This window comes from Methylobacterium pseudosasicola (assembly GCF_900114535.1).
In the GTDB taxonomy this organism is placed as follows: domain Bacteria; phylum Pseudomonadota; class Alphaproteobacteria; order Rhizobiales; family Beijerinckiaceae; genus Methylobacterium; species Methylobacterium pseudosasicola.
In genome coordinates this window covers 1-56,669 of record NZ_FOTK01000034.1, presented here as the reverse complement: position 1 = coordinate 56,669, position 56,669 = coordinate 1, and the positions used below count along the sequence as shown (strand labels likewise).

Annotated in this window: 50 protein-coding genes and 3 pseudogenes (1 of these 53 running past the window's edge); 19 read left to right on the top strand and 34 right to left on the bottom strand. The window is 64.4% G+C overall.

The genetic code is table 11. From position 1 onward, the window contains the following. Window positions 1-650, top strand: the 3' portion of a protein-coding gene (locus BM228_RS25250; protein ID WP_092044917.1) for an adenylate/guanylate cyclase domain-containing protein. Its footprint begins 499 nt before the window's first position; only the last 650 of its 1,149 coding nucleotides appear in the window; its start codon lies beyond the left edge, outside the window; the stop codon is at window positions 648-650. Between the two features lie 1,116 nt (window positions 651-1,766). Here the strand turns inward: BM228_RS25250 and BM228_RS25245 are convergent. The 9 genes from BM228_RS25245 to BM228_RS25205 form a co-directional block, all read right to left on the bottom strand. Then, a complete protein-coding gene (locus BM228_RS25245; RefSeq protein WP_092044903.1) occupies window positions 1,767-2,312 on the bottom strand; it encodes a carboxymuconolactone decarboxylase family protein in 546 nt (181 codons plus the stop codon). A gap of 213 nt (window positions 2,313-2,525) precedes the next feature. Next, on the bottom strand, window positions 2,526-3,455 hold the full coding sequence (locus tag BM228_RS25240; protein ID WP_092044901.1) for an SMP-30/gluconolactonase/LRE family protein: 930 nt from the start codon (window positions 3,453-3,455) through the stop codon (window positions 2,526-2,528). 20 nt (window positions 3,456-3,475) lie between these two features. Further along, window positions 3,476-4,768 carry an MFS transporter gene (locus tag BM228_RS25235; protein ID WP_167367818.1) on the bottom strand — a complete coding sequence of 431 codons (1,293 nt, stop codon included), beginning with the start codon at window positions 4,766-4,768 and terminating at the stop codon, window positions 3,476-3,478. Window positions 4,769-4,914: 146 nt separating this feature from the next. Further along, complete coding sequence (locus BM228_RS25230; RefSeq protein ID WP_092044898.1) at window positions 4,915-5,730, bottom strand: class II aldolase/adducin family protein; 816 nt, start codon at window positions 5,728-5,730, stop codon at window positions 4,915-4,917. Window positions 5,731-5,934: 204 nt separating this feature from the next. Next, a complete protein-coding gene (locus tag BM228_RS25225) occupies window positions 5,935-6,738 on the bottom strand; it encodes an enoyl-CoA hydratase/isomerase family protein (protein ID WP_092044897.1) in 804 nt (267 codons plus the stop codon). After that, a complete protein-coding gene (locus BM228_RS25220; protein WP_244537305.1) occupies window positions 6,735-7,982 on the bottom strand; it encodes a CaiB/BaiF CoA transferase family protein in 1,248 nt (415 codons plus the stop codon). Before BM228_RS25220 ends, BM228_RS25225 begins: the two co-directional genes overlap by 4 nt. Window positions 7,983-7,998: 16 nt before the next feature. Further along, on the bottom strand, window positions 7,999-9,129 hold the full coding sequence (locus BM228_RS25215) for an acyl-CoA dehydrogenase family protein (protein ID WP_092044894.1): 1,131 nt from the start codon (window positions 9,127-9,129) through the stop codon (window positions 7,999-8,001). Further along, complete coding sequence (locus BM228_RS25210; RefSeq protein WP_092044892.1) at window positions 9,126-10,277, bottom strand: acyl-CoA dehydrogenase family protein; 1,152 nt, start codon at window positions 10,275-10,277, stop codon at window positions 9,126-9,128. The genes BM228_RS25215 and BM228_RS25210 overlap by 4 nt, the downstream gene beginning before the upstream one ends. A 47-nt stretch (window positions 10,278-10,324) precedes the next feature. Beyond that, window positions 10,325-11,335, bottom strand: a complete 1,011-nt coding sequence (locus BM228_RS25205) for an ABC transporter substrate-binding protein (RefSeq protein WP_244019904.1) — start codon at window positions 11,333-11,335, stop codon at window positions 10,325-10,327. A 414-nt stretch (window positions 11,336-11,749) separates the two neighbouring features. Here BM228_RS25205 and BM228_RS25200 point away from each other — a divergent pair, with 414 nt between their 5' ends. The 4 genes and pseudogenes from BM228_RS25200 (at window position 11,750) to BM228_RS25185 (ending at window position 16,022) form a co-directional block, all read left to right on the top strand. Then, window positions 11,750-12,595, top strand: coding sequence for an IclR family transcriptional regulator (locus tag BM228_RS25200; protein WP_167367817.1), 846 nt, complete (start codon window positions 11,750-11,752; stop codon window positions 12,593-12,595). A gap of 582 nt (window positions 12,596-13,177) precedes the next feature. Then, window positions 13,178-14,264 (top strand): annotated as a pseudogene (locus tag BM228_RS25195) (amidohydrolase family protein). A gap of 397 nt (window positions 14,265-14,661) precedes the next feature. Next, on the top strand, window positions 14,662-15,297 hold the full coding sequence (locus BM228_RS25190; RefSeq protein ID WP_092044889.1) for a DUF938 domain-containing protein: 636 nt from the start codon (window positions 14,662-14,664) through the stop codon (window positions 15,295-15,297). Further along, the gene (locus BM228_RS25185) at window positions 15,294-16,022 is read left to right on the top strand and encodes an SDR family NAD(P)-dependent oxidoreductase (protein WP_092044887.1); all 729 of its coding nucleotides are present in this window, start codon (window positions 15,294-15,296) and stop codon (window positions 16,020-16,022) included. The genes BM228_RS25190 and BM228_RS25185 overlap by 4 nt, the downstream gene beginning before the upstream one ends. Window positions 16,023-16,244: 222 nt before the next feature. Here the strand turns inward: BM228_RS25185 and BM228_RS25180 are convergent, their stop codons facing one another. Genes BM228_RS25180 through BM228_RS25170 form a run of 3 tightly spaced genes read right to left on the bottom strand, consistent with a single transcriptional unit; the run spans window position 16,245 to window position 19,275 of the window. After that, window positions 16,245-16,580 carry an AtuA-related protein gene (locus BM228_RS25180; protein ID WP_092044886.1) on the bottom strand — a complete coding sequence of 112 codons (336 nt, stop codon included), beginning with the start codon at window positions 16,578-16,580 and terminating at the stop codon, window positions 16,245-16,247. Between the two features lie 18 nt (window positions 16,581-16,598). Further along, window positions 16,599-17,936 (bottom strand): acyclic terpene utilization AtuA family protein, encoded by a 1,338-nt coding sequence (locus BM228_RS25175; protein ID WP_092044884.1) that lies wholly within the window; start codon window positions 17,934-17,936, stop codon window positions 16,599-16,601. 16 nt (window positions 17,937-17,952) lie between these two features. After that, complete coding sequence (locus BM228_RS25170; protein ID WP_092044915.1) at window positions 17,953-19,275, bottom strand: CitMHS family transporter; 1,323 nt, start codon at window positions 19,273-19,275, stop codon at window positions 17,953-17,955. 117 nt (window positions 19,276-19,392) lie between these two features. Between BM228_RS25170 and BM228_RS25165 the strand changes: the two genes are divergently transcribed. Continuing rightward, a complete protein-coding gene (locus tag BM228_RS25165) occupies window positions 19,393-20,292 on the top strand; it encodes a LysR family transcriptional regulator (protein WP_092044883.1) in 900 nt (299 codons plus the stop codon). 202 nt (window positions 20,293-20,494) lie between these two features. Here the strand turns inward: BM228_RS25165 and BM228_RS25160 are convergent, their stop codons facing one another. From BM228_RS25160 to BM228_RS25155, 3 genes and pseudogenes are all read right to left on the bottom strand, one after another. Beyond that, window positions 20,495-21,604, bottom strand: a complete 1,110-nt coding sequence (locus BM228_RS25160) for a carotenoid oxygenase family protein (protein ID WP_280142355.1) — start codon at window positions 21,602-21,604, stop codon at window positions 20,495-20,497. Between the two features lie 79 nt (window positions 21,605-21,683). Beyond that, window positions 21,684-21,800, bottom strand: a pseudogene (locus BM228_RS35915) (hypothetical protein); the annotation flags it as partial. 226 nt (window positions 21,801-22,026) lie between these two features. Next, window positions 22,027-22,662, bottom strand: coding sequence for an NAD(P)-dependent oxidoreductase (locus BM228_RS25155; RefSeq protein WP_092044881.1), 636 nt, complete (start codon window positions 22,660-22,662; stop codon window positions 22,027-22,029). 161 nt (window positions 22,663-22,823) lie between these two features. Here BM228_RS25155 and BM228_RS25150 point away from each other — a divergent pair, with 161 nt between their 5' ends. After that, window positions 22,824-23,429: an SOUL family heme-binding protein gene (locus BM228_RS25150; RefSeq protein WP_092044879.1), complete on the top strand. Its 606-nt coding sequence runs from the start codon at window positions 22,824-22,826 to the stop codon at window positions 23,427-23,429. A 183-nt stretch (window positions 23,430-23,612) separates the two neighbouring features. Here BM228_RS25150 and BM228_RS25145 read toward each other — a convergent pair whose 3' ends face one another. Continuing rightward, on the bottom strand, window positions 23,613-24,539 hold the full coding sequence (locus BM228_RS25145; RefSeq protein ID WP_092044878.1) for a LysR family transcriptional regulator: 927 nt from the start codon (window positions 24,537-24,539) through the stop codon (window positions 23,613-23,615). Window positions 24,540-24,719: 180 nt separating this feature from the next. Between BM228_RS25145 and BM228_RS25140 the strand changes: the two genes are divergently transcribed. From BM228_RS25140 to BM228_RS25120, 5 genes are read left to right on the top strand one after another with little or no spacing between them, the layout of a single operon-like run. After that, window positions 24,720-26,087 (top strand): 2-hydroxycarboxylate transporter family protein, encoded by a 1,368-nt coding sequence (locus BM228_RS25140; protein ID WP_244537304.1) that lies wholly within the window; start codon window positions 24,720-24,722, stop codon window positions 26,085-26,087. An 18-nt stretch (window positions 26,088-26,105) separates the two neighbouring features. Then, window positions 26,106-26,963, top strand: a complete 858-nt coding sequence (locus tag BM228_RS25135; RefSeq protein WP_092044913.1) for an HpcH/HpaI aldolase/citrate lyase family protein — start codon at window positions 26,106-26,108, stop codon at window positions 26,961-26,963. A 2-nt stretch (window positions 26,964-26,965) separates the two neighbouring features. Beyond that, window positions 26,966-28,201, top strand: coding sequence for a CaiB/BaiF CoA transferase family protein (locus BM228_RS25130; RefSeq protein ID WP_342030182.1), 1,236 nt, complete (start codon window positions 26,966-26,968; stop codon window positions 28,199-28,201). A 53-nt stretch (window positions 28,202-28,254) separates the two neighbouring features. After that, a complete protein-coding gene (locus BM228_RS25125; RefSeq protein ID WP_092044873.1) occupies window positions 28,255-29,184 on the top strand; it encodes an amidohydrolase family protein in 930 nt (309 codons plus the stop codon). 14 nt (window positions 29,185-29,198) lie between these two features. Then, complete coding sequence (locus BM228_RS25120) at window positions 29,199-30,662, top strand: MmgE/PrpD family protein (RefSeq protein WP_092044871.1); 1,464 nt, start codon at window positions 29,199-29,201, stop codon at window positions 30,660-30,662. Window positions 30,663-30,979: 317 nt separating this feature from the next. Here BM228_RS25120 and BM228_RS25115 read toward each other — a convergent pair whose 3' ends face one another. Continuing rightward, window positions 30,980-31,861: a hypothetical protein gene (locus BM228_RS25115; protein WP_244537303.1), complete on the bottom strand. Its 882-nt coding sequence runs from the start codon at window positions 31,859-31,861 to the stop codon at window positions 30,980-30,982. Between the two features lie 474 nt (window positions 31,862-32,335). Here BM228_RS25115 and BM228_RS25110 point away from each other — a divergent pair, with 474 nt between their 5' ends. Then, window positions 32,336-34,720: a type IA DNA topoisomerase gene (locus tag BM228_RS25110; RefSeq protein WP_208612096.1), complete on the top strand. Its 2,385-nt coding sequence runs from the start codon at window positions 32,336-32,338 to the stop codon at window positions 34,718-34,720. Window positions 34,721-34,912: 192 nt separating this feature from the next. Here the strand turns inward: BM228_RS25110 and BM228_RS36145 are convergent. Continuing rightward, window positions 34,913-34,975: pseudogene (locus tag BM228_RS36145) on the bottom strand (DUF4186 family protein); the annotation flags it as partial. Between the two features lie 195 nt (window positions 34,976-35,170). Next, a complete protein-coding gene (gene recD2, locus BM228_RS25105) occupies window positions 35,171-37,387 on the bottom strand; it encodes an SF1B family DNA helicase RecD2 (RefSeq protein ID WP_208612095.1) in 2,217 nt (738 codons plus the stop codon). Between the two features lie 156 nt (window positions 37,388-37,543). On the opposite strand from recD2, the gene BM228_RS25100 reads away from it, so the two are divergent. Further along, complete coding sequence (locus BM228_RS25100) at window positions 37,544-38,392, top strand: metal-dependent phosphohydrolase (RefSeq protein WP_092044866.1); 849 nt, start codon at window positions 37,544-37,546, stop codon at window positions 38,390-38,392. 346 nt (window positions 38,393-38,738) lie between these two features. On the opposite strand, the gene BM228_RS25095 is transcribed toward BM228_RS25100, so the two are convergent. Next, complete coding sequence (locus BM228_RS25095) at window positions 38,739-39,698, bottom strand: helix-turn-helix domain-containing protein (RefSeq protein WP_092044865.1); 960 nt, start codon at window positions 39,696-39,698, stop codon at window positions 38,739-38,741. Between the two features lie 121 nt (window positions 39,699-39,819). Between BM228_RS25095 and BM228_RS25090 the strand changes: the two genes are divergently transcribed. Next, a complete protein-coding gene (locus tag BM228_RS25090; protein ID WP_092044863.1) occupies window positions 39,820-40,284 on the top strand; it encodes a Ros/MucR family transcriptional regulator in 465 nt (154 codons plus the stop codon). Between the two features lie 391 nt (window positions 40,285-40,675). Here the strand turns inward: BM228_RS25090 and BM228_RS25085 are convergent, their stop codons facing one another. From BM228_RS25085 to BM228_RS25045, 8 genes are all read right to left on the bottom strand, one after another. Then, the gene (locus BM228_RS25085) at window positions 40,676-42,430 is read right to left on the bottom strand and encodes an ATP-binding response regulator (protein WP_092044862.1); all 1,755 of its coding nucleotides are present in this window, start codon (window positions 42,428-42,430) and stop codon (window positions 40,676-40,678) included. Then, window positions 42,427-43,023: a response regulator gene (locus tag BM228_RS25080; RefSeq protein WP_092044860.1), complete on the bottom strand. Its 597-nt coding sequence runs from the start codon at window positions 43,021-43,023 to the stop codon at window positions 42,427-42,429. Before BM228_RS25080 ends, BM228_RS25085 begins: the two co-directional genes overlap by 4 nt. 1,123 nt (window positions 43,024-44,146) lie before the next feature. Continuing rightward, window positions 44,147-45,115, bottom strand: coding sequence for a zinc-binding dehydrogenase (locus tag BM228_RS25075; RefSeq protein WP_092044859.1), 969 nt, complete (start codon window positions 45,113-45,115; stop codon window positions 44,147-44,149). Between the two features lie 176 nt (window positions 45,116-45,291). After that, window positions 45,292-45,966, bottom strand: coding sequence for a metal ABC transporter permease (locus BM228_RS25070; protein ID WP_092044857.1), 675 nt, complete (start codon window positions 45,964-45,966; stop codon window positions 45,292-45,294). 78 nt (window positions 45,967-46,044) lie between these two features. Next, window positions 46,045-47,016, bottom strand: a complete 972-nt coding sequence (locus BM228_RS25065; protein WP_092044856.1) for an MBL fold metallo-hydrolase — start codon at window positions 47,014-47,016, stop codon at window positions 46,045-46,047. 468 nt (window positions 47,017-47,484) lie between these two features. After that, window positions 47,485-48,504 carry an SMP-30/gluconolactonase/LRE family protein gene (locus BM228_RS25060; protein WP_092044854.1) on the bottom strand — a complete coding sequence of 340 codons (1,020 nt, stop codon included), beginning with the start codon at window positions 48,502-48,504 and terminating at the stop codon, window positions 47,485-47,487. 241 nt (window positions 48,505-48,745) lie between these two features. Beyond that, complete coding sequence (locus BM228_RS25055; protein WP_092044853.1) at window positions 48,746-50,317, bottom strand: ABC transporter substrate-binding protein; 1,572 nt, start codon at window positions 50,315-50,317, stop codon at window positions 48,746-48,748. A 708-nt stretch (window positions 50,318-51,025) separates the two neighbouring features. Further along, entirely contained in the window at window positions 51,026-51,316 is a 291-nt protein-coding gene (locus tag BM228_RS25045) for a hypothetical protein (protein ID WP_244537302.1), read from the bottom strand. Window positions 51,317-51,457: 141 nt separating this feature from the next. On the opposite strand from BM228_RS25045, the gene BM228_RS34035 reads away from it, so the two are divergent. Continuing rightward, on the top strand, window positions 51,458-51,820 hold the full coding sequence (locus BM228_RS34035) for an aromatic-ring hydroxylase C-terminal domain-containing protein (RefSeq protein ID WP_342030181.1): 363 nt from the start codon (window positions 51,458-51,460) through the stop codon (window positions 51,818-51,820). On the opposite strand, the gene BM228_RS35910 is transcribed toward BM228_RS34035, so the two are convergent. The 3 genes from BM228_RS35910 to BM228_RS34830 all read right to left on the bottom strand — a co-directional run bounded on the left by BM228_RS35910 (window position 51,788) and on the right by BM228_RS34830 (window position 52,916). Beyond that, a complete protein-coding gene (locus BM228_RS35910) occupies window positions 51,788-51,982 on the bottom strand; it encodes a helix-turn-helix domain-containing protein (protein ID WP_280142353.1) in 195 nt (64 codons plus the stop codon). The two genes, BM228_RS34035 and BM228_RS35910, sit on opposite strands and share 33 nt — an antisense overlap. Before the next feature lie 121 nt (window positions 51,983-52,103). Further along, window positions 52,104-52,526: a hypothetical protein gene (locus BM228_RS34030; protein ID WP_139234192.1), complete on the bottom strand. Its 423-nt coding sequence runs from the start codon at window positions 52,524-52,526 to the stop codon at window positions 52,104-52,106. A gap of 39 nt (window positions 52,527-52,565) precedes the next feature. Beyond that, window positions 52,566-52,916 carry a hypothetical protein gene (locus BM228_RS34830; RefSeq protein WP_167367815.1) on the bottom strand — a complete coding sequence of 117 codons (351 nt, stop codon included), beginning with the start codon at window positions 52,914-52,916 and terminating at the stop codon, window positions 52,566-52,568. Between BM228_RS34830 and BM228_RS36140 the strand changes: the two genes are divergently transcribed. Continuing rightward, window positions 52,906-53,592 carry a transposase gene (locus BM228_RS36140; protein ID WP_425284993.1) on the top strand — a complete coding sequence of 229 codons (687 nt, stop codon included), beginning with the start codon at window positions 52,906-52,908 and terminating at the stop codon, window positions 53,590-53,592. The genes BM228_RS34830 and BM228_RS36140 overlap by 11 nt on opposite strands. On the opposite strand, the gene BM228_RS25030 is transcribed toward BM228_RS36140, so the two are convergent. After that, entirely contained in the window at window positions 53,587-53,910 is a 324-nt protein-coding gene (locus BM228_RS25030; RefSeq protein ID WP_092044847.1) for a helix-turn-helix domain-containing protein, read from the bottom strand. The two genes, BM228_RS36140 and BM228_RS25030, sit on opposite strands and share 6 nt — an antisense overlap. Before the next feature lie 136 nt (window positions 53,911-54,046). Next, a complete protein-coding gene (locus BM228_RS25025; protein ID WP_092044846.1) occupies window positions 54,047-54,427 on the bottom strand; it encodes a response regulator in 381 nt (126 codons plus the stop codon). Window positions 54,428-54,756: 329 nt separating this feature from the next. On the opposite strand from BM228_RS25025, the gene BM228_RS34825 reads away from it, so the two are divergent. After that, a complete protein-coding gene (locus BM228_RS34825) occupies window positions 54,757-54,933 on the top strand; it encodes a hypothetical protein (RefSeq protein WP_167367813.1) in 177 nt (58 codons plus the stop codon). Between the two features lie 260 nt (window positions 54,934-55,193). Then, window positions 55,194-56,114, top strand: coding sequence for a GGDEF domain-containing protein (locus tag BM228_RS25020; protein ID WP_167367812.1), 921 nt, complete (start codon window positions 55,194-55,196; stop codon window positions 56,112-56,114). Between the two features lie 81 nt (window positions 56,115-56,195). Here BM228_RS25020 and BM228_RS25015 read toward each other — a convergent pair. Beyond that, the coding region (locus BM228_RS25015) for an IS5 family transposase (RefSeq protein ID WP_139234190.1) at window positions 56,196-56,669 on the bottom strand (474 nt) is incomplete at its 5' end.

Sequence of the window (56,669 nt, the reverse complement as noted above, 5' to 3'; positions counted from 1 at the left end):
TGCGGCGCTTCCTCTCCCCCCAGATCGCTGATCTGGTCGCCACCGAGCGGGACGGCCACGCGCTCCTGGAGGCGCATCGGCGGGAGATCACAGTGGTCTTCTGCGACCTGCGCGGCTTCACGGCCTTCACGGATTCGGCCGCCCCCGAGGAGGTCGTCGCTGTCCTGCGGGAGTATCACAAGACAGTCGGCCAGACGGTCTTCCACTATGAGGGAACTCTGGAACATTTTGCCGGCGACGGGATCATGGTGTTCTTCAACGATCCGCGTCCATGCCCGGACCACAGCGCGCGTGCCGTGCGCATGGCCTTCGCGCTCCGCGAGCGCGTCGGCAGGCTGGCTCGCCAGTGGGAGGCCCGGGGCCACACGATCGGGTTCGGGCTCGGGCTCGCTAGGGGTTACGCGACGCTCGGCCAGTTCGGCTTCGAAGGCCGATTCGAATATGGAGCCGTCGGCAGCGTCACGAACCTGGCCTCCCGCCTGTGCGACAAGGCGCAATCGGGGCAGATTGTTATCAGCCGGCCCGTGCTGAGCGCCGTTGAGGGTATCGCATCATCGCGGTCTCTGGGTAACCTCACGCTGAAGGGCTTCCTGCGTGAGGTCCCGGCCTTCGAGCTCGTGACCCTGTTGGCGGACCAGCCTGTCACATGATCGACAGTCCGATTCGATCGTCGACGGCACGACACAGGACCGGCCGGTCTCTGCCACCCGGTTTTCGAAGAGCGGCGGCTCGCGCCTTCTTCAGCGCGGCGCGATCACGAAGCCGCGCTGCACCGCCGGCCGGGCTATCATCGTAGCGTCCAGCACGAATGCGCGTCGTCCTATCCGACGACGCGGCCCATCCTGTGGGCTGCGACGGCGATTGCCAGCGTACCGCCGGGGGCCGTCGTCTTCGACCGGCATTGGTTCACCGCCTCGCAGCGTTTGTCGTCTGCCTTCCGTCGAGACCGGGACCTACGCCCGTTCACCATCATGTGCTGGGCTGATCGACCCACCACCATCGCCCGAATGGTCGCGCGCGGCACTCGCAACCCGTCCGAGCACATGACAGAGGCCCAAGCCATTAGATAATGCGCACTTGCAGACGAGTTGAACATGCCCCTGCTCGAACCCTCTCGCATCCCGCCCGAGGATGGAGCGGCGCAGGGGTCGGCTACGCCAGCAAGGTCCGCACCGTATGTCCTGGCCATCTGAAGCCGGTGAGATCCTGTCCGCTTTTCTGGCCGACCTACCCTGCAGCGGACGGTCGGCTTTCGGCCAGACCCCGTCACGCCGGATCATTATGGCGCGCAGAACCGGACGTTCGGCTTGGCGCCCATGCCGGACGCTTAATGGGCCATCACAATAGCTCGGAAGCGGACGTCGACGACAATCGCGAACGGTGCGATTCGCTCGCAGCATGAAGCGCAGGGCTCTCAAGTCTACGTCGGACCGACGCTCCATCCATGCAGAGTATCGGTTGGCCGAGGTTCAGCCCCGTTTGGCCGGCACATCATCGAACATCTCAGCGAAGCGTTCGTCCTCCCGTGCACACAACGCTCGGCCAGGTAAGTATTCCCGACAAGCGATGCAGCGCCCAGGTCAACGCCGCCCGATCTGGGGCACCGTTCAGACAGATGCGGATCGCGTCGGACCGGTTGCGTGTGGCGACCCTCGCGCCGCGCCGGGCTAAGGTCACGGCCGTGGCCTTAGCATTGCTCCACCAGGGCTACTGCGAGCCGCAGCCGGTGATGAGCGCGACCTTGCCGTCGAGGGAGAAGGGGTCTGTCATCGGTCAGCCCGCCCCGCACGCATGTCGTCGGCGGAGCTGATGCCGAGCGCTTCGAGGAAGCGAGAGACCATGTTGTAGGCCCCGACCGTCGCGGTGAGCTCGACGATCGTCCGCAGGTCGAAGTGGGTGCGCAGGTCTGCGAACACGTCAGCCGGCACGTGGATGGTTCGGGTCATCGCATCGCAGTAGGCCAGGGCCGCGCGCTGCGCCGGCTCGAACACGTCTGATGCCCTCCAGTCGGGGAGGGCGTCGACCTGCGCTTGGTGCACCCCTTCGCGCAGCGCGATCGGGATATGCTGCTCGGCCTCGTAGGGTGCCCCGTTGAGGTGGGCGACCTGTAGGATCACGAGCTCGCGCAGGGCCCCCGGCACGACGCAGCGCTGGCGGATCGCGCTGAGGAAATGCAGCCAGCCGTCGGCTACCGACGGGCTGTGCAGCAGCATGGCGTAGAGGTGCAGCACCCCGCCGCGTTGGGCGGTGATGCGAGCGACGAGTTCGGCCGTTTCCGGTCGATTCGGATCCGCATAGGGGAGGTGGGCCATCTGTATCCACTCCGTGGGGTGACGCGGGGATCGCGGCGAGGCGAAGGCCAATAAGGATCTGCCGCGCGTCTTGGCGGCGTTCGGCGGCGGGACGACGCCCCGTGCGAGCCTCACGGATTATCCTCGGCCGTGGCGATCCCGGGTGTTTCGATTGGGACTGGCCGGCCGGTCTGCAGACCTCAGCTCCACCCGTGCGGCGCACAGGGCCAACGATCACACCTCGCTCTCGTGCGTGTGCGAGAACATAGTGTGCCCGGGCGTCTGCAGGTCAGCCCGTAGAATGACGCCTGAGCCAGACTCAGTGATGAACAGTGCTCGTCCATCCGCGCCGCCGAACGCCACGTTGGTAGTGTGCAGGCCGGCGCAAGAGGTTATGCGCAGCACCGGCTCCCCCGTGGCGTCGAACAGCCAGACGGCGCCCTTCCCGGCATGGGCGACGGCGATGCGACCCTCCGCGTCGAGGGCGAGCCCGTCCGGCCCGGCCCCGCCCGACATCTGGATGAAGGTGCCCACCTTGGCGGCCGTCCCGTCCCGCATCAGCGGGATCCGCCAGACCGCGTTGGCCCGCGTAACCGCCAGGTACACCGTGTCCTCAGTGAGGTTCATGACGAGGCCGTTCGGGCTTGGGATGCCGTCCAGGATGCAGGTCACGACCCCGTCCGCCCGAACGCGGAAGAGGCGTCCGCCCGGGTCCTGCCAGCCGGTTAGGCCCTGATCGGTGAAGTAGAGATCGCCATCGCGAGAGAAGAAGAGATCGTTGACGCCCCGGAACCGCTCGGGCCCGACCCGCAGGAGGAACGGCCGGACCGTGCCGGAGGCGGGGTCGACGACCATAATGCCGTTCTTGTAGTCGGCGATGAATATCCGGCCGTCACGGTGGATCTTGAGGCCGTTCGGCCAACCATCGTACTCGGCCGCGATGGTGAAACCGCCGTCCGGCGCCACGCACAAGATGCGTCCGTTCGGGATGTCGACACACCAGAGATTGCCGTCAAGGTCGAAGGACGGCCCCTCCAGGAACGATCCGATCGGCATGCGCCCCGGCTGCGTGCGGATCCACTCGTTCTCCGCCGTGGCCACCCGCCACGCCTCGGGGTAGGTGGCGAAGACTCTCGTTGGGCAGATAGGCGGGGCTGCGTACATCGTGACCTCCGTCTAAGAGCTTAAGCGCGGCGCAGCGCGGGGACGACCGCTGGCGCGGGGAGGTCGCCACCGATCGGGGCGTGCGTCAGGGTCAGCGTGATCACGGCCCCGGTCACCAGCAGCACGCCACCGGCCACGAAGGCGAGGTCGTAGCTACCCGTCGCCGCGATGATGTAGCCCGTGGCGATCGGCGCGATGAGGCCGAACATGTTCCCGCCGGTGATCTGGATCGCCATGGCTTTGCCAGCACTCGCAGGCGACCGCAGCAGATCGGCGGCCAGGGCAATGTTGAGCGAGATGCCCGTCGCCAAGCCGGTCAGCGAGATGGTGATCAGGCCCAGGATCATCGGCGTGCTGTCGACGAACGGTGCCGCCAGGATCACGGCCGCGCTGAGCATCGACACGACGACGATGCGCCGCCGCCGCCCCGTGCTGGAGCCGCCCTCCGCGGCCAGCGCACGATCGCTCAGATGGGCGAGGACCCACGCGAAGACCGTCGCCGCGAAGTACGGGAACGCCGTGAACAGGCCCGACTTCACGATCGACATGTGCTTGACGTTGGCGAGATAGCTCGGAAGCCAGGTCAGGAACACGATCTGCGTGTAGACGGCGCAGCCCTGCGTGACGGCGACGGCGATCATACTGCGCGAGCGCAACAGCACGCCAAACCCGTCGGCCGAGCCACCGGATTTCGCCCCGGAATCGCGCTCACGCAGGATGAAGGCGCGCTCGTCTTCGCCGACGAAGGTTGCCGTCTCCGGCACGCGATACCAGACCAACCAGCCGACCAGCCAAACCAAGCCCAGCAAGCCGGCCGTATAGAAACCCCACCGCCAGCCGTGGACTGACACCACCCACCCGAGCAGCAAGGTCCCGAACGCAGGACCCGCGTAGCCGCCGCTGTTGAGCATCGTGGCCGCCAGACCGAACTCGGATCGCGGCGCCCAATCCCGCAACACGCGACCGCCCGCTGGATAGGTGGACGCCTCCGCCGCGCCCATCAGCATGCGCGAGCCGAGAAGGCTGACGAAGCCGGACGCGAGCCCTGTGAGAATCGTCGCGCCGGACCACACGAGCACACCGACGCCGTTGACCACCTTTGCCCCGTAGCGATCGGTCAGAAATCCGCATGGGATCAAGCAGACGACATACGTCCAGAGATAAGCTGAGAACAGGTAACCGACCTGTACCGGACTCAGATTGTATTCAGCCGCGATCGCCGGCGCCGCGACCGACAGCGCGACGCGGTCCACATAATTGAAGACGACAAGCAAGAAAATGCCAATATACAGCAGATAACGGCGCTTGCCCATTCGCACCTCCCGATATATTCGGTATGTTTCTTTTATATTAGAATCAAAAACATAGGATACCGCAATCATTTCCGACACCGCAAGCTCTAGATCCACGCCGTATTGTGCTCTGCATAGATGCGCGCGCCGCGGTGTGCAGCAGTCGATCAGTCGATCACGTCCGGATGCTGGCGCAAAGTGCGGTCGAACATCGGCTGGGCATGAAGCCACGCCATGAACGGAGTGGCGAGGTGTTTGGCGGAGTGCGCCGCATTGGCTTCGGGAACGAGCTTCAGGGGGTGGCCCGTCGCCTCGGCCTTGAGTTGAATCTCGCAGGCCCGCTCGGCGGCCACGAACCACCAAACGGCCTCCTCGATGCTCTCCTGGCCGGCGCTGAACAGGCCGTGGTTCTGGTGAATGGCAACCTTGGTGTCGCGTCCGAACGCGGCGGCGACGCTGTGGCCGGCCCCGCGCTCCACCACCACGGCGCCAGCTTCCTCGGTGATCAGGGCCTGCCCATCACCGTAGAAGCCGCAGGCTGTCTGGGTGATCGGATCCAGTCGCCGGCCCAGGGCGGCCCAAGCCATGCCGTTGATCGTGTGGCAGTGGCACGATGCCAGGATGCCGGGGTGCGCCTCGTGGATGGCGGCGTGCAGGACGAAGCCGGCGCGGTTCACCGCACGCGCGCCCTCGATGACTCGGCCGTCGTGGTCGACGAGGAGGAGGTCCGACGCCTTGACCGCCCCGAATTCCATGGCAAACGGATTCGTCCAGTAGAGGTTCGGATCCTCCGGGTCGCGGACGGTGATGTGGCCGGCGAATCCGTATTCGTAGCCCAGATCAGCAAAGAGCCTACAGGCGGCAGCCAACCGAACCTTGCGGTGTCTTCGCTCCTGCGCGGCATCATCGAACACGGGGTAGCGAGGGAAAGCCAGACCGGCTTGGTCAGGTTCGTACACCGACCGCTTGGCTGCAACATTCATTTGGCGGTTCCCTCATCGATTGAATGGTATTTGATATTATCTCTCGCGACCAGTCCAATTAAAGACCGGAATCATCTGACACAATGCCGATGTTGTTTTGCTTCTGCTGCTTTCGTTCCTGGCACGTCATCTTCCCCACATCACGTACGGGGGCGGGGTGACCCAACCGGAAGCCCACCAGCACTCAAGTGGGCGCCCTTCACTTCAAAGCTTGCTGCGCCCGCCGATGAACGCCTGCACCGCATCCCGATGCTCGGGCGTCGCGGTGATCACCGCATAGTGCGAGGAGATCAGGTCGAGGTTGGTGCGCAGGTCGTTGCGCATCCCCTGATAGACTGCGCGCTTGATTAGGCTCAGCGTGAGCGGTGGCGCCTTGGCGATCCGACGCGCCAGCGCCTCGACCGCCGGCATCAGGGCCACATCGTCGTGAACGCCGTTGACGAGGCCGATCCGGAGCGCTTCCTCCGCATCGACGAAATCGCCGGTGAAGAACAGCTCCAGCGCCTTCGCGGTGCCGACGAGGCGGGGCAGGAAGTGAGCGCCACCGGCCCCGGGCACCAGACCGACACGGACGTAGGTCTCGGCGAAGCGGGCGCTTTTCGCGGCGTAGCGCAGGTCGCACATCAGCGCGAGGTCGAGGCCCGCCCCGGTGGCCACGCCGTTCAGAGCGGCGATGACCGGCTTGTCGAGGTCCTCGAGCGCCAGCGGGATGCGCTGGATTCGGCCGTAGAGTTCGTCCTTGCGCCGCTGAGGCGGCTGGTCGAGGCGCTCGCCCATCTCGACGATGTCGCCACCGCTGCAGAAAGCCGGGCCCGCGCCGGTCACGACGACGACGCGGACGGCATCATCCGTGCGGCAGCGCTGCAGAGCCGCCGTCCAGGCCTCGATCATCGGGAAGGTGAAGGCGTTCTTCCGCTCGGGCCGGTTCAGCGTGATGGTCGCCACGCCCTCCGCGACGGAGAACAGCAGGTCTCCGCCCGCACCGCGTGTCTCGGCCTCAAGCGTCATCGGGCGGTCTCCTCGGATTGCGTGGACGGGTCCGGCGGGGCGGCCGCCCCGGTGAGGGCGGCGATCTCGGCCGGGTCGAGGCCCGCCTCGGCCAGAACCTCGGCGGTGTGCTCGCCGAGCCGGGGGGCGTGCCGGCGAATCGCGAAGTCGCTGCCACTGAACGAAACCGGTCGGCGCATGGTGCGGTAGCGCCCCTCGCTCGGATGCTCGGCGGCCCCGAAGAAGCCCACCGCTTTCAGGTGCGCGTCGTCCGGCAGTTCCTCCAACCCGAGGACGGGCATGCACGGGATGCTCACCGAATCGCAGAACGTCACCCAAGCGGCGGTGGTCCTGCGCGGAGCCTCTTCCTCCACCAGCGCGTACAGGACCTCGATGTTCTCCACGCGCACGGCGAGCGGGGTGAAGCGCGGGTCGTCCACGAATTCGAGCCGGCCGGTGTGGATGAAGAAGTCGCGCCAGTTCCGGTCGGAGTAGGGCAGGATGCAGGCATAGCCGTCCTGGGTGCGGTAGGGCTTGCGCTTCGGGCTGAGCACCCGGTTGAAGCCCGGCGGCCCAAGTGGCGGCTCGAAGGCGTAGCCGACCATGTGCTCGACGAAGTTGAACTCGACCATCGTCTCGAACATCGGCACCTCGACCGCCTGCCCGACGCCGCCGGCCCGACGCTCGTAGAGGGCCGCCAGGATCGCACAGGCAATAGCCTGGCCGGCGATCTTGTCGCACAGCACGGTCGGCAGGTAGCCGGGCTCACCGGTGGCGGCGGTCTGGAGGGCGGCGAGGCCGGAGCCCGCCTGGATCAGGTCGTCGTAGGCTGCCTTGTGGGCATAGGGGCCGTCAGCCCCGAACCCGTAGGCCCCGCAGAAGATGATCTCGGGCTTGAGCGCGCGGACTCGCTCGTAGCCGTAGCCCAGGCGCAGGATCGCGTCCGGGCGCATCGAGTGCACGAAGACGTCCGCCGTCACGATGAGCCGGTCGAGGGCCGCCCGCGCCTCGGGCCGCTTCAGGTCCAGGCGGACGCTGCGCTTGTTGCGGTTGAGGTGCAGGAAGTTGCCGCCCATCCCAGCGTTGCGGGCCGGCCGGTAGTGACGGAAGGAATCGCCCTCCGGCGTCTCGATCTTGATCACGTCGGCGCCGAGATCGGCCAGGATGTGCGTGGCCGACGGTCCCATGATGACGCTGGTGAGATCCACGATCCGCACGCCCGCCAGGGGACCAGCCTTTTTCGTCTCGGCGGAATGATCCAGCACGCGGCGATCTCCCATGTTAGCCGGCACCGGCCCGCAGCCGGACCAGCATCGGCCAGAGAGCGGTGCCTCCGCCCGCGCAGACCGCGCGCCCGATCCGTTCCTGCCACAGAGCGTCGGAGCCGAACTCGTCTCGCCAAGACCACAGCCGCCGCGTCGCGCGGTGCAGCGGGTGCTCCTGGGTGAAACCCATCGCCCCGTGGATCTGATGACAGATCGCGGCGACGTGGCCCGCCGCCTCGCCGCAGCGCGCTTTAGCGATCGCGGTGGCGAGGACGAAGCGCGCATCTCCCCAGCACGCGGCAGCGAGATCAGCCGATGCAGTCGCCGCCGCGACGTGGCCCGCGGCCTCGGCCAGCATGTGCTGGATCGCCTGAAACTTGGCGAGCGGCCGCCCGAATTGCTGCCGCTCGCGGGCGTGATCGAGGGCGGAGGCGAGGCAGGTCTCCATCGCGCCCACCAACTGCTGCGCGCGCACCCAGGCGCCGGCTGCCTCCACCGAGCCGACACCAACCTCGGCGGCCCAGTCCGGCGCTGTCCGTACCTCGTCGATGGCGGCGGTACAGCCTGTGAGGTCGAGGGCGTCGCGCGGCTCACCCGCGAGGTTGTGGCGCGTATCACGAACCGTGCCCGGCGCCGTGATCCGCACGAGGTGGCGGACGCCTGCGGCGTCGATCGCATCCACGAGCAGGGCCGCGACCGAACCGCCCCAGGGCACCTGCGCCGCCCGCCCGTCGAGGACGAAACCGTCGGCCCGCCGCGTGATTCGAACGGGGCTGCCGGCTGGGACCAAGGTGAGGGCGCCCTCCGGCGCGCCGCCGCCTGCCGCCGCCCAGAGCGCCGCACCCGCGATGGTCTCGGGCAGCGGCAGCGGCAAGGCCGCCTGCCCACAGCGCCGGATCAGCAAGGCCGCCGTCCTGGCCTCCAAGCCGATCCCGTCGGCCGCTTCGGGCACCAGGGCCAGCGGCAGACCGCTGTCGTTAAGCGCTCTCCAGAGATCCGCGGGCCAGGCCGCGTCGTCCACGGCACCGTCGCAGGCCGCCAGCACTTGCGGCGAGAGATGCTGGGCCAGCAGCCGCTCGAATTGATCGAGGACGATGTCGGCGACCTCGTCGGCCGCCCTATCCTGTGCGTGGTTGGTCGTGTTCATCGCAAGCCCAGTCCCCGCGCGATGACCCCGCGCAGAACCTCGCGGGTGCCGCCGCGCAGGGTGAAGGAGGGCGCCCGCAGGGTCACGCCGCCGAGCGCCTCACGGAACGGCTCGCCCTGCGCGGTGAGGCTCGGCTCAACCGGCACGAGCCGCCGGGCGATCTCCGGCACCGCGCGCTCGAAGCTGTTGCCGACATCCTTCACGAGCGCCGCCTCAACGCCGGGGACGACGCCCTTGTCGAGGAGCCGGGCCACCGAGGCCGACATGCCGAGGAGCGCGGTGAGCTGCGCCACCATCCGGCCGGTCTCGACCGCCTGGAACCGGTCGGGTTCCGGCCCGATCCGGTCGACGAGTTCGACGAGCAGCCGGTAGTCCGACAGGAAGCGGTCGGGCCCCGAGCGCTCGAAAGCGAGTTCCTCCGTGACGAGCCCCCAGCCCTCGCCCTCCGCGCCGACCATCATGGCGTCCGGGACGCGGTAGTCGGTGAAGAACACCTCGTTGAACTCGTGGTGGCCTGACAGGTCGAGGATCGGTCGCACCGTGACCCCGGGAGCCGCCATGTCGATGATGAACTGGGTCAAGCCGCCGTGCCGGTCTGGTCCGGGCTCACCGGTCCGGACCAGGGCGAGCAGGTAATCGACCTGATGGGCGTTCGTCGTCCAGATCTTGGAGCCGTTGATCAACCAATCGTCGCCGTCGCGCGCCGCGCGGGTGCGCACGGCGGCGAGGTCCGAGCCCGAGTTCGGCTCGCTCATGCCGATGCCGAAGGCGCATTCGCCGCGGCAGATCCGCGGCAGGATCGCCCGCTTGGCCGCCTCGGAACCGTGCCGCAGGATCTGTGGGCCAGACTGGCGGTCGGAGATCCAGTGCGCCCCGCAGGGCGCGCCGGCCGCCAGCATCTCCTCGGTGACGACGAAGCGGACGAGGCCGGACCGCTCATGGCCACCATACGCCTCCGGCATGGTCAGACCGATGAACCCGGCCGCCCCGGCACGTCGGCTGAAGCCGGCGTCGAAGGTCGTCCACGAGGTCCGATGTGGCACGAAGTGCCCCGCCGCCAGTTCAGCGTCGAGAAAAACCCGGACGGCCGCACGGGCCGCCTCGGCCTCGGCCGGGAGCGGTTCGGCGCTGAAGCGAAAGCTCTGCATCTCTGCTCCGTGGTCTGTCAGATCAGGGGCTCGCCCGTATGGCTCGCTCAGCTTCCGTCGCGTTCCTTGAGGCCCGGAAAGAAGAGCTCTTGCCAGTCGGTCGGCACTTTGCGCAGGAGCCCCTGCGCCGCCATCGCCTTGGCAAGGTTGACCATGTCTTTCGGGGCCACGCCGTAGACGAGGGACCCGTCGGTGAGGGTCGACTCGACCTGGGCCTGATCGATCTGCACCTGCTCTGAAGCCAGGTAGATCGCCGCCGCCCGCCTCGGGTCGCTGCGGATGAGCGAAACCGCGTCCTCCATGCCGGCGAGGATGGCCTGCGTCACCTTGGGATTGGCGTCGACGAAGCCCTGCTTGGCGTTCAGGGTCGCGGCGGTAGGGTCACCGTCGCCGATCAGACCGGTGGAGGTCATGATCGCCCGGAGCTTGGGATCCGCCCGTAGGATCTGGGTAAAGGGTGGCGTCGAGAAGTAGCCGGCGATGCCTTGCCCGGCGCGCATGGCCGCGGTGGCGTCGGGGTGGGGCAGGCTCACCATCAGAGTATCCGCCTTGGCCGGATCGCCGAGCTGCCGGGCTGCGGCCACCCGCAGCAGGATAGCCTGCGGCGAGTTGAAGGCTGGGACCGCGATTTTGTCGCCAAAGGTAAAATCCTTCAGCGCGGTAACGCCCTGCTTGCCCGTAAACAGCGTGTAGACGACTGAAGTGAGGGCGCAGAGACTCTTGATCTGCTGACGACCGCGGGTCTTGTCCCAGGCGATCAAGGCGCCGGTCGCGCCGAGTGTGCCCAGCTCGATGCTGTCGGAAAGCAGTGCGTCGTTCATCGCGGCCGAGCCACTGAAGCGGCTCAGCGTGACCGACAGCCCGTCGAGGCCTGCCGCCTTGGCGCGCTTATCGAACAAACCTTCGTTCTGAGCGATCATTACCGGCAGGTAGACGAGGCCGTATTGCAGGCCGATGCGGACCGTGTTCGTCTCGGCGAGGGTCGGTCCGCTCAAAGCGGACAATAGCAGCGCCACGGAGACGAGACGCGCGGCGACGGCCGCGAGGCGGATCGACATCGGCATTCCTCCCGAGCAGAGCCGCCCTTGGCGCGCGGTCTCAGCACGTCCGGACAGCATCACTGTCCGGCGCTCGCCCTCGAGTAGGACAGAGCCGGGATTGGTCTTCAACCGTCATCGTGGATCTGCTGAGCGATATCACATCTGTGATGGAGCGGCGGATGATTCGCACTATACGTCGTCGAGCGCGGATGCGGTGATGCATTCATGACGGCAGCTGGACCCAAGCGGCCCGTACTCCATTCACGATGATTGGACATGCCATGAGATCGCGCCGCAAACGCCATGTTCGTTCGAGTTGCGGGCGACTCAGATGATTGCCGGGCGGGCAGCCTATTGGTGGGCTTCACGGCGCGCGGATATCACGTTCGAGGCCGTTCACAGCCTCCTCGCACTACCGGCCTGGAGCCGGGTATGATTGCCCCCGACCGCTTCACGCCTCGGGTAAAGACCGGAGCGGGTTCGAGCACGGACCTCTTGGTCAGGGCCGATGCAGTCGGTCCCTCCTTGGCTTTCGTGAAGTCCGCGGGCCGCGTGCTTCAGATCCTGGAGCTGTTCGACGAGCTTCAGCGCGAAGCTCGGGTCTCGGAGATTGCCGAACGCCTAGGCTTTCCGCAATCCTCAACCTCGATGCTTTTGAAGAGCCTGGCCCAACTCGGCTATCTCGATTACGACGCCGACAGCCGCAGCTTCCTGCCGTCGCCGCGGGTCGCGCTGCTGGGCGCGTGGCTCGACAAGGGGCCGGTGCGCGACGGTAGTCTCGTGCGCATGCTCGAGCATCTGTCCGAGTGCACGGGCGGCACGGTGATCCTAGCGGCACGCAACACCATCTACTCGCAGTACGTCCACGTGTTGCAGGCGCAAACCGCGATGCGCTTTCACGTCCCACCCGGCACGCGCCGACTTGTAGTGTGGTCGGCCACCGGCACCGCGCTTCTCGCCGGGATCCCGGATGCCGAGATCGGCCCGCTTGTGCGGCGCACGAATGCGGAGGCCCCGCCCGAGCAACCCCCGATTCAGGTCTCAGCCGTCTTGGCCAACGTGGCCCGTTTGCGGCAGGACGGCCATTTCTTCTCGCATGGCCTCGTCACGTCCGGCGCCGGATCGATCGCGGTACCGCTGCCCAACCGCATCGACCGCAAGGGCCGTCCCCTCGCCGTGGCAGTCTCAGGACTGCTCGAGGAATTCGAGCGAAGGGAGACACAGATCGTCGCCATGATTCACGACGCGATCGCGCGTTTCCTCATACGCTTGGACTAGGAACACAAGCCGGTGTCTCCGCCACCAGGCGAGGCTGAAGCCCAGTCGCACCGCCGCAGCTCCTTCCGAGCTTTGTGATGACGCCCACTTCGTTGGCTTCAAGACCACCTGCTCTTTCCTGTGCAACCGACAGGCCGGGGGCACACAGATTGTACCTGTCGCTCGATCGAGGCTCTGATTTCGGCCTCTCGAGCAGTGCTTCGAATCTTTACCTCTCCGCGGTCATCCGAAGAAGACGAAAGCTTCCGGTCTTTCGAGAGCGACATTCCGCCTGATGCGTCGCGGAACCTCGATCGAGCTTCGACCGCTTGACTGGACGTGTTTGAATTTGCGGCGCCAAGTAAGCAGCCGAGATCGGAATCTAAAAATCCCGAGGGTCTGCATGCAACGCCATCTGGGACTTCTCACTCAGCCCGCACTCGTCGCCCGTTTGGGAGCAGGTAAACCCTGTAGGGCAAAGCGCTATCGCTTGGCGAGCTCGCGATGATCGCTGCAACCGATCCGGCCGGAGCCACCTGTGCGTGCTGCCTGCCGCGGCGCGGTTTCATGCGAGGCTTCGCAAGCGTCGGAGCCGCAGCTGCAATGGTCGCAGCGGATACCGCGCAAGCGCAGCCAGCGCCGCGGACGCCCAGTTATACGGGCCTCGTGATCGACTGCCACGGGCACTACACCACCGAGCCGCCCGCCATGTTGTCTTGGCGCAAACGTCAGATCGATGCCATCAACGACCCCGCTCAGTCGCCGAGCCCGTCCAGTCTACGGGTGAGCGACGACGAGATCCGCGAGAGCGTGAGCGGGCGCCAGCTGAAGCTTCAGAGCGAGCGGGGCATCTCACTCGCCCTGTTCTCACCGCGGGCGGGTGGCATGGGCCACCATATCGGCACCGCGCGCACCAGCATCGAATGGTCGATCGTATCGAATGACATGATCCACCGTGTCGCGAGCTTGATGCCGAAGAATTTCGTCGGCGTCTGCCAACTGCCACAGACCCCCGGCGTCTCGCCCAAAAACTGCACGGTCGAACTGGAGCGATGTGTAAAGGACCTCGGCTTCGTCGGCTGCAACGTCAATCCGGATCCTTCGGGCGGTTACTGGACTGCCCCCCCTGTCCGATCGGTTCTGGTATCCACTCTGGGAGAAAATGGTGGAGCTCGACGTGCCGGGCATGGTGCATGTCAGCGCCTCGGCCAATCCCAATTTCCACGCGACAGGCGCGCACTACATCAACGGCGACACCACCGCATTCATGCAGTTCGTGACCTCGGATCTTTTCAAGGACTTTCCGACCCTCCGCCTGATCATCCCACACGGCGGCGGTGCCGTGCCCTATCATTGGGGCCGCTACCGGGGTCTCGCGCAGGACATGAAGCGGCCACCCCTGTCTGAGTTAATGCGAAACGTTTACTTCGACACCTGCGTTTATCATCAACCGGGCATCGACTTGCTGCTCAAGGTCGTGCCGCATGAGAATGTGCTATTCGCCTCGGAAATGGTAGGGGCGGTGAACGGTATCGACCCTGAAACTGGGCATGCCTACGACGACACCAAGCGCTACGTCGATGCAGCCGCCATATCCGACGCGGGCCGAATAAAAATCTATACTGAGAACACGCTGAAAGTCTATCCGCGCCTCACTACTAAACTCAAGTCATCCGGACTGATGCCATAATCCAATATCCAATTTGATCAAAAACAATTATTAGCAGATTGATTGCGGACCCTGCGCGCCAGATAATCCTGTGGTTTCATTAATTAGATTTGTCCAGGCAAAAAAATTAGCCATTAACTTCTGCGGCGGCGCACGAACTGCATATTACTCAGTCCGCAAACACTAAATCAAAAGCCCAGCCTTGTAAATCAGCTATTATCGCCAGATCGATCTGATTTATACCCGTTACACATGGTAAACCGAACATTTGCACACGATTACCTCTGGACCAATATACATTTTTGACCAGCGATTGGGCTCATACCGGTCATTTGGAGGGGCGTGCGCGAACGGCCAAAAACAGACATGCTGCGGTGGAAAGCCACGCGCCCCAAGGGATTATCGCTTGAAGCCCCCCATGTCGGATGCCCTGTTCTCGTCGGCCGTTGCGCGCAACGCCGCCGCGATCGTCGAAACCTTGAAGCGCGCCGTTCCGCCCAGCGGCCTTGTTCTGGAGATCGCAAGCGGATCAGGCGAGCACGCCGTTCACTTCGCCCGGGCGATGCCCACGCTCGACTGGCAGCCCAGCGATCCGGACGAGGCGGCGCGCCGCAGCATCGTTGCCCATACCCGTGCCGCGGGCCTCTCGAACCTCCGGTCCCCGCTGGCGATCGATGCGACACGGCAGCCATGGCCGGTGGCGAAGGCCGACGCGATCGTCGCGATCAACATGATTCATATCGCGGCCTGGGAAGCGACCACCGGGCTGATGGCCGGCGCGGGCGCGACGCTGCCTGCGGGTGGGATCCTCTACCTCTATGGCCCGTTTCGGGTGGATGGTGCCCATACCGCGCCGAGCAACGCCGCGTTCGACGATGGCCTGCGCACGAAGAACGCGTCATGGGGTGTCCGTGACATCGAGGCCGTTGCGGCTGCCGCCGACACGCATGGGCTCCATCTCACCGAGCGCATCCCGATGCCCGCCAACAACCTAAGCCTGATCTTCCGCAAGCTGGACCGACCCTCTTCGGACGTCGGTGGGGCTTCGCGTTGACGGCGCCCACGTCGACCAGCGCGGTCGTCATCGACGCCTCCGGCGGGATAGGTCGGGCTCTGGTGTGCGCCCTTGCTGCCAGCGAAGCCTACGCCCCGGTCTACGCGCTCTCCCGCTCGGAGGCGTCAGTTCCGTACGGCGTTCGCACCGTTCCGATCGACCTCGGCGACGAGGCGACGATCGCTTCGGCTGCGGCCAACGTGGGTGCGGCCGGACCTGTCGGTTTGGTCATCGTCGCAACCGGCATCCTCCATCAGGACGGCGTCTCACCTGAGAAGACATTCAAGGCGCTCGATCCATCCGTGATGACCGCGGTCTTTTCGGTCAACACGATCGGCCCGGCGCTCGTCGCCAAGCATTTCGTGCCGGTGCTGGCGCGTCGGGGACGCTGCGTGTTCGCGGCGTTGTCGGCTCGGGTTGGCTCCATCGACGACAACCGGTTGGGCGGCTGGTACTCGTATCGCGCGTCGAAAGCGGCGTTGAACCAGATCCTTCGGACCCTCTCGATCGAAGTGGCTCGCACCCGACCGGAGGCGCTCGTCGTCGGCTTGCATCCGGGTACGGTCGCTTCGGACTTGTCGCGACCCTTCCGGTCAGATCCGACCGACAAAGGTGTGGTTCAGCCCGACGTGAGCGCGGCCCACCTCCTGCGCGTGCTCGACAGCCTCGGCGTGAAGGACTCCGGTGGCGTCTTCGCCTGGGATGGCACGCGGATACCCGCCTAAGCGAGGCGCCGACCCGAGATACGCCCATTGGCGCACAGCTGCTGGGTATGCAAATGCAGATCGCGCTCTAATACAGTCGAGACTTTTCGACTGCAGAAAGGCACCAAAATCGGCCGCTTCAAGCTTTCTGGCAGATATACTGAAACATATCTTGAAAAATCTCTCCCGGGCAGCTGCGCCTGTCCTACGCCGGACGACCGAGCTCAAGTAAGCAGACAGCTTTCACGCGATTCGCACGATGTCTGTTGAAGCTCGGTCCGGGATATCCAAATCGAGCAGCGCTGAGCCGAGCGCCTTGCCGTGTGCGTCGAGCGCCAACGAGCGCGTTACGCCGCCGCCCAAGGCGCCCTTCAACACGAAATTCAGCGCTCCAATCTTGGGCAGCGCGTAGCGGATGACCTCGCCCGTCATGATCTCCCGGAAGTGCTCCTGCACCCGCTCGGGCGTAACATGCGCCTCGAGATGGCCGTAATCCGCTATATCGTAGGCGATCAGCGCGATGTTCGACGTATTGCCCTTGTCCCCCGTGCGGGAGTGGGCCAGCGCACGCAGTTTCATCCTGGTATCTCCCAGCTATTAGGCTTCGACAAACTGCACGCGCGGCCGGGCGAGCGTCGCCGGAACCAGGACCGACTGCACCGCCACCACCTCGCGCGCCGATTTCCAGGCGCCGCCGCCGCCGGCCGGTCCGTTGGTGTAGAGCGTTTCGACCTCGTTGCCGATCCGCACCGCCTCGGCGAGGGTCTCGGTGCGACCGGCGACACGGAGCCGGACCTCGTAGGGCTCCCGCCCGCCCGACAGCGCAGCCCCGTGCAAGGCATCGACGCCGATCAGGTCGCAGCGCAGCTCGGTCAACGCAACGCGGGTGAACGCGAGGCGCTCACGCACCACCTCGAGGGCGAGCCGACCGCGGTCCAGGGCGCCGGCTCCGGCGTAAGAGATCTGCCCCTCGCCGATGTAGGAGTCGACGTACCCGACCGAGACCTTCAGGAGGCCCGTCGCCGGCGAGCCCGTCGCACCGGTCGCCCGTACGCGATCCGGGCCGATCTGTTCCATCTCGACCTCGGAGAAATCGCCGACCACATCCGGCTGGAGATAGCGGGCTGGGTCGTGCACCTCGTAGAGCAGCTGTTCCTTGCAGGTGGCGAGGCTGATCCGGCCGCCCGAGCCCTCGACCTTCGTGATCTCGACCGTCCCATCCTCCGCCACGATACCTATGGGAAAGCCGAGGCGCGCCAGACCCGGGACGTCCTTGCAGCCCGGATCGGCGAAGTACCCGCCGGTGATCTGGCCGGCGCATTCGAGCAAATGGCCGACGAGGGTTCCGCGGCCCAAGCGCTTCCAATCGTCCAGCGCCCAGCCGAACTCGTGGACTATGGGAGCGAGGAACAGGGCCGGATCGCCGACGCGGCCGGTGACGACCACGTCGGCCCCGTCCGCGAGGGCTGCGACGATCGGGGCCGCGCCGAGATAGGCGTTGGCCGAGACGATGCGGTTGCCGAGGCTGGCCGCTGGCACGCCGCTCTCCTCCAAAATGAAGTTGCCGGCCCGCACCGCGTCGAGGAGGTCGTCGCCCGTGACGGCGGCGATCCTCAGGCCGGCGAGGCCGAGGTCCAGTGCGAGTGTCCGGGTCCTCTGCGCGGCGGCGATCGGATTGGCCGCGCCCATGTTGGTCACGATGCGGATGCCGCGGGCCCGGCACGGCGCGAGCACCGCCCGCATGCGGGCCTCCAGCAACGGGTCGTAACCGCCCTCCGGGTCCCGAAGCTTAGCCTGTTGCGCCAACGCGATGGTGCGCTCGGCCAAGCACTCGAAGACGAGATAATCGATCTCGCCCCTCTCTGCGAGTTCGAGTGCGGGCTCGATGCGGTCGCCGGCATAGCCCGCACCGGCGCCCAAGCGGACGGTTCTCATGGACGGATCTCCGCTGTCAGAGGGGGAAGACGCCGAGGAGGACGCAGGCAAAGGTCATCACCACCGAAGCTGCAAGCAGGAACGGAAAGGTGAACCTCTGGTGATCGGCAAGATCGATCCCGGTCAGGCCACAGACCAGAAAAGTCGCCGGCGTCAACGGGCTCACGGGGAAGCCCGTGGTCATCTGACCCAGCAGCGCGCCCTGCGCGACCTGCACCGGCGGCACGCCGAGTTGATGAGCCACCTCGGACACGACGGGCAGGACGCCGAAGTAGAACGAGTCCGGGTCGAACAGCATCGACAAAGGCATCGACACCAGGCCCAGCGCGAAGGGGATGTGGCGGCCCATGTCCGGCGGCACGAAGGTCACGGCGGTCTGGGCCATCGCCTTGAGCATGCCGGTGCCCTGCATGATCCCGGTGAAAACACCGGCGGCCAAGAGGATCGAAGCCATCAGGATCGCGGCCTTGGCATGCGCGTCGATGCGCTGCCTCTGGGCGTCCACCTGCGGATAGTTGATGATCAGCGCCAGCGCCGTGCCGAGCATGAACATCAGGGCCGGCGGCACCTTCTCGGCCATGAACACCATCGTCCCCAGCACGACGACGGTGAGCACGATGTTGATCCAGAACCGGCCCGGACGGCGCAAGGCTCGCTCTGCGTCGCTTAGCGTGCGGGCAATCGTAGCCAAGCCGGGGCCGATCCCCGCGGCGGCGGCACGGGGCGCGAGCGCGAGACGACGTTCCTCCCGCAGGCCGAGCCAGTACGAGACGGCGAAGATGAACACGAGGCCGACCAGCTGCACCGGCACCAGCGGCGAGAAGATCTCCGGGATCGGCAGCTTGAGCGCAGCGGAGGCGCGGATCATCGGCCCGGTCCAGGGCAGGAAATTGACACCCGCCGCCATCGAGGCGGCGCAGGCCAGGATGCGCCGGTCGATCCCGACCCGGTCGTAGAGCGGCAGCATCGCCGGGATAGTGATTAGGAAGGTGACAGCGCCCGACCCGTCGAGGTGGATCAGGAGCGCCAACAGAGTGGTGCCGGGTACGATCCGGGATGGGCGCGTGCCGACCGTGGCGAGGATGCGGTCGATGATCGGATCGAGCATCCCCGCATCGCTGACGATGCCGAAGAACAAGATCGCGAACACGAACATGCCGACGACGCCGGCGAGGTTCTGCAATCCGGTCAGGACGAACTTGCCGGTGTCGAGCCCGAACCCGCCGATCAGCGCGGCCGCGACCGGGATGACGATCAGGGCCACGAGCGGGGACATGCGCTTGGTCAGGATGACGGCAAGCAGCAGCGCGATCGTGCCCAGGCCGAGCAGAGCCAGCATGCGTTCCTCCCGATGGACTGCAGCGCTGTTCAGATCCGCGCCTTCGCCCCACCAGAAAACGGCGAGATACTGCATGATGCAATTGAAAAGATCCGATCACAGCGATAGCCAGAGCTTATGGATCTCAACCTGCGTCAGGTGCGAGCCTTCGTGTCCGTCGTTCAGGCAGGCAGCTTCACCCGCGCTGCCGCCCTGCTGAACCTGTCTCAGCCTGCGCTCACAGTGCAGATCCAGCGCCTCGAGGAGATGCTCGACGCACGCCTCATCGACCGGACCAGCCGTACGGTCGCACCGACGCGCATCGGCCGCGAGTTGCTGCCGGTGTTTCAAAAGGTGCTGCGCGACCTTGACGCGGTCGTCATCGAGACCCGCGATCTCGCAGCGCAACGCTATGGGATCGTCCGTATCGCAACGCTGCCTTCCTTTGCGGCGAGCTCGTTGTCCGAGGCGATCGCACTCTTCCGCACGGATCATCCGCGCGTGACGTTCGTGATCAAGGACGTGATCGCGCAACGGGTTCTCGACCTCGTACGAAGCGAAGAGGTCGATCTGGGCATCGTCGGCGGCGATGTTTGCGATTCGGAGATCAGCGTGCTGCATCGGACCAGCGATAACTTGCACGTGGTCTATCCCTGCGATCATCCGATCAGCGTTTTGCCGAGCATTACCGTCGAGGCTCTGGCCACGTATCCCCTGGTGTTGATGGATCCTGCCACGAGCGTGCGGACCGTGGTCGATCTGGCGTTCATGGGAGCTGGCCGGCTCCCCATCGTAGCCTGCGAGGCGACTTACATGATGACCGCGGTCGGCATGGTTCGGGCCGGCCTCGGCCTGACGATCCTGCCGGGCTCAGCGCGCGAGATACGGGCCGAGCCCGAGCTTCGCTCGCGTCCGATCGACGACCCGCGATTCGAACGTTCGGTCTGCCTGATCAAGAGAGAAGGTCGGACGATGCCTACAGCCGCCGAGGCATTTTGCACGCTGTTGTCAGGACTGATCGTGCATCCGGCGGGTTAGCCGCCCCCACCCGGACGGAGCAGGTCGCTCTGTTCAACTGTTCGCTCTGCGCCTGCGCCGATTGGGAAGGAACATAGTTTCAATCACGAAAGCGGACGCAGTCATTCAATACCCGCCGGCGTCGTCTGGCTGTCACGCATTGGCGCTGGCTTGCACGGTTGCTCAATCTTACTGAGCATCGCAGATGAGCAGACCTTTCGGTTTAACGCGATGGAAACCAGTTTCCATGAAATCCTGGCGGGATCCGGTGCCCCAGCCGGATCGTCGCCACGGGGGGTGCCTCGAACGCGCGAGCATCGAGGATGGCGAAGTCTGTCGTCTCGTTCGCTGTATCGATCACCAGCCCCATCAGCCAGCCCTCATCCTCATGCGTGCCACCGTCGGCACGAACGAACACGAACTCGCCCGGGACGTGATGATCGCCGAACTCGTGCACGCGGCGCTCGCCCCTCTCAAGATCATGTTTGTAGAGCTTCGTAGCGCCGGCAAGCTGCGGGTTGCCGTCTGCGGGTACGGAGACCGTGTAGGCATACCGATAGCTCTGCCCGAAGCGCTGCTCATCGATACGGGGAAATTCCTGCGCTGCCTGGTCGATCACGCGACGCTCGACGCTCCGGGTGGAGGGGTCCAGCGTCCAGCGCTCAAACCGGCCCAGCGTATCGAGCTCACCGTTCGCTGAGGCAAACATCGTCGGGTAGGCGATCACGTCCAGGACCACGCACCCGTCCCTATCGTCGAAGGCGTTGGCGACATGAAAGACGAAGCACGGCTCGACCTCGCACCACACGACGTCCGTAGCGCGCCCTTGCCGTGGAAGCAGACCGACCCGCGCGCGGTGAGATCGGTTCCAGCGAAATGGAAAGCGGTGGCCGGCGAGTACGGCCCGCATCGAGAATGTGACGGGGAGGTCGAGTACGATCACGAAGCGGGCCGTGAGAGCGCAGTCGTGGATACAAGGACCGTGTTCCACTGGGATCGGCACGTCGCGGACCACCCTGCCGGTTGCCGAGACGACGACATGACGGACGGCGTCCCAGACACGTCCGTCATAGGCGATCGCGTGCGTCTCTCCGGTGATCGGGTCGCGGTGCGGATGCCCGGTGAACGATCTGGTGAGCGTCCCGTCGAACGGATTGTAGCGTTGCGCCTCCAGGGTCTCGGATAGTTCGACGGGGAAGCTGCCTGCCTCGACGATGGCGAACGCGCGGCCCCCGATATCGACGACGTTGGTATTGACGGTGTCGTTGCGGCCTCGCCGCGGTCCGGGAGCGGCCGGCCGACCGAGGGCGGCCGCGGCCGTGCGTGAGCCGATCCACCGGTTGCGGTACCCACAAGGCCTTGCCGTCCTTGATGGCGAGACCGTGCACCATGCCGTCGCCGAGAAACCAGTTGTGACCGGCAGAGACGGGCCGCGCAGGGTTCGCGCCCATCTTCAGGTACCGACCGTCAAGCTGGGTCGGGATCGCCCCGATTACGGCCAGGCTCTGTTGCGTCAGTTCCTCCCGCATCGGCTCGTGGATGCCGATCACGAAGGGGTTCGGGGTCTTCGGCAGTCGCGCCCGGTTGCAGGCAGCCACCAGTTCGACGCCGCTTTCGAGGACGGCGCGAGCGGCGGATCGAATGGGATTTGGCATCAGAAGCAATCCCCTGGGGCGTGATGGATGGGAATGCCCTCATATCGAGGGTGTCTCGATACCGATGATACGGATAGCGCGCGTGCGGGCGATCTCCTGCCTACCTGATCAGAACGACGGCCTTCCGTTCCTGAGACGGGCGGTCGATCTGGGCGACGATGTAGCCTGCCACGTCCGCCCGTGAGATCAGACCGTTTCGCCAAGACGAGGGTTCCGTGAGGACCTTGTAGCGCCCTGTCGCTGCGCCGGGCGTTAGGACGCCTGGCCTGACGAGCGTCCAGTCGAGGCCGCTCCTGCGGATGCGCATCTCTTGCGCGTCCTTGTCGTCGTAGGCGCGCCCGAACACCAGACGGAATGGCAGTCGCTGGAGAAATCCGATCGCATCCCGGCTGTCTCCCGCTCCGAAGCCGGTGACAGCGATTAACCGCCTAACCCCGGCGGTCTCCATGGCGGGCACGAGAAGGTTGGTCGCGTCCGAGAATAAGTGCACCGGCCCGATGAGATCCCTGGCTGGCACACCCAGCGCCTGGACCACGACATCGACCCCATTGAGGGCGGCGGCGACATCGCCCGCATTGAGCGCGTCGCCCGTGAACCGCTCTAAACTTCGATCAGCCAGACCGATGCCAGCTGCGGACCGCGCAAAGGCGCGCACACGGTGGCCGGCCGCCAGAGCCGCCTTCGTGGTCTCTAAGCCGATGCCCTGGCTGGCGCCTAAGACGAGAACGTGTGCCATGCGTGGTTCCTCATCACCGCGGTGTCCGACAGGACCGCATGATGGGGCGCCACGCTATGTGGTGCCTTGACCGTGCCCTGTCGGTCCTGAGTGGCGTGAATGTGGGAACGGTCTTGGTCACCGACCCTTAGCTCGCGATCGTAAGCGACCGGACTTTCGTCATGGACAAATTTCTCTACTACGCCGTCACCTCGATCGAGGCGGTCGTCGGTGTCTTTGGGATCCGGGCACTCTACGAGCAGCCGCGCTTCTCGGTGGTCGAGCGCCTCGACCGCGGCGTCGAGATCCGAGCCTACGATGAACGCGTGGCCATTGAGACCGACGCCCTTGCGCAGGGAGACGGCGAGGCGTTCGGGCGCCTGTTTCGCTACATTACCGGCGCGAACCGGGCTGGGGACCACCTTGCAATGACGGTGCCCGTGGAAGTCGAAGGCCGGCGGATCGCGATGACAGCGCCGGTCGAGCAAAGCGCCACGGGCACGATGCGCTTCTTCCTGCCCCGTAAGATTGCAGCGGCAGGTGCGCCCGAGCCAACGGAAACAGGCGTGCGGGTGATTCTCGTTCCGGTCGAGCGAATGGCGGCGCTTGGCTTCTCGGGCAGTGCCACACCTGAAGCCAGGGCGCGACATGAGCGAATTCTAGACGATGTACTCGCGGCGACTTCCATGAAGGCCGACGGTCCAATCATTTTCATGGGCTATGACCCGCCGCTCTCGATCCCGTTCTTACGGCGAAACGAAGTTGCCGTTCGATTGAGGACCGACTGAGAACCGGCCATTAAGGTATGGATGAATAGCATGAAACTAAGATCAGCATTAATTGAATTTTTTCAGTGCAACTAACACATATTATGTATTTACTTTGCAGAAATATAGCGTCAATAATTCATATTTTGGCGAGAATAGCCAATTGATAATTGTAATGATCGTTCAGGAATTCTATGAGCGGCTTCAAGCGGCACCACCTAGATCTTTGATTGAGTTGGAACTGGCCGATAGTTCAATTTTGAGCATGTCATAGAGGGTCGCTGCAGCTGGCGTAAGAGAAACATTGCGACGACGCACGAGGCTGATTGTGCGGTAGATCTCGGGTTCGATCAACATGATCTCGACCAGATCGTCACGCTGCGTCGCGCCCTTCAGGGCGGCAGGCAGGATCGCGGCCCCGACCCCCGCCGACACGAGGGCAATCGCGGTCGGCGTGCTTTCGACTACGAACCGGCCGCGAGGCGGTAGGGCTGCTGCTGTGAGTTGTGCTTCGACCTGGAGCCGGTTGCCGCTGGCGCCACCGAGCGTGATGAGGTCGGTAGCTCCTAGTTCGGCCCACCGAACTTCGCTTTGGTCGGCGAGGGAATGACCGCGATCGCAGATCAGGACGAACGGGTCGCTGACCAGTTGGTCCTCGACGAGGTCGGTATTGGACTTCTGATGGATGTGAATCCCGAAATCCGCCTCTCCCTTGCGCACCGCTTCCGTGACGAGAGCCCCAGATCGTTCGAGGATCTGCACGCGATTCCTCGGATAGGCGCCTGCGTAGGCACGTAAGACCGATGGCATGCGCCGGAATGCAATCGACTGGACTGTCGCCACCGTGACGTCGCCAACCGCCAGCCGCGACGTGGTGCGCAGGCGTTCGACACCGTGCGTGAAATCGGCAATGAGCCGGGTCGCCAGCGGTAAGAACTCGCCACCGACCGGGCTGAGGCGCACCGTCCGCGTGGTGCGGTCGAGGAGCGTCAGGCCGAGGAAACTCTCCAGCTTCTGAATTCGGCGGGTGAGCGCCGTCTGGGTCAGCCCGAGAGTCTCCGCCGCCCTGCGATAACTGCCGAGCTCCGCGATCTGCACGAAGGCCTGAACGCCGTCGACCGGAAGTTTCATACTGAAAAATCATGAATTGATGCGATCAATTCATTTTACTCGTGTTCAACCGAGAGGGACAAGAAGGTTGTGGCCGTTGCACGGCTGCCCGGCTCGGACGCTATCCGGGCCGGGGCCTACATCGCCGGTGGGCCGACGCAGAACGCAGTCCCGGATGAACCGGGCGGTGCGGAGGAAACGATGAGTGCGAACGCCGTCGCCGACACACCGGGCGCGACCGCAGCCGATCGCCCGGCGGCATCTCCGACGACTTTCTGGACCCGCGCTATGGAGGCGCGGGTCGGCATCATCCCACTACCCATCTACGTCCTGCTACTAGCCCTCATCGCCGCCTTCTCCGCCAGGGGGAAAATCTCAGGCGAGGTCACGGTGATGATCGCGGTCGTCGTCGCGGGAGGCTTCACCTGCGCCGAGATCGGCCGGCGCATCCCGCTGCTGCGGGCGATCGGCGGGTCGTCCCTGGTGACAATCTTCCTGCCCTCGTTCCTCGTCGCCCATCAGCTGCTGCCGGCGCCGCTCGTTCAGGCGGTGACGACCTTCACGAAGTCCACGAACTTCATCTACCTGTTCATCACCGCCGTGGTCGTCGGCTCGATCCTGAGCATGGACCGCCGGGTGCTGATCCAGGGTTTTGCCAAGATCTTCGTGCCGCTGGCGCTGGGCTCGGTCGCCGGCCTCATCGTGGGCGGCGGCGTCGGCTGGATCGTGGGCATCGGCTTCTGGCGCTCGATCCTCTACGTCGTGGTGCCGGTGATGGCCGGGGGCGTCGGCGAGGGAGCGATCCCTCTCTCGGTCGGCTATGCCGAGGCCCTGGGCGTCGACCACGGCGGGATGCTGGGGCAGATCCTGCCGCTGGTGTTCTTCGGCAACCTCGTCGCGATCATCTGCTGCGGCGCCCTCAACACCCTTGGCAGACGCCGCCCCGACCTCACCGGCAACGGCAGGCTTCAGCCGGCCGCGGATGCGGGGACGGAGGCCGACCACAGCGCCATCCACCGCAATACCTCCGAGATCGATGTGGCGACGGTGGCGGCCGGCGGCATCACGGGTATCGCCATCTACGTCTTCGGCACACTGATCCACGCGCTCATCGGGCTGCCGGCGCCGGTGGCAATGCTGTTCCTCGTGGTGATCGCCAAGCTGTTGCGGTCGGTGCCCGCCTCGCTGGAGGAGGGCGCCCGCGTGGTCTTCCGCTTCTTCGTGGTGGCGGTGACCTACCCACTGCTGTTCAGCACCGCGGTGGCGCTCACCCCCTGGCACGAGCTGGTGGAGGCTTTCCACCCAGCCAACCTCGTCACCATCACGGCCACCGTCCTGGCGCTGACCGGCACCGGCTACGTCGTCGGACGCTGGCTCGCGATGTACCCGATCGAGACCGCGATCGTGAACGCCTGCCACAGCGGGCTCGGCGTCACGGGGGACGTGATGATCCTGACCGCGGCCGAGCGGATGGAGTTGATGCCCTTCGCACAGGTCGCGACCCGGATCGGCGGGGCGCTGACCGTGACCGGCGCCATCGTCGCGATGGCCCATTTCAAGGTCCTCTGAGGGAGACGCGCCGTGCTGATGCGCTCAAAGCTGTTCGTCCCGGCCTCCCGCCCCGACCTGTTCGCCAAGGCCGCTGCCGGCCCCGCCGACGCCCTCTCATTCGACCTGGAGGACGCCGTGCCAGCTGCCCGCAAGGCTGAGGCGCGGGAGACGCTGGCGGCCTACCTGCGGGAGCCGTCGCCCTGTGCCGGTAAGGTCGTAGTGGTGCGGGTCAACGCCCTGGGTACGGAGCTTTTCGCGGCCGATCTGGAGGCGGTGGCGCTGCCGCGCACGGACCTCATAAACCTGCCGATGGTGGAGGAGCCCACAGCCGTTGTCGAGGCGGCCTCCCGCCTCGAACGTCTAGACGCGACGGGCCATATTCGCCTCCTCGTAAACATCGAGACCCCGAGGGCCTTGCGGCGGGCGGCGGACCTCGCCTGCGCCCATCCCCGCGTCGCCGGGCTGCAGGTTGGCTACGCGGACTTGCTGGAGCCCTGCGGTATTGATCGGGTCGACGAAGCCGCCCTCGGCCAAATCCGCGTCGCGGTGCGGCTCGCTGCAGCAGAAGCCGGCCTACCGGCGTACGACGGCGCCTTCGCCGCGGTGAAGGAGCCGGAGGCCTTTCGCGCCGAATGTGAGGCTGCTCGCCGGCATGGATTCGCGGGAAAGACCTGCATCCACCCGAGCCAAGTCAACCTTGCCAACGCCGCCTTCCTGCCGAGCCCCGACGAGGTGAGGTGGTCGCGCCGCATCCTCGCCGCCGCCGCCGAGGCGGAGACGCGGGGGCTCGGGGCGATCCTCGTCGAGGGGCGGATGATCGACCCACCTTTCCTCGCCCGAGCCCGCGCCGTCATGGCCCTGGCCGAACTCCACGCCGGTACGGGAACTCGATGACGATGAGCGAACTCCATCGGCGCGACTACCGCCCCGAGGCCAGAGGAATCCTCGATGGCGTACGCATTCTCGACCTCTCGCGCCTGTTCGCGGGTAACGTGCTGACCCAGATGCTCGGCGATTTCGGGGCCGAGGTGATCAAGGTCGAGCCGCCAGAGGGCGACACCCTGCGCGCCTGGAAGACGGAGGGCGTCGAGACCCATTGGAAGATTTACGCCCGCAACAAGAAGAGCCTCTGCTTGTCCCTGCGTGATCCCCGGGCGATCGAGGTGATCCGCACCCTCGTCCCTTCGTGCCAGATGCTGGTTGAGAGCTTCCGGCCAGGGGTGCTGGAGAAGATGGGCCTGTCGCCCACCACGCTACACGAACTCAACTCCGGGCTGACGATCATCCGCATCTCGGGCTGGGGGCAGGACGGGCCCTACGCGCAGAGGCCGGGCTTCGGCACGGTGATCGAGGGGTTCTCCGGCTTCGCCGCGATGAACGGCTTCGAAGACCGCGAGCCGGTTCTGCCGCCGATGTACCTCGCGGACGGTGTCGCTGGGCTCACCGGAGCCTCGGCGGCCATGATTGCCCTGCGGGAGGTGGAGGTGAATGGCGGCCGAGGTCAGGTGATCGACCTGCCACTACTCGACCCGCTCTTCGCCATCCTCAGCCCCCAGGCGGCGAATTACCGGCTCACCAGCAAGGTGAGACCACGCACCGGCTCGCGCTCCACGAATTCTGCGCCGCGCAACGCCTATCGGTGCAGCGACGGGCTTTATGTCGGCTTGTCCGGCTCGATACAGAAAATGGCCGAGCGCCTGTTCCGGGCGATCGGTCGCCCCGACCTCGTGGACGACCCGCGCTTCCGCACCAACGCCGATCGCCTGCACCATGTGGACGAGCTCGACGCGATCATCGGCGCTTTCATCGGACAGCGGACCCAGGACGAGAACGTCGCCTTCTTCGAGGCTGCCGAGGTCACGATCGGCCCGATCAACGATGCGGCCAAACTCGTCGCCGACCCGCACGTGGTCGAGCGCGAACTGGTCGCTGACTATCCCGATCCGGATATGGGCCTGATCCCCATGCACGCCGTCGTGCCGCGTCTCGACGAGCGGCCGGGCTCGATCCGCACGCCCGCACCGAAGCTCGGCGAGCACAACAAGGAGCTGCTCGCCGGGATTGGCATCGCCGGCACGGCCTTCGACGGGCTGGTTGCGGCAGGCGTGGTCTGCGGCGGCGACGCTTCGTGACGAACCCGCCCGCTGTCGGCTGGGCTCATGACAAATCGACAGGGAAGACGAGGATGCCCATGCTGACACGCCGAAGGTTCGTCGCCGCGGCCGCCGCCGGCCTTGTGGCGGCCGATCGGGCGCTCGCGGCCGGCGGGGCGGCCCCCAACTCGGCCGGGACAGAGCGACCTCAGTCGCGGGCACCGGCGAATGCCTGCGACTGCCACTTTCACATCATCGACGGGCGTTTCCCACCCCCGGAGACGGTCAAGCCCCCGGGCATGACCTTCGACGATTATCGCCTGCTCCAGGCACGCCTGGGCACAACCCGCGCCGTGCCGGTGCAGCCAAAGAACCACGGCACGGACCCGACCTGCCTCCTCGACGCGCTCCAGCGCTTCGACGGAAATGGGCGCGGCATCGCGGTCCTGCGCCCGGACGTGACCGACGCCGAGCTCAGGCGCCTCGATACCGGCTACGTCCGCGGCCTGCGCTTCAGCGTCTGGAACCCGAACGACACCGTGGCCCCTATTACGACGATCGAGCCCCTGGCCAAGCGCATCGCCGACCTGGGCTGGCACGTGCAGCTACACATGTCCGGGGACCAGATCCGCGAGAACGCAGCGCTCCTGAATCGGTTACCCTGTCCGATCGTGTTCGACCACATGGGCCGCCTCGACCCCGGCAAGGGCCCCGACGATCCCGCCTTCGCCACGATAGCCGGTCTGATCGAGAAGGGGCGGACCTGGCTGAAGCTCGCCGGGGCCTACCTGAACACCGAGGCCGGTCCACCCGACTACCCGGACGCGACGCGCACCGCCAAGGCCTTCGCGGCGCTCGCCCCCGAGCGGCTCGTCTGGGGCAGCGACTGGCCGCACGTGACAGAGAAGCACAAGCCCGACGATGCCGTCCTGTTCGATCTCCTGACCGACTGGGCTGGCAGCGAGACCACAAGAGACAGGATCTTGGTCGACAATCCGGCCAAGCTCTACGGCTTCAGTTGATGGGAGGGGGACCCATGCGGACTTCGACCGTGCCTTCGCGCCGGCAGGTCGCGACGTGGCTCGCCGGGGGGACCGCCTCCGCCCTGGTATGCCGACCGGCGAGGGCGGTCCCCGACAGGGAGCTCCCCCTGGCCGACCGGCTCGCGGCCTACGCGCATGGCCTGCGTTTCGAAGACATCGACCCCGCCACCGTTGAGGCGGCGAAGGTCCATCTCATCGACGCCCTCGGGTGTGGGCTCGCGGCCCTTAATGCCGGACCGGTGCGAATCTGTCGGGAGATCGCCCTCACCGATGGAGCCGGCTCCGCCACCGTCCTTGGCACCGACCGACGCACCAGCCCGGAGCTGGCCGCCTTCGCCAACGGGGTCGCGATCCGCTACGAGGACTTCAACGACGTCTATGTCGGGCGCGAGCCTGGCCACCCCAGCGACGGCATCGCCGCCTGCCTCGCGGTGGCCGAAGCCGAAGGCGCCACGGGTCGCGACCTCGTCACTGCGATCGTCCTCGCCTACGAGATCGATTGCCGGCTTCTCGATGCCGCCGAGGTCACGGGCCGGGGCTGGGATCATCCGGTCTACAGCCTGCCCGCCGCAGCGCTCGCCGCCGGCCGCCTGATGCGCCTCTCCCCCGAAGTTCTGACCCAGGCCGTCAACCTCGCGATCAACGGCCACATCGCCATGAATCAGACGCGGGTCCAAACGCTCTCGGACTGGAAGGGCGTGGCCGATGCCGAGGCGGCCCGCGCAGGGGTGTTCGCGGCAAAGCTCGCCCGCGCCGGCCTCACTGGGCCGGCTCCGATCTTCGAGGGACGCGCCGGGTTCTTCGCGCAGGTCTCCGGCCCGTTCACGCTCGACGCCACGGCCTTCGGTGGACCGGGCCGGTCCTTCAAGATCACCCAATGCGGGATCAAGCCCTACCCGGCGCAGGTCTACTGCCTCACGGCGATCCCAGCTGGGATCGCCGTCGCCGCGGAAGCCGGCGGGATCGCGTCGATCCGCGCTCTGCGCATCGACACCACGCATCTTGGTTACGTCACCGCGGGCCGGGACCCCGAGAAGTGGCGCCCCCGCACGAAGGACACCGCCGACCACAGTCTGCCCTACATCACGGCTCGGGCGATGCTCGACGGTGCTATCACTAACGACAGCTACGCCCCCGACAAGCTCAGCGACCCGGCGCTGCGCGCGCTCATCGACTGCATCACCGTTGTGGAGGATCCCACCCTCACGGCCCTGCAGCCGAGAGCAGTGCCGAACCGCATCACCGCGACCCTCGCAGACGGACGCGAGATCGTCAGGCAGGTCGATGACGTGCCTGGCTTCGTAGCGCGGCCGATGACCCGCGATGACGTGGAGCGCAAGTTCTTTATGAATGCAGGCAAATGCCTGGATGAGCCCAAGATCCGCCGCGCCCTTGACGCTTTCTGGGTGATCGACGAGCGGCGCGACCTCACCGACCTCCTCGCACTACTAGCCTGAGCTTTGGACCATGTCTCGCCGCGCCCACGCTCAACGCTCGAGGCGGAGCTTGACAGCATGTCGGTTTCGAACCGGGGGGTTGAGCCGATTGCGGAGCTACAAAGGGAGAAACACGACTGATAGATCCTCGCTGACAACGCCCCGTCCAATTCTCCGACGGGCGCTCCCTCAAAGTGGAAAAGCAACGTTAGACCCGATCTCGTGTGGTTAGCGTGCCTTCGTACGATAGTGTTGAGTGATATCTTGTGAGAATGCGCTCCGATGCGGAGCAATGATGGTGCGTGAAGCGCAACGTCGGCTCACCAAAAGCGTGGCAATCACTGCACTGACGCCGTTCTGGACCGGCGAGCGTCGCTAACCAACTGCAGCGTTTCGCGTCGGATCATCCACTGCCCACGCGCGCTACTCGGCATCAGAACCCCTTGCCGAGACAGCTCCATGGCCCACGCTGTAATGGCCGCACCCGGTGGAGCGAACGAGGGCAAGGAGGCGTGCAAGGCTGCCTCTTCACCGGTCGAGAGACGACAGAACCGTCCACGCAGCCATTCCCGTTCTCTCACCTGACGCAGAGCTACTTTCACGTCCACCGCGCAGGAAGTGCCCAAAAGCGCACGATCGAGCGCAGTCATGAGGATCAAGGCCTGCCAGTCCTGGGGCGAGACGGTGAAGCAGCCAAAACCTGCAACTTCCAGCCCGATAGCTTGCGGCAGACCGTCAGCCCGGATCCGGGCAGGAGCCAAACCCCGGACGCGCATCGTGCGCGCTTCTCGGCAGCCGGTGGCGTAGTCTCGTTCCAGGGTTGTTGTGAGCCGCCCCGGTGGTCGAGTCGGGCGCGCTGCGATGTCTGTCTCCATCGCAGCCGAGACCTTCAGCTTCGGATTATGCAGCCACTCCCGCGGGGCGTGAAGAAGGATCGCGTCTTCCAGCTCCCGTCGCGGAACGTTGAGAGCCAGACCTGAGAGGTCAATCTCGATTGCGGCAAGACCGAGATTCGCGATCCCGGCAACCTTGTCGGGGCCACTGGCATGCATGACTCGAAATTCGACCATCAGATCACGGTTCGCTCGCCGCACGATCACGTCCGGCACGATGGCACCGAGCCGATGTTCCAAGACCGCCGCGTCAAATCGGTAGACCCCGCCCCGGTGAAGGGGTTTGCGCTCACCGTCACGGAGCAGGGGAGGGAGGGCGAGCGCCAACCTGGAGGCGAGCAGCTCCTTGGCGAACCGATGTAGGGCCGTCTCGGGGCCGCCGCGACAGGGACGCTCTCCGGCCACGCCGTGATGCCCGAAGTGGTGTCGTACCAAGTCACCTTTGCGGGCAACCAGAGGTCTTCCACAACTCGGGCAACGACAGCCGCACGCCAGACCGGAGCGAACTTCGGAGATGTGGACGAGACCGCCGTCCGCACGTTCCCCGAAAGCAAGGCCGTCGGGCAACCATGATGCGTTCTCCCCGTCTTGCATGCGATCCTTCACGCAAAGATCTCGCGACCGCTGTGGCGGTGGAGGCTGCAGACTCGCGGCTTCACCGCCCATGCCCTCGGGCAGCAACTCGCGTTCAGCATCAGCCGCGGTCCTTCGCACCCTTTCGCGCCAGTTGCATGCGAAGCCGCTCTAGAACAAACTATGAACCATCGGCCAAGCGTAGCGAGAGCCTTAGCGGTCAGCGACATGTCACCTCCGAGCTCCGGCCGCACGCTGTTCTTCTTCGAAAAGCCCTCTGCGATGCGGCAGTTGCAGCGCTTTTTCCATTCGCCGAACACGGTCTGCGTGGCCGCGGAGGGACACCTTCTGTCTGCCGAGGAACCCGGTAGCATCCGGCCCGAGTGGAAGCCCTGGCGCTTCGACACCCTTCCCATCGTACTCGCCACCATCCCGGTCAGCTACGGCACCAACCGGTCCGGCCAGTCGCACGAACCGAAGATTGCTGCCATCCGGCAGGCGCTGAGCGGCGTCGAGCGTGTGATCATCGCCACCGATCCCGGACGCGAGGGCTCGATGATCGCCTGGGAGGTGCTCGAGCACCTCGGCTGGCGTGGGCGGGTCGACCGGCTCAAGCTCGGTGCGCTCGACGACGTCTCGATCCGCCGCGCCTTCGCTGCCCTGGCCAAGGAACCAAGTTCGGGCGAGCGCGACTACGCCGCCTACCTCGAGGCGCTCTGCAGGCAGTATGAGGACTACCACCTCGGCCTGAACGGCACACGGGCCATCTCGCTGCGTCTGCGCCCACCTGCTTTCCGGGAACCCTGGCGCTTCGGCGGCGTGCAGACGCCCACCCTCGCTATCCTGACCGACCTGGAGGAGCGTATCCGCTCCTTCGTGCCGCAGGACTTCTTCAAGGTCGCTTTGCACCTGGGGACCCAATCCGGTGCCGAACTGATCCTGTGGCACGCACCCAAAGAACGGATCTTCGACGTGGAGATCGCCGAGACGATCCGGACAGCCGCCGTGACGTGGTCGGGGCCCCTGACGGTCGAGCACAAGGATGTGCGACGCGCACCGCCCCGGCTCTTCTCGAAGGACACCCTCGCCCGGCGCTGCGCCAAGCGGTTCGGCTGGGATCCCCAACATACAGCGGGCATCGCCCAGGACCTGTACGATCAGGGCTACCTCAGCTACCCGCGCACGGAGTCCGAGTACCTGCCGGAGGGGCAGGCTGCTGATGCTACAACGGTGATCGTCGCGATCGCCACCGTGCTGACCGACCTGCATAGCCTCATCGCGCGGGATCATGTGCCTGTGATCCGCCGTGGCATCAAAGGGCACTACGTCAAGGATCCGGGGGAGCATCACGCGATCGTGCCCTTGCGCAAGGTCCCTGAGCGCAGCCGCCTCTCAGCCGATCAGTTCCAGTTGTGGGAGCTCGTCGCGAAGGCCTACCTGGCCGCGCACCTCCCCGATGGAATCGATGCCCGCACCAGCGTGACTGCCGAGGTACGGACGCCGATTGGCCCGAAACGGTTTGCCGTTTCCGGCAACGTCATACGTGCGCCCGGGTGGCGTACGGTCTACGGCAGCGAGACGGAACTCGAAGCGGACGCCGTGCCCGGCAAGGCCAGGCGCGAGGGGGAAGCCATGTCCGCCCGCCTACCGGTTGTAAACGACGGTGAGGGCGCATCGGCAGTAACTGCTGACATTGCTACCGCGATGACCGAGCCGCCGCGGCGGATCACCCGAGGCGAGCTCCCGGTGGTGATGGGCCGATTGATCGATCAAGTGGATGATCCGATGGTCAAACGCGCCCTGGAGAACCCGGTCAACCCGAACGAGCCCAAGGGGCTCGGCACGGCCGCCACGCGCGATACGATCCTGCCTAAACTCTTGAAGAGCCGCTACATCACGCTGTCCAACGGCAAGGATCCAGCCATCGAAGTCACCGAGGTGGGGCTGGCGTTCATCACGGCGGTGCGACGCGTGTTCCCGGCCTACGGTGATCCGGTGGGGCGAGCGACGTTCGAGGCGGAGTTGGCAGAAATCGGTCGTGCCAAAACGCGCGCTGAGGCCATCCAGCGCGCCGACGCGTTTCAACATCGCACGCGGGCGCGTCTTGATGAGCTGATCGCCGTGATCTCGAACTCACCGGTGGTCAGCCTCGACCCGAGTCTGATCCCATACGGTCAGGCCGACAATCAGCCACCAACCTCGGCCATGCTGTCGTTCGCAGTGAGCTTGGCTGAGCGAAAGGGCGTGAAGCTGCCGCGCGGCTGCAAGAGCAGCATCAGCGTCTGCCGGGCCTTTCTGGACACCCATGCTGGGCCGCGCGCGCCTCAAAACGACGGCGTCAGCCAGCCCGGCCAACAGCGTGTTCCGAGCGCGGCGATGCTCAGCTACGCGCGCGGTCTGGCGGAGCAGCGCGGCATCACTTGTCCGACGGAGATCGAGACGAACTTCGACGCATGTCGTCGCTTCCTCGACGCACACGCCTCTCAACCGCGGCAGCGGACACCAGAGCCAAGCTCCGGAGGAGCGAGAGGCAACAAACCTGCCGAACGGGAAAAGCGACGGGACAGGGGGGGCGAGATGCCTGGAAAGGCAACGACTCGGCGTCGTGCCTGAAGCGCTCGGACGCGGATATCCGGGCTCTCAGCTCTCGATCGTGAAGCCCTGGATGGCTCGCGAAGTTCGTAACAGTTCATCGCGGATTTCGTGCCGGCGTCACGCGCCCTCAGCGGCCTGGGAGCGCAGCCAGCGTTTGCTCGCATGTGCGCTGCTCGGCCACGGCAATCACCGCCTCAATGGTACGGCATGTCACAAAGCCAAACAGTTGCGGCAGCAGGTTTCCATCGCGTGCCGCGCTGTAAAGACGGAATGACGCCCTCAAACCCAGCGCAACCCAAACGTTGGTCCTGCACCGGCACAGCCAGCCGCCGCTCGCCCGCCACCAGGCTCTGGTCACGCGCCAACGAACAACTCTTGAGTATGCCTTAAAGCGCAAGCGGGAAGTTGCAGTTCAGCCCGCGCGCAGTGTGCTTCTGTACGACAAATCCGAGGCCGGTCATGGCGTCTTTACCGTCGGACCGCCTCTACGGAAGCGCCCTGACCCAGCCACGCGCGCAACTTGGTCCAGCGGGGCTTGGTATGACCGCCGCGGACCGCGATGCCCAGCGCCTTGCGCTGCCCGAGCAGCACGACCAACCGTTTGCCGCGCGTCACGCCCGTGTACAGGAGATTCCGCGCCAGCATCGTCCAGTGCTGCATGGCCAGCGGGATCACCACCGCCGGGTACTCCGAACCCTGCGACTTGTGGATGGTCGTCGCGTAGGCCGGTACCAGCGTGTCGAGTTCGCCGTAGGGGTAGACCACCTCGCGCCCGTCGAAATCGACGATCACCGCGCCCTCGTCCTCGTCGATGCGGGCGACGGTTCCGAGATCGCCGTTGAACACCTCCCGGTCGTAGTCGTTCTGGCTCTCCATCACTCGGTCGCCGGGTGAGAAGCGCCAGCCGAACCGCTCCACCGAGATGGCGGGGTTCGGGTTCAGCACCGCCTGGAGTTCGTGGTTGAGGTTGCGCGCGCCGAGCACGCCGCGCTGCATCGGGGTGAGCACTTGCACGTCGCGCACCGGATCGAGGCTGAAGCGCGCCGGGATGCGTCTGGTCACCACCTCGATCAAAGTCGCCACCGCCGGCTCGGGCTCGTCGATCTCGATCAGGTGGAAATCGCTGTCCGCGCCCCGCGCAGCCGGCTCGGGCATCTTGCCGGCGTTGATCCGGTGCGCATTCACGACGATCCGGCTCTCGGCCGCCTGCCGAAACACTTCGGTCAGCCGCGCCACCGGGATAGCCCCCGAGGCGATGACGTCGGCCAAGACCTGCCCGGGCCCGACCGAGGGCAGCTGGTCGACATCGCCGACGAGGAGGAGCGCCGCGTGCTCCGGCACCGCCTTGGTCAGGGCGTTCATCAGCGGCACGTCGACCATCGAGGTCTCGTCGATCACCAGCAGGTCGCAGGCGAGCGGGTTGTCCTCGTTGCGCGAGAAACCTCCGTGCTTCGGGTCGATCTCCAGCAGGCGGTGGATCGTCTTGGCCTCGAGCCCGGTCTGCTCGGTCATGCGCTTGGCCGCCCGGCCGGTCGGGGCGGCAAGCAGCACCTGCACACCCTTCGCCCGCAGGATGCGCAGGATCGTGTCGAGCGTCGAGGTCTTGCCCACGCCCGGACCGCCGGTGATCACCGCGAGCTTGGCGCCGAGCACCAGTCGCACGGCTTCCCCTTGCGAGGGCGAGAGCGTCTTGCCGGTCTTGTCCTGGACCCAGGACAGAGCCCGGGCGAGGTCGATCTCGGGCCAGGGCGGTGCGCCTTTCATTCGGCGGAGCAGCCGCTCGGCGATCATCCGCTCGGCGGCGTGCAGCCCAGCCAGGAAGATGCACGCCTTGTCGCCGAGGATATCCTGCACGACCTCGCCGGTCTCCAGCACGTCGAGCAGCGCCGCGCGGATCAGCGCCGCGTCGATGCCGAGGAGGTCGCCCGCGAGCTTGATCAGTTCCGCAACCGGTAGGGCACAGTGCCCGCCGTCGGTCGCCGTCTGCAAGGCAAACGAGATGCCCGCGCGCAGCCGCTGCGGCGCCTCCGGGGTCAGCCCGAGCTTCATCGCGATGGCGTCGGCGGTCTTGAAGCCGATGCCGCGGATGTCCTTGGCCAGCCGATACGGGTCCTCGGTCATGACCGCGATGGCGTCGTGGCCGTAGGTCTTGAAGATCCGCACCGCCCGCGCCGTGCCGACGCCTTGGGCGTGCAGGAACAGCATGATCTCGCGCACCGCCTTCTGCTCGGCCCAGCCGGCGATGATGCGGGCGGCACGCTTCGGGCCGATGCCGGCGATCTCGGGCAGTCGCTGCGGCTCGGCCTCGATGATCTCAAACGTGCCTTCGCCGAACGCCGCGACGATGCGCTTGGCCATGGCCGGACCGATGCCACGCATGTGGCCGGACGCGAGGTACTTCTCGATGCCCTCCACCCCGGTGGGCGGCGTGACCTTGAGGGTGTCAGCCTTGAACTGCACGCCGTGCTGCCGATCCGTGTGCCAGATGCCGGTGGCGGTGATCCACTCGCCAGCCGCGATGGCGGGGGCATGCCCGATCACCGGGACGAGGTCACGCTTGCCCCGGGCCTGGACCTTGAGCACGCAGAAGCCGGTTTCGGGGCTGTGGAAGGTGACGCGCTCGATGGTACCGGCCAGCGCCTCGATCTCGGGACCGGCCGAGCCGGGGAATGCGCGCGCAGCCACGACGGCTATGAGATCCTACGAGCCTGCCCCGGAGTCCGGCGCCCCGATATTTCGCGGGGCGCTTTGCTCAATATGGGCCGCCGTTCACTTGATGTCATGATGCTGATCGACACAGCAGGCTGTGTGGGCGTTTGCTCGATTTATGAGAGACCAGTCATGTTCGACGTGACGAAGATGCTGGCCGACGCGCTTGGCGAGCACCTCGCGCTCACCTACCAGCGCACCTTCGGCAGTCGTGAACCGCGTTTCGCCGAGGTGATCGAGGCGTCCGCACGTCTGACCATCGAGCGCATCGTCGGCAGCGATGCGCTCTACCACGACGGCGACCACACCGCCCTCGTCACCCTCGTGGCCCAGGACATCCTGCGCGGCCGGTTCCTCGACAAGGGCATCACGCCGGAGGATTGGCTGCACATGATCCTGGCGGCGCTGTACCACGACATTGGCTACGTGCGCGGTGTCTGCTCAGGCGACCGGGCGAAGGCCTTCGTCATCGACGCGCAGGGCACGACCATCGGTTTGCCACGCGGTGCATCGGACGCGGCGCTGGCGCCCTACCACATCGAGCGTTCGAAGCTTGCGGTGCAGGAGCGCTTCGGCACGCATGATCTCGTCGATGCGCAGCGGGTGATGCGGGCCATCGAGTTGACCCGTTTCCCCGTGCCCGCGGACGACGAGCACCGGGAGACCGGGACCGAAGCCGGCTTGATGCGTGCGGCGGACCTGATCGGGCAACTCGGTGACCCACTCTACCCACGCAAACTGAACGCGCTGTTTCATGAGTTCGCCGAGGTCGGCCTCGACGAACAGCTCGGCTATGCCAGCCCGGCCGACCTCGCGGAGCGGTATCCGGCGTTCTTCTGGGGCAAGATCGAGCCGGTCATCGGCGACGCGGTGCGCTTTCTCGATCTGACTGTCGAGGGGCGGAGCTGGGTGGCCAACCTCTACAGCCATGTGTTCGCGATCGAGCATGACCGTCGCCGCATGGGACCGCACCCAGGCTGAGCCGCACCGGCAGACTTCAGGGCTGGCGATCGTGGTGATAGCTTTTGACAAGTATCGCGCTCATGCCACGAGGTATCGCCGGCCTCGCGCCCAGTGCCGCCGTTCGTCCCAAGCTGGCAGTATCCCAAGAGCGGATGCGGTCCCGGTCTGGCGACAGCCCCACAAACGGATGTCACTTCCCAGCTGCTCGGCATCGAGCCCGGGATCCGCAGATCGCTCATTCGCCGAAGATCCGTTGTTCTGCCTTAAGGCCGGCACGCCCGCCGGCCCCGGGGGGCCTATACCCAGGTCGAAGCGGGCGCATGGGGAACAGCAGCGGAAACTCCAGATTGGTGCCGCTTGGTGTTCACGTCGCCAAAGTCAGCGCACGCCATCGGTGCTCGCTGGGTGAAAGCCCGTAGTGATTTTTAAAGCGCCGACTGAAGTGGCTCTGGCTTTTGAAGCCGCAACCGTAGGCGAGGGGCCCGATGTCTAGGTGGGCAAATCCGGGATCCGCCAGCCGCTGCGCGGCGACCTCCAAGCGCCGCCGCCAGATCCAATCGGCTATGTTGCGTTCGTGCTCGTGGAATAGCTCCTGGAGATAGCGCAGCGAAACGCCCACAGCGGCTGCAAGCTGAGCAGGGTCCAAGTCCGCGTCGCCAAGGTTGGCCTCGATGTACGCAGCAGCTCTCTGAACGATGAGGGTACCCTGGAGGTTCTTAGGCACTTCATGCGCGAGGCGCTCTGCGATGCTGGCGACGATTAGATCGATACCAATGTAAGCCATGCGCGTGGCCATGTTCGGCGTCAGGTGTTCATGCGTACAAACCAATTCATTGAAGAAGGTCGTCACAAGCGAGGTCCCGGGCTGCTCGGTACCGATCGTCAAAGCTGTGTAGCGTCGCGTCGATCCGAGCACGCGTTCAAGGCACTCGCGAGGTACTTCAATGAAGAGCGTTCGCGTGTCGGCGTCGGATGCCATCGTGGTCGGTCGACGATCCAGCACCACCATGTCACCGGCTCGCTGGATCGAGGTGCGGTCATCTTGAGCACTGAAGACCTCACCACTTAGGGTGATTGCGACGTTTAACGTGTCGTGCTTGCCGTGACGGCGTATCGTGTCCGAGGTTGCCGCGGTGTTGACTGCGCTCTGCGTCACGCGGGTGATGAGCAGGGGACCAACGTCGGCAGCCTCCATGACGCCCTTGAATACGCCATCGCCAAGCGGCGTCAGTTCGACCGGCACGATCCGTTCGAAGATCGTCTCGCGCCAACGGCGGAACCTGTTTTTCGGCTTCTCGTCCGCCGTCGAGAACAAAGTCCTCATAGCGTTTGTCTGAGTGCGTGCTTCTGCTTGCGCGTTCGGGCAAACGGTAGCACGCGCACAGGCAAGCGCAACGGGACACATCGAGCTACATCTGGGGCTGATTCCTTTCAGGAGCCTGCACGTGCCCGCCTCGACCTCAGCCAGCCCCCTGTCATTGACCGACCTGGCGACCGGCATCGTCTCAGCTTACGTCTCGAAAAACCGAGTGCCTGTTTCTGAACTGCCGACTTTGATCACAAAAGTGCATGATACGATCGTAAGTCTGGCGACCGGCGTGGCGGCGGTTGCGACTGAACCCTCTCTGCAGGCGCAGATCGACAAGCCGAGCCCGGCGCAGATCCGCAAGTCGGTCCAACAGCATGGCATCATCAGCTTCATCGACGGCCGGTCCTACAAGACCCTGAAGCGTCACCTTACCGCCCACGGGTTGCACCCGCGGAGCTACCGAGAGCGCTATGGTCTGCCGGCCGACTATCCGATGGTCGCTGAGGAATACGCGCAACATCGCTCCAAGCTGGCTAAGGCGATCGGTCTCGGTGTGCCGGGGGTGCGCTCCGTTCAGCTCAGAACCGGAACGGACGGCTGATCGACGTTCTTACGGGACGCCAGTAGAGCGTTGCCAACATTCGATTGGCTCAGGAACACCCTCCACGTCGACATTCGTCACGGTTGATCGCCTGAGCTTTCCGGCAATCGGCTGGGCCAACCTGCCTAGGGTATCGAGCCCTCCCTTAACCAGGCAGCCGCCGGACGTCTCGAGTTCAGCGTCCTCATCCGCCCCATTAATCTGCAGTTGCCAGTATTCATAGAGAGAAGCGGCGCATGCATGACCGCCGGACATAGATACGAGTGAAGCCGATAGCCTGCTCTCCGTCGACTACAGCCGACGAGTTTTCAATCCGGATCTTGGGCCGCCAACGCACCAGAGCCGACGTGGGCGTTCGGCACTGGCAACAAACTCAACAGCATATCGGCGTTTACCGTTGTGAAATCAACGCTATAAGGGCACTTCGAAGCAGATCTGGTCGAACCGGCTTATGAATTAGCGGGACTCCGCTGTCCGAGGCCTCCCGCATGCGAACGGGCGCAGTGTCGCCAGTAATGAGGATCGCCGGGATCGGCCGTTTCCAATGTTGCCTCAGCATTGCGATGGCTTCGGCGCCCGTTTGGCCCCCGCGCAGCCGGTAATCGCAAATCAGCGCATCGGGGGCGGGCTCGTGCCCGGGGAACCGTGCAACGTCGCTCGGGTCCTCAAATGCCCAGCACAAGCATCCCCAACCGGAGAGGAGCGCCATCATCGCGTCGCGAACGATGGCATCGTCATCAACGATCATAATACGCGAACCGGTCAATCTGCCCCCCTCTAGATTGCCCGCGGGGCGATCGTCGTCGGCCTCGACTTCGAGCGTTCTGGGAACAAGGATGCGAAACACGCTGCCGCTCCCCTCCCTCGACGAAAGAGAGAGTACGTGACCTAGTGCCCCGGCGATGCCCCGGGCGATCGCGAGCCCCAGCCCAAGTCCCTGGTGGCGGTCGCGTTCGGGATTGCCGAGCTGATAGAACTCGCGGAAAATTTCCTCTCGTTTGTCCTCGGGGATGCCAATGCCAGTGTCGTAAACTTCGATCGACACATTCGCGCTTCGGCGGCGGCAGCCGATGAGCAAGCCGCCGTGATCCGTATAGCGGATAGCGTTGAGGACGAGATTACGCAGGACCAGTTCCAGCAAGGCGGCGTCTGAGACGATTGCTAGATCCGTTTGCGGCGTTCGGTAGATCAAGCCCTTGGCATCGGCAAGATGGGCCAGATCGTTCTCGATCTTGTCGAGCAGGGGTTGAAGTTCGAAAGCTCTCGGTCGAGGCGTGACGACTCCAGCCTCGAGGCGCGAGAAATCCAGCAACGTGTTGAGCATATCAGTCGAGGCGACGTTCGCGGTCTGAGCATTTTGGAGGATCCGCCGCTGAGGGCTGGCGAGACTCGTCTGGCTCAGAGCCTGGAGGAACAAGCCGAGGGCATGAACGGGTTGGCGCAGGTCGTGACTGGCGGCCGCGAGAAATTGCGACTTTGCGGAATTGGCGTACTCGGCGTCGCGACGAGCGAGGTGGGCAGCGGCAGTCTCAGCGCGTAACTGCTCGATAAGGGCAGTGTTCTCGAAACGAAGTTCGATAGACTCTCGGACGCGACGGCTGGCAAGCACGACCTGACCGTACTGCCCGACGACGAAGAGGATCGAGCAGATCGCCAGCGCTCGATAGGGGATACCGCCTAGCGACCACAGGGTCACCGACGCTAACGTGACTATGGGGATGACGAGCGCAAGATAAAGATGGCGCCGTGGTGCCAGAAGCGAGACGCCGTTGCTGCAGGTCGCCCCCAGCAACGACATCGTCAGGATGCTCACCGCAGGGACTTGCAGCGGGAGTGCGATCCATATCAACGAACCCAGGATCGAGCCTTCGACGATTTTGCTCAGGAAGACGACGCGCTCAATCCGGCGCGCACTCGCGGGTTCGCTCACGGTATGGCGCATACGGCGAGCAAAGGCAGCCGCCGCTACTCGCTCGACTAGGAACGCGACATACCAGCTCAGTAGGACGGCATGAGGCGCCAGCGTCCACAACACGAGCAGCATGAGCGTCGAGACGAGGAAACCGACGGCGATCGACTGCATGACGCCGTCCAGAACGAGCCGCAGCTCCTCGGCGACGATTCGGTGGTCCTGCGATAAAGTCATCGAATGAGGCCAAGCTGTTGAGCCTTGAAGACAGCTTCAGCGCGCCTGGCGACTCTCAAGACCGATAACAAACCCTGCACGTGGCCGCGAACCGTATGCTCCGATAGACCGAGACGCCGTCCGATCATCTTGTTGGACAATCCCCGTCCGACGAGGGTGAGCACCTCTGCCTGCCGTGGCGTCAACGATGGACAGATGGCGCCGCCGACACTTGGAGTAGCGGGAGGATCCTCCAGCATCTCGCGCAGGACTGACATCATCCTGTCTGGCCGGTCCGTCTTGGACAGGAAAGCACACGCTCCCTGAGCGAGCGATGCGCCAACTGTATCGGGCATATCCAGGGCGGAGACGACGACGATTCTGGCGGCGGGCCAGCGTTGCTGGAGCAGGCCCATCCCTTCAAGGCCACTCAAGCCGGGCAACTGGATGTCCAGGAGGACGACCGTAGGCACGACGGCGTCGATGGTGAGGGCCTCGTGCAGTGATGCGCAGTCGACGATCGAGATACTGTCAAATGCCGTCGCTAGCATCGACACGATGCCGGATCGGAATAGCGCGTGGTCGTCGATGATGAGGATCGCTTCCTGCGCCATGCCCAATCCTGTTTAGTGCAAACGCCTAAGCGCAGTCATGCTCCGTGGACCAGTCCATATGGACTGGTCCACGGAGCTTTCGTGATCGGCTAAGCACGAATCCGAGGGCGTCCATCACACCTTCGGTTGAGCATGCAGAAGGCCAAGAGAAACGATTTCCATGCTGGGCAAGCGTTCGCATCATCGTGCCCGGTGCAGACCGCATTCCACATCGCGCTGACAACTTTACAAACTTCGTATGAATGGGAAGGCAAGGTGCTGGTAATTCCCGCTGGGCGGAGTTCGGAAGCAGGCCGGAGCAGCCATGCGGCCGTTGTGCGCGAATCGTGTTGGGTTTGAGTACGAGCATGCTCTTACATGTCAGCCTGAAGGAAACTCATGATCAATCGATGTCGGGGACGGCGCGGTATCGCTAGATCTCTAAGGCGCAGCGTCATCCTGAATGCATCTGCACCAACTTCCTATGCAAGAGGGCCCCTGGTCTTGCGATGGATAGGTGCTGCCGCGAAGAAGCGATGCAAAGCGGCCGGCAAGGAGGAGACGGCCATGCCTATTTCCGAGAATGTGACGAGGCTCACCTGGGCTCAGACATTCGGGCGTCGGACGATTTCCCATACATCTGATGGAATTCCTGACCGATATGCTCACGATCAAAAATTGACCGAGCAATATGAAAGCCCCATCGCGTTTTAAGCGATCCGTAAATAATAAGTCGTCGCCGAGTCCAAAGACCATTTATTGTTAATTATTTTCGACTATATATATGAAAACAAATTGCTTTGAAGACAATTATGTTGGTTTCGAAGGCCTTTTATCGTACATTGTTGAACTTAACTTATAATTGCTTTTATTCATGAGTTGAACCTTCCATTTTTCCAATTGAATTAACATTTTAAAATTTTGTGGCGTCCGCCCGTAGCGCTCACTACTCTACGGATGGATCCGTCTGCTTATGGCATTGGCTGCTTTTCGAATCCGTCGATGGCTTATAGCCAGCTCAAGACAATGGTTGGCCGGAAAGCACGGCCCCCTTCGCGCACAATTCGCTCTGCTCAGGCCAGTGAAGCGTAGAGACGCCCCGAAAGACGTGTCCGATTCAACGCGCCGTGACTATCAAGCCTGCTCACATCCGTAGGACAATCTTTCCAAAATGCTCGTTTTGCTTCATGCGCGCGAGCGCGGCCGGCGCATCTGACAATGGAAATCTGCTGTCGATCGGCAGGCTAAACTGTCCATCCGCGACGCCTTGCCAGAGGTCTGCCCGGACGCGGGCGGTGATCGTGCGCTGTTCTTCGATCGACCGTGTTCGGTTGGTCACGCCGATGTAGCTGATGCGCTTGGTAGCGTGCAGGTCGAAATCGAACTCACCGCGGCCTCCCCCGAGCCGACCGACGTTGATGATCCGTCCGAGGACAGCCGCAGCCTGCAGGTTGCCGTTGGCCACCGGCGCCGAGACTTGGTCGATGATGACGTCGACGCCCTTGCCGCCCGTCGCTTGCCGGACCTGTTCGGGCCAGGTCGGATCTTTCGTGTCGACCGCCAGTGTCGCGCCGAAACCGGACAGGCGCGTGCGGTGCTCGGGGTTTCGCGACGTACCAATCACCACGGAGGCCCGTTGCCAACGAGCGATCTGCAGCGCCATCAGCCCGACCCCGGAGCTTGCTCCCTGGATCAACACCGTCTCGCCGGGGCGCAGGCGTGCCTGCGTGACGATCGCGTCGTGCATCGTCTGCAAGGCCACCGGCAGAGTAGCGGCCGTCTCGAACGACATGCTCGCCGGCAGCGGCAGCGTGCGCCCATAATCCGCGACGGCATATTCTGCATATCCGCCGGCGCCGGAACACATGACCCGATCACCGGGATGAAAATCTGCTACCTCGGCCCCGACCGCCACGATCTCGCCAGCCCATTCGAGGCCCGGTATCGCATTGGGGCCGCCGGCGGTGCCGTGCGGCTGCCCCGCGGCGACGGCCAGATCAGCGCGATTGAGGGCGGCTGCCCGGACCCTGACGAGGACCTCGGTCGGCTTCGGCACCGGGGTCTCGACCTCCGCCAGAGCAGGTTCCTCGGGCCCGGCGACGACAGCTTTCATCCGTGCCGCTGGCCGGTCCTCAGCTGCGACGGCCGAGGAGGAAAGAAGCGTTGCCGTCGCTCCTACAAGGAGGAGCCGTCGGTCGAGGTCCATGGGTCACTCCCACTTCCATGCCGGCCCGAGGTCGAGCGAGCCGCGTCGATGGCCGAGTTCTGATCTCGCCGCCCGACAAGGCCTTACTGAGGCGGCGTGAGCCCATCTTTGCCGACGGCGATCCGGACGGCCTTCAGTCTGTTGCCATCGCGCTCAGCCGTAATGAAAACCCTACCACCCGGCTGAACGATCGAGCGGTCGGCCGGCTCATAGGCCACGATCGGGGCCTGTGGCGGCACGAGAATCGTCAGGGACCGGTCCTTGTCGTAGGTGACGACGAGAGTTGTCGCATCGCCGGCCCGCCCACTGCTTGCGACCGTACCATTGGTCATCGCGCTCTTCACCCTCGGGCCGCCTCCAGTTCTTACGGTGCCGTTCGTCATCGCGCTCTTCACGCGTTTGCCGCCCGCCAGGGTGTCGGGGATCGTATCCCAGTCGCGATGCCCCTCGCCGGTGCCGCGCATCGATTCAGGAAAGATGTGGATTTCCAGGGCCGTCGGCGGATCGCTACCCTTCGTAGCGGTGCCGATGAAGTCGCCCTCCCGAATAGCGCTGAGGCTGGATCTGGCGAGGAGTGCGAAACGCGTCTGCGGGGTAAACAAGACAGCCTCTGTCTCGCCGTCGATCGGTCGGATCTTGACAGTTTCACCGTCGACCGCCTCGATCGTTCCCCTCAGACGCTCGATCTGCGCGGCGTCGCAGGGGCCGTGCGCGAGCGCCATCAGGCCGGCGAGTGTCACGGTGGCGAGACGTTTCATGGAAGCTCCTGCTCGGCGAGGCGGAAACGAGGGATTGCCGCATTCCGGCCCGAACCCGCGCCCAGTGGCGTCATGGCCCTAAGCGATCGGGCTCCACTGAAGCGGAACGAACCTGAAGCCGTCAGCCTCCTTGAGGATATGGCCCACAGCCGGGAACGGTGCGTGGTAGAACGAGACTTGCAGCCCCTCTGCCGAGGCCATGTCCAGCATCGCCTTACGCGTGTCACTTGCCTGACCGGCATCCATGTCGAACACGGCCGCCCAGTCCGGATTACGGACGAAGAGAGCCGGATGGTTGGCCGTGTCCCCCATGAGCATCTGCTTGGCCGAGTCGGATCTCAGCATGAATGCCGTGTGGCCGGGGGTGTGGCCGTACGCGGCCACGGCGATCAACGAAGGCACCACTTCCTCGCCCGCGGCGAAGCGTGCCACATCGGCCGTCATGGGCCCGAATACCCGCTTCGTCGCCGCGAACGTCGGCTTCCACCCGTCCGGCGCCCCCGCCATCCGGGCTTCGTCGGTCCAGAACGCCCATTCCGCCTCCGGGACGTGGACCCGCGCCTTCGGGAAGACCGCAGACCCGTCCTTGCGACGGATGCCGCCGATGTGGTCCGGGTGGAAGTGGCTGATCACGATGTCGTCGACGTCAGACGGTTCGAAGCCGGCTGCGCGGAAATTGGCCATCCAGTAGCCCGTCGTCGGCGGCCCATTATCGGCGAAGCCGGTGTCGACCAGGATCGTGCGCCCCCGGATCCGCAGGACGACCGAGGTGAAGGTTAAGGGCAGGGCGTCGGAGGGAAGGAACGCGTCCGCCATCGCCTGCTTCAGCGCAGCCGGCGGTGCGTTGGGAATGAAGCCGTCGAGCTGCCGCAGTGCGAACCCATCGTTGATCGCCGTCACCTCGATGGCACCGACTTTGTAGCGGTAGAAGCCCGGTGCCTGCCTCGCGGCCGGAGCTTGGGCCGAGGCAGGGCCGCACACCGCAAGCGGCATCGCAGCGAGGGCGGCAGGCTGCGCAACTCCAGCCAGCACGGTTCGTCTCGTCACCATCGCAGATCCTCGATCGGTCCAGCGGCCTTCTGCGGCTCACAGATGTCAGAGCGACATCTCATCGCGACGCGACAAGGCACAGCGTTGAACTAGCGCCCGATCGCGCCGTTTCGCGAGAAGAGCGTACGCGTTCCGCGACGAGCCCCTCCATCTGTTCTGCGGCTGGATGCCTCGGCCTAATATGAGGTGGTCGGCGCAGGAAGTGTCCGAACTGAATAGTCTCGCACGGGAGCCGAAGGTCCACTCCGCAGTTCCACTTACTCCGAAGCGGACATGCTGCTTCCGGCCAGCATCAGCCGCGTCGCATCGCTCGCATGAATGTCTCAGATGGGTGGAAGCCGCCTGTCCACTTCCGAGCGAAAACTCGTCAAATTAGACGCTGCCGTCATGCCCACAGGCGACCGAGCCTCTCCTACGCAAGAGTTGAGGGTTCACGCGCGGCAGTCGTTGTGGGGCTGCCGAGGTATCCTACGGCACCATCGCTCCCTGCGTCTCGACATAGACCGCGTAGATCGAGGTGCTCGCCGCCATGAACAGCCGGTTCTTCTTCGGACTCCCGAAGCAGAGATTGGCGCAGGTCTCGGGCAGGTTGATCTTGCCAATCAGGTCGCCCGACGGCGTGTAGCAGCGCACTCCGTCCTCCTTCGGGTCGGCCCAGCCCATCGAGCACCAGACATTCCCGTCGACATCGGTGCGGACTCCGTCGGTGAAGCCCGGCGCGAAGCCTTCGGCGAAGACGCGGTCGCCGCTGAGTCGGTCGCCCTCGACCGTGAAGGCGCGGATATTGGCCCGCCCACCATGGGTGATGCCTGAATCAACGACGTAGAGGATCTTCTCGTCGGGCGAAAAGGCGAGGCCGTTGGGCCGATCGATGCCCTCAGCCGTGACCTTGGCCTGCCCGGTCGAGGGATCGAGCCGGTAGACCCGGGTCGGCAGTTCCGCCTTATCCTTGTGACCCTCGTAGAACCCGTCGATGCCGTAGCCCGGATCGGTGAACCAGATCGCGTTGTCGGAGGCCACCACCACGTCGTTGGGAGCGTTGAGCGGTTTGCCGTCGAACGTGTCGATCAAGACCGTGATCTTCCCGTCCGGCTCGGTGCGGGTCACCCGGCGGGTATCGTGCTCGCAGGTGATCAGTCGGCCCTGGCGGTCGCGGGTGTTGCCGTTCGAGTAGTTCGAGTTCGCCCGATAGACGCTGACGTGGCCGTTCTCGAGCCAGCGCATGATCCGGTTGTTCGGGATGTCGCTCCACAACAAGTATCCGCCGTCCCTAAAATAGACTGGGCCTTCCGCCCAGCGGAAACCGGTGGCGATGCGCTCGATTGCGGCGTTGCCGACCTTGTAGCGGAAGCGCTTGTCGAGCGCCTCGACCCGCGGATCGGGATAGCGGGTACCCAGCAGGTCGCCGAGGGGCAGCCGGTCGGCCCGGGCCGCGACCGTGGTCGCCGTCAGGGCGGCGGCGCCCGCGAGGACATCACGTCGATTCATCACTCGTCTCCTCCGGTCCGGTCTTCGTGCCCGACCGGAGGATTGTATGGAAGCCGGGCACGCTGTCTCGTGGTTTTCTGATGGATGAGGGGATGGTGCTGGATCCGGACGTGGAACGGGGAGGCGGTGCGCTCGTGAGAGAGACACCATGGCCGGCGGAAAGATACGCAGACCCGGCGAGAACCGGCCCGGCTGATCCCACCAAAAACCTCCGGCGGCGTTCGGTGACCGGACGTTTCGCTCAGGTCTTTCTGATGTTCCAGAGGATGGGAAATCCGAGGACCCGGCCCGTCAGATTGCGCCGGAAAGAAGTCATGGATCGATAGGAGCCGACTGGTACGTAGGCCACTTGGTCGAGCGCGACCCGCTGCATCTCCGCGCAGAGCGCCTTGCGCACAAGCACATCCGGAGCGGCGAACCAGGCGGCGCGGAGTTCCTCCAGCTTCGGAATCGACGGCCAGCCGAACCAGGCACCTGCGCCGTTGGCTCTGAGCGGTTGAAGCGCCGCCGGATCAGCATTGTCGAACGACGAGAACGTGGTCAGCAGCACGGACCAGCCGCCCTTATCAACGGGCTCGCGTGAGACGCGGCGTTGGATGACCGTACCCCAGTCGCTCAGGGCCAGATCCATATTGAAGCCGATACGGGGCAGCAGATCGGCCGCGACCTGGGTGATCGCCGAGGGCGCCAGGATATCCGTCGGACCGATCAGCCGAACCTTCGCGCCGTTATAGCCCGCGGCTTTCAGCGCCGCCCGCGCCTTCTCGATGCTTCGCGGGGCTGTGAGCACCTCCATGCCGGCATCCGTCGCCATCGGCGTTCCCGGCGTGAAGATCCCGCACCGGTCGTCATAGTTGGCGGGATCATCACCGGCCACGGCTGCCATGAAGTCGCTCTGAACGATGGCCGGCAGCACCGCCCGGCGCACCTCGACATCGTCGAACGGTGGCTGCAGGTGATTCATGCGCAGGATGGCTGGATTGGTGAAGCGGTCGAGCCCTTCCACGACGATGTTACGATTGCGGGCGAGGAGCTGCTGGAGTTCCGGCGGTGGCTGCTCGTACCAGTCGATCTCGCCGTTCTGCAGCGCAGCCGCCGCAGTGGCGCCGTCGGCGATGATCTGCCACTCGACCCTGTCAAAATGGGCGACTTTGCCGCCGGCGGTCAGGCTCGGGGCACCGGGAGCGGGCGCATATCCCGCGTGCCGCTCGTAAACCATCAAGCTGCCCGAGTTGAACTCGTCCGCCTTCCAGCGGAACGGCCCGGAGCCGGTGGCATCCGTGATCTGCTTGAACGGATCAGTCTGCGCGATCCGCTCCGGCATGATGAAGGCGGGTTGGCTGACGCTCGCCAGTGCGTTCGGCAGCAGCGGGAAAGGCGCCTTCAAACGGAAGACGATGTTCGCATCACCGTCGTGCACGATCTCGTCGGTCGCGGCCATCAACGTCTGGCCAAACCCGTTCCGCGCGGCCCAGCGCCTGATGCTGGCGACGCAATCGCGCGCGAGGACGGGGGTCCCGTCATGAAAGCGCAGCCCCTCGCGGAGGGTGATCGTCACTTTCCGCCCATCCTGCTCGACCCGGTAGCCGGCCGCCATCTGGGGCTGGGGCTGCAGGTCGGCATCGAGGCCGAACAGGGTATCATAGACGATATAGGCGTGATTGCGCGTCACGATCGCGGTCGTCCAGATCGGGTCAATGGACGTCACGTTCGCCTGGGGCACCATGCGCAACACCCGGGCGTCTTGCGCTCGGCCGACGATTGGCGCTGCCAGTGTCGAGGCCCCTGCGGCGAGGAATGTGCGTCGCTTCATTGTGGCCCCCAACGAGACGCACCAGCATAGCAACCGCCGGACCAACGCGAGAGGGCGCGCGCCATGTCTTTGCAATCGCTGATACAGTGCCTCCCGATTGTTGCGGCAGAACGGCCCGTGAAGCTCCCGGCGCATTAGTTGCGGGTTAACGTGAAGTTTGCTCCGAGCGTCCCGGATCGGTGTGGTATGCGCTAGCTACCGGCCAGCGTCAGTAGCTCACGCCGCTGATCAGACCGCCCTCAAGCGGATGTTGCGAGGGCCTGCGCTGGGTCAGGTGCGGAAGATGACCGCCTACCGCAAGCGGAAGATCCGCAATGTGCCCATCCCGGTCATTTGGGCCGCCTCGGACGCTTCTCCACGGCAGGCATTCATTGTGATGACTGCGACGCCGGGCCGCCATTCGTACAAGGCCAGCTTATGGAGCGTGCACTAGAGCCGGTCCCGGGCTGGTGGCGACGGGTGAGTGGGTGGTGCGTTGACGGGTGACCACGATGATCGGCACTGACGGCCCGGTCGTGCGCACGCTGTTCAACCATCTCGGGCCCAGGATCGTTGGCGTGGACCAGGCACAGGCGAACGCCACCGCCACCATGGCGCTGGTCGCCTTCGGCTACCGCGACAGCCCGCTCTTAGCTCGACTTTGGCCATTCATGCGGCGTGGCAGAGCACATAGGCCCAGGGCGCTGGCAAGCGGAAGCGGAGTTTTGTTCAAGCGCGTCGGCACGGTGATGTTGCCAAAGTCCGCTCGCGCCAGATCGCACAGCGCACGGTGGCCAGAGCGTCGGCGAAGGTTGGGCGCGGTTTGAGGATGCGGTGGACGTTCACGAACCGCCGCTCCTGCGCGCGGCCCATGATGCGCACGACGCTTGTCACCGTGCGCTGCCCCGGCGTGAGGATCGCGCCAACCAGCAGGTTTTGGGCGTGTCGCCACGAGCGGTGGACGAACAGCGGTGCGAACGCCAGGATGATCCCGGCGAAGCGAGGGGGCAGGCGGAGCATGGCGGCGTCTCTTGGCGGGCACACCACCAGCCTATCTGTTACGCCCGCTTCCTCACCTCCGCCCACTCGACGCGCAGTAAATGGCCAAAGTCGAGCTAAGAGAATGACGGGCACCCCGGCGCCCTGCGTGCCGGCGACCGGATGCTGGACCTGCCCGTCCAGCATCGGAAGGAAGGAGCTTGGGTGCAGACACATCTGCACCGGGCCCTCGACCCGTCACGTCCCACCTTCGTGCTCGCTCTGCCGAACGGGGGACCATGCCCCGAGGATCTGGCGGGGGTGGACGGCGTCGTCGTTCAGCTTGCCCCGGTCCCGAACCATGCGGAGCGGTTTGAGGCGGCGTTCGGGGGCAAGGGAAGCGCGGTGTTGGTGCGGCCGGATGGCTATGCTGGCTGGATCGGCCCGCTGTACAACTCGGCCGGACGGGTCCGGACGTACCGGGACTGGCGGTTCTCGCAAGGTCATATTGATCTATCCAAGCGTCACGTGCGGTGCATTGCCTAATAAAATCAGCAGATCCGAATGAAGAATCAGAGTGCGACCTCCCAGCTTACGTGCTGGTATTTTATCAGCAGCAATTAGCGTATACATCTTAGATCTTGAAATTCCGATTAGACGAGCCGCATCCGAAACCCCATAAGCCAAGCGCTGATCCAAATTTGACACATCAAGATCCAATCCACGTATTGTGAAGGCAGCTTTCTTATTCGAGTATTTATTTCACCATTTGCATAACTTTCTCCGAAAATAAATCATCTCATATTATATCTTCTCTTCGGCGCTAAAACTAAAATAGAAACGATCGTTCGCCGATCGTAACTATTAGTCCGCCGAGCCACTGCCGATCATTGAGCTCCTCTAGGATAACATTTTCAAGAACAGGCTTATCATCCACAAAAACCTTATACCAAGTAGATTTCAGATAGTGAGAATAAATAATATTGTTATCATATTCAAATTCTTCGAAGATCATTCGAAATATTATATCTGTATCAAAGCACTTAAGCGCATCGGCATTGTCATCGTGTGCATACGATACAATCACGAATTCACGATCTTCACCTATGTGCTTAAAACAATCATGAATTTCTGCTGGATCTGAGCCTCCATAGAGCCGAGTCAAGATTTCGCGCATGTCTGCAGCGTATCCAAAGACAATTGGATAATCCAACTGCCTCACCCCAGACATATTTGAATTGCTATGATTCATTTTGCGATTCCTAGTAGTTTGATATTAGACCAACAAGGCCTATTGAAGCTTAAATTCCAGCGTAATATGTCTAAATTCGCCACACAACATCATATCAACACGCATCTCTCGCATAAAACACAATATATCGGTCGGACGCTTGAAACTAAAAATGAATGGTCCGGCAAAAGAACCCCCGTGTTCTACGTATCCAGTCTTATCGCTCAAGTAATCTATGATATTTTCGCCAATGCACGCCAGATCGATTGGAGAGTAACTCTTGTCGTTCGTCGAAATCTTAGCAACTCCGACAATTTCATTGGGCGACCATTCGAAGCCAAGCCATGGCAACTTGTCCAAATTCTGCCTTGCTGCGCTCAATTTAATCTTCATAGCCTTGATGCCCTTCATTGATTTCCCGCGGCTCCCATTTTTCGCAGTCGCCCCGAGCAGCTCGCAAACGAGCGTCCCAGCGCGTCAAAGTGCATATAAGCGGCTGGCCCATTTTACTGGACTTTTCACACCAAACGGCCCCGTGTATGTGGCAACGATGCCTAAGCTGACACCCGAGCCTGACCTCTGCCGTCCGTACTTCCAGTGTGAGGTTGCCGCACTGGAATGCTTGGAGCGGGCTCGATGGCCGCACGGCCCTATCTGTCCGCATTGCGGCTCTACAGGGCAGCACTACGACCTACGAAAAACCCGTCCCGGCCTGCGGAAGTGCTGTGAAAGATTTTGCCGTAGACAATTCTCGGTGAAGACGGGAACTTGTTTCAATAGATCTCACATACCTACAACAAAAATACTTCAAGCTATTTATCTAGTTCATGCCCACAGAGGAAAGAACAACATCGAGAGCGTCAGGATAAACTTAAAAATTGACTGGAAATCTGCCGAAAGATTATTCCGCCGGGTAGAAGATGGTGTATTACGTCACCGGATAGGAGATACTGGAAGAAATTATGCTCTAATGACGGATAAGTTGCGCAACAATCCTTCAGATGCCGTAGTTGCAGAAGTAGATGAATTTTGTTTCAATTTTTCTTTGAACGCGTTATTCAGACTCAACGTAAGGCCAATGTCATAATAGCCTGCAATGCCGGGCCAGCGCCAAAGCGAGATGCAGGAAGTGCTTTCGCGGCTCGCCGGCGTTTACGCTCCAGGCGTGCAGCAGACGGCGGGTGTCACCGTTGCCTATGTTGCCGGTGTCGATCGGTGGGCTCGGCTCGAATACGCCATTCGGCGCCCCTACGAACCAGAAGCCCGGCTCGACGCATAACGCCCGGGCAATTTGCACCAGCCGGTATGGGCTAAGCCGAAGTGTGCCAGCCTCGTAATCCCGGTACGTCCGCTCGTTGAGTCCCAGCACCTCGGCGCGGCTGTAGGTCGTGTGCCCGAGAATCATCCGCTACAGCCGGATGCAGCTGAGCTTCTCGGCCACCTGAAACGGACTGATCGCAGCGACACCCCCGCCGACCTTTCACCCGGTGCAGGCACTGCCATCGCACAGACGTTTAACGGTCAGATCAGGTCGGCAGGTCCTAGCTCCGGCCTGCGCGCTCAAAAGCTGAGAAAACTTGAGTCGCGTGATATGGCTTGGGCACGAACCGTCCATGGTCCGGCACGTCCTCGTCGGTGAGCTGGCACCGCCCGGACGTGATCACCAAGCGGATGTGCGGCCAGTGCTCCGCGACGCGATTGGCCAAGCCAAAACCGTTCAAAGACCCCGGCATCTCAATGTCGGTGAACAGCACATCGATGTCGTCGCGGCTCTGCAAAATGATCCAAGCCGCATCGCCGGTGGGTGCTTCAATGACCTGAAATCCAGCGTCTTCGAGCATATCGACCGCCATCATGCGCACGAGGCTCTCGTCCTCCACGATCAACACTGTAAACGGGACGGGTATGTGTGCGTCGGCCATGAAAGACCTAACGGCATCGCGGCTGGACAGTTGCGGCTCTTCTCCGAAAGCGGCATGCGACTACCACGTGTGGGTAGCAGCTCTGGGGGATCGACCGACACTGCCGTGCACGAGCGGCGTCGGCCCCACCATATCGTTCGAAACGATGATCGGGTCCAACAGCTGGCCGGTGATCGATGGTCGCGCAGCCGGTTCGCATCGGCTTGAACCCGATTTCCCCATCGCTTGTGGACCGAACCACCCCGCCGGTCAGCGGCCGGCGCCTCAGGGTTGCAATAGGTTAATGAACGGTTAAGCTCGCTACTTAAGTACGAACAAAGGGGCGAAGCATGAAACAGTCGGACGCGCATCGCGACATCATGCCAGCGGAGCAGTCGCTCCCTGCCGTTTCGGTCCATCAAGCTCACGAGTCTGAAATCCAGCAAGAGCGGATGCGGCGGCTCCACAATGCACGCGCGAGCCAGCGTGCCGCCCGGCACCACCGGATCAACGGAGTGGCGCTGTGACCATCCTGGATCCGATCACCGGCAAGCTCGTGACGATCGAAATCCCCAAGCCACGCCCCCAGCGTCCACGATAGTCGCGAGCGGGCGCATGTCGGTTCGACATGCTATGCCCCGCCGAGTACCCCGGGGAATTCCTCCTCATGGGTGCCACCGGTGAATTTCCCGAGCCGCGCCTTCGTTAAGACCTCGTGTCTAATATGGCACCCTGATTAGGGTGTCGCTGCTTGGCTATGCCCCGTCACGAGCGGTCGCAAAGCAGTATGAGCGAGCTGGTCCAGACAAGTAACCTCGCCGATCGCCTCGATGCATGGTCGGCATGGACGACTTGGACGGTGCTGGCGGCCGGTGGCCTCGCGTTGATCAGCGCTGACCGCATCTTCCCAGCAGTGGGTATGGGACCCCTGTTCATACCGCTCATCGCGCTCGCCGGTTGGCGGCTTGGGCTACGTGCAAGCTGCTTCGTCACCATCATCGCGTGCTTCTTGAATATTTTCCCGCACCACGTTCATGAAGTCGGTCTTAACCCGGACGTGGCCGTCGCTCGTGGGATCATCCGTTTCAGCGCTTACGGCTTCACCCTCGCGGTCATTCACGCGCTACGCCGCACCTACGACCGCGAGCGCGTCCGTGCCACGCATGATGCGCTGACGAACGCTCTGAACCGGGCGGCATTCGATCGGGAGCTGGAAACCTTGCTCGACGCTCGTGAACCCGGCGATCGGGCGGTTGCGCTGGCGATGATCGACGTGGACGACTTCAAGCGCATCAACGATACCCATGGTCATGGCGTTGGCGACCATGTGCTGCGCGAGCTGACAGCGGCCGCGACGAGCGCTCTCCACGGGCGGGGGCGCCTTTTCCGACTGGCCGGAGACGAGTTTGCAGCGCTGATACCGATCGCATCCACTGCGGCGGGCCGGCCGACGATCGAGCGCTTCCACCAGGAGCTCTCAGCCGCACTCGGACAATCGCGGTATCCGACCACGGTCAGCATGGGCGGTCTGGTCTTCCAACCCAGCTCATTGTTGGATCGGGCGGCACTCATGCACGAAGCCGATGGCCACATGTACGCGGGTAAGGCGGCAGGCAAAGGCAGAGTCCGCATTGCCGCGCCCTGGCCGGTAGCCATCGCCAACACCGATCCAGTGCCGACCGGTGCGGAGCTGGTTCCGGCTGTGTGAACCACGGTGGCACTCACGCAAGCGCCCATGCGCTGCGATCAGCCTCGGCCGCTTTTGCTCTGCGAACCTCACTTAGAGCGCCTAACAGAACCGTTTGATCTGGTTGAGGGTGATGAGGCTTGCTGCGAGGCTTGTGAAGGCCTCGTAGATGTCGGCGCGTCGCTCGTAGCGGACGGGCAGGCGGCGGAAGCGGTTGAACCAGGCGTGGGTACGCTCGACCACCCAACGGTGGCGACCGAGCTTGTCGCTGCTCTCGACACCACGCCGAGCGATGCGTGGCACGATCCCGCGCGCCCTGCATTCGTGCCGACGTGGTCTGGCATCGTAGGCTTTGTCGGCGTGCACCTTGTCTGGACGGCGCCGCGATCGTCCTCGTCGACCACTCCGCAGAGGCGGGATGGCATCGAGGGTAGCCGCCATCATGACGCTGTCGTGCCGGTTGGCCCCGCTTAGGCGGAAGCCGAGCGGGGTGCCGCGCGCGTCGGTGACGAGGTGGCGTTTCGTGCCCGGCTTGCCGCGGTCCGTCGGGTTCGGACCGGTGGCAGGCCCCCTTTT

What these genes read in the sequence shown, in the direction of transcription:
- BM228_RS25245 (WP_092044903.1), bottom strand. Translation starts at nt 2,312, where the DNA reads ATGGCCCACCTCCCCTATGCGGATCCGAATCGACCGGAAACGGCCGAA.
- BM228_RS25240 (WP_092044901.1), bottom strand. Translation starts at nt 3,455, where the DNA reads ATGTACGCAGCCCCGCCTATCTGCCCAACGAGAGTCTTCGCCACCTAC.
- BM228_RS25235 (WP_167367818.1), bottom strand. Translation starts at nt 4,768, where the DNA reads ATGGGCAAGCGCCGTTATCTGCTGTATATTGGCATTTTCTTGCTTGTC.
- BM228_RS25230 (WP_092044898.1), bottom strand. Translation starts at nt 5,730, where the DNA reads ATGAATGTTGCAGCCAAGCGGTCGGTGTACGAACCTGACCAAGCCGGT.
- BM228_RS25225 (WP_092044897.1), bottom strand. Translation starts at nt 6,738, where the DNA reads ATGACGCTTGAGGCCGAGACACGCGGTGCGGGCGGAGACCTGCTGTTC.
- BM228_RS25215 (WP_092044894.1), bottom strand. Translation starts at nt 9,129, where the DNA reads ATGAACACGACCAACCACGCACAGGATAGGGCGGCCGACGAGGTCGCC.
- BM228_RS25210 (WP_092044892.1), bottom strand. Translation starts at nt 10,277, where the DNA reads ATGCAGAGCTTTCGCTTCAGCGCCGAACCGCTCCCGGCCGAGGCCGAG.
- BM228_RS25205 (WP_244019904.1), bottom strand. Translation starts at nt 11,335, where the DNA reads ATGTCGATCCGCCTCGCGGCCGTCGCCGCGCGTCTCGTCTCCGTGGCG.
- BM228_RS25200 (WP_167367817.1), top strand. Translation starts at nt 11,750, where the DNA reads ATGATTGCCCCCGACCGCTTCACGCCTCGGGTAAAGACCGGAGCGGGT.
- BM228_RS25190 (WP_092044889.1), top strand. Translation starts at nt 14,662, where the DNA reads ATGTCGGATGCCCTGTTCTCGTCGGCCGTTGCGCGCAACGCCGCCGCG.
- BM228_RS25180 (WP_092044886.1), bottom strand. Translation starts at nt 16,580, where the DNA reads ATGAAACTGCGTGCGCTGGCCCACTCCCGCACGGGGGACAAGGGCAAT.
- BM228_RS25175 (WP_092044884.1), bottom strand. Translation starts at nt 17,936, where the DNA reads ATGAGAACCGTCCGCTTGGGCGCCGGTGCGGGCTATGCCGGCGACCGC.
- BM228_RS25170 (WP_092044915.1), bottom strand. Translation starts at nt 19,275, where the DNA reads ATGCTGGCTCTGCTCGGCCTGGGCACGATCGCGCTGCTGCTTGCCGTC.
- BM228_RS25165 (WP_092044883.1), top strand. Translation starts at nt 19,393, where the DNA reads ATGGATCTCAACCTGCGTCAGGTGCGAGCCTTCGTGTCCGTCGTTCAG.
- BM228_RS25155 (WP_092044881.1), bottom strand. Translation starts at nt 22,662, where the DNA reads ATGGCACACGTTCTCGTCTTAGGCGCCAGCCAGGGCATCGGCTTAGAG.
- BM228_RS25150 (WP_092044879.1), top strand. Translation starts at nt 22,824, where the DNA reads ATGGACAAATTTCTCTACTACGCCGTCACCTCGATCGAGGCGGTCGTC.
- BM228_RS25145 (WP_092044878.1), bottom strand. Translation starts at nt 24,539, where the DNA reads ATGAAACTTCCGGTCGACGGCGTTCAGGCCTTCGTGCAGATCGCGGAG.
- BM228_RS25140 (WP_244537304.1), top strand. Translation starts at nt 24,720, where the DNA reads ATGAGTGCGAACGCCGTCGCCGACACACCGGGCGCGACCGCAGCCGAT.
- BM228_RS25135 (WP_092044913.1), top strand. Translation starts at nt 26,106, where the DNA reads ATGCGCTCAAAGCTGTTCGTCCCGGCCTCCCGCCCCGACCTGTTCGCC.
- BM228_RS25130 (WP_342030182.1), top strand. Translation starts at nt 26,966, where the DNA reads ATGAGCGAACTCCATCGGCGCGACTACCGCCCCGAGGCCAGAGGAATC.
- BM228_RS25125 (WP_092044873.1), top strand. Translation starts at nt 28,255, where the DNA reads ATGCCCATGCTGACACGCCGAAGGTTCGTCGCCGCGGCCGCCGCCGGC.
- BM228_RS25120 (WP_092044871.1), top strand. Translation starts at nt 29,199, where the DNA reads ATGCGGACTTCGACCGTGCCTTCGCGCCGGCAGGTCGCGACGTGGCTC.
- BM228_RS25110 (WP_208612096.1), top strand. Translation starts at nt 32,336, where the DNA reads ATGTCACCTCCGAGCTCCGGCCGCACGCTGTTCTTCTTCGAAAAGCCC.
- BM228_RS25100 (WP_092044866.1), top strand. Translation starts at nt 37,544, where the DNA reads ATGTTCGACGTGACGAAGATGCTGGCCGACGCGCTTGGCGAGCACCTC.
- BM228_RS25095 (WP_092044865.1), bottom strand. Translation starts at nt 39,698, where the DNA reads ATGAGGACTTTGTTCTCGACGGCGGACGAGAAGCCGAAAAACAGGTTC.
- BM228_RS25085 (WP_092044862.1), bottom strand. Translation starts at nt 42,430, where the DNA reads ATGACTTTATCGCAGGACCACCGAATCGTCGCCGAGGAGCTGCGGCTC.
- BM228_RS25080 (WP_092044860.1), bottom strand. Translation starts at nt 43,023, where the DNA reads ATGGCGCAGGAAGCGATCCTCATCATCGACGACCACGCGCTATTCCGA.
- BM228_RS25075 (WP_092044859.1), bottom strand. Translation starts at nt 45,115, where the DNA reads ATGAAAGCTGTCGTCGCCGGGCCCGAGGAACCTGCTCTGGCGGAGGTC.
- BM228_RS25070 (WP_092044857.1), bottom strand. Translation starts at nt 45,966, where the DNA reads ATGAAACGTCTCGCCACCGTGACACTCGCCGGCCTGATGGCGCTCGCG.
- BM228_RS25065 (WP_092044856.1), bottom strand. Translation starts at nt 47,016, where the DNA reads ATGGTGACGAGACGAACCGTGCTGGCTGGAGTTGCGCAGCCTGCCGCC.
- BM228_RS25060 (WP_092044854.1), bottom strand. Translation starts at nt 48,504, where the DNA reads ATGAATCGACGTGATGTCCTCGCGGGCGCCGCCGCCCTGACGGCGACC.
- BM228_RS25055 (WP_092044853.1), bottom strand. Translation starts at nt 50,317, where the DNA reads ATGAAGCGACGCACATTCCTCGCCGCAGGGGCCTCGACACTGGCAGCG.
- BM228_RS25045 (WP_244537302.1), bottom strand. Translation starts at nt 51,316, where the DNA reads ATGCTCCGCCTGCCCCCTCGCTTCGCCGGGATCATCCTGGCGTTCGCA.
- BM228_RS34035 (WP_342030181.1), top strand. Translation starts at nt 51,458, where the DNA reads ATGCTGGACCTGCCCGTCCAGCATCGGAAGGAAGGAGCTTGGGTGCAG.
- BM228_RS34030 (WP_139234192.1), bottom strand. Translation starts at nt 52,526, where the DNA reads ATGAATCATAGCAATTCAAATATGTCTGGGGTGAGGCAGTTGGATTAT.
- BM228_RS36140 (WP_425284993.1), top strand. Translation starts at nt 52,906, where the DNA reads ATGCCCTTCATTGATTTCCCGCGGCTCCCATTTTTCGCAGTCGCCCCG.
- BM228_RS34830 (WP_167367815.1), bottom strand. Translation starts at nt 52,916, where the DNA reads ATGAAGGGCATCAAGGCTATGAAGATTAAATTGAGCGCAGCAAGGCAG.
- BM228_RS25030 (WP_092044847.1), bottom strand. Translation starts at nt 53,910, where the DNA reads ATGATTCTCGGGCACACGACCTACAGCCGCGCCGAGGTGCTGGGACTC.
- BM228_RS25025 (WP_092044846.1), bottom strand. Translation starts at nt 54,427, where the DNA reads ATGGCCGACGCACACATACCCGTCCCGTTTACAGTGTTGATCGTGGAG.
- BM228_RS34825 (WP_167367813.1), top strand. Translation starts at nt 54,757, where the DNA reads ATGAAACAGTCGGACGCGCATCGCGACATCATGCCAGCGGAGCAGTCG.
- BM228_RS25020 (WP_167367812.1), top strand. Translation starts at nt 55,194, where the DNA reads ATGAGCGAGCTGGTCCAGACAAGTAACCTCGCCGATCGCCTCGATGCA.